The organism is Cronobacter malonaticus LMG 23826, from assembly GCF_001277215.2.
Lineage (GTDB): Bacteria > Pseudomonadota > Gammaproteobacteria > Enterobacterales > Enterobacteriaceae > Cronobacter > Cronobacter malonaticus.
The window spans coordinates 341,119-398,465 of record NZ_CP013940.1; the positions used below are offsets into that span (position 1 = coordinate 341,119).

Sequence of the window (57,347 nt, forward strand, 5' to 3'; positions counted from 1 at the left end):
CTCTGACTTGAGCTTCATCGGGCCGAAGCCGTCGATTTTGCAGTCAATGTTGTGATCGCCTTCCACCAGACGGATGTTTTTCACTTTGGTGCCAATTTTCAGCATCGATGAGCTGCCTTTGACCTTGAGATCCTTAGCAATTGTGACGCTGTCGCCATCGGCAAGCAGGTTGCCGTTGGCGTCTTTCACAACCAATGCATCGCTCCCGGCATCGGTTTCGCCTTTGTGCCATTCGTGGGCGCACTCCGGGCAGACGTAAAGATTATTATCCAGATAGGTATACTCAGAGCCGCATTGAGGGCAGGCTGGCAGGGACATGATTTCTCCTTAAATTGAATCAACGGGGCAGCCAAAGAGGGCTGCGAAAGAAGCGGCCACTTACGCGGCGCGCGTGAAAGGCGGGATTATACCCTAAACCCTTACATTTTACGGGCTTGTCTGCGGCCTAAACGCGCAGGCTCCCGAAGCCGATAAACTTTTTTACTGGCCGGGATAAAACATATATCGTGATTTATTGCCAGGCGGTGTTATTCTGGAGCGGATAACGTTGATCTGAATTATTAAAACCATCCCCTGAAGTCGGAACATTTTTGTCAAATGACCGATGTGAGGATATATTCTTTCGCTCTGAAAAATCGATCGGCCCACTGGTCTTACAGAGTGATTATTTGGTTTTTGACGAAGATGAAGGTTTGAAACGTTTCTCGTCGTCTCATACATATTTTACCACAACGATGGTATGGCATTTTTACGCCACTTTTCGTCATGTAGCCTCGTGACGCGCAGGATATTTTCCACACGTAATTATAAAAGCCGCATTGAGCTAATAAAAAGATAAGGCAAAAGGTCATTTAATTTGTGTTAAGGAAAGATTTTTCATGCACACACAGACTGTATTTGAAATGAATCAGGAAGCGGAACGGCTACTGCAACTGGCGCTTTATAATCTCAGCGCCCTGAAACAAATGCCGCTGGCGGTGCAGGATGAATGCGGGAACGTTACCAGCCGACACACCGCCGCCGTACATCCGCTTCATTTTTCCTTACGCGGCCTTGAGGCGCAGCAGGAGACGCTGCAGGCCGAGTTGCGAAAAACCACTCAGCAGGAGATGGTGCTGGCGATTGTCGGCACGATGAAAGCGGGCAAATCTACCACCATCAACGCTATCGTCGGCAAGGAGGTGTTGCCGAACCGCAACCGCCCGATGACGGCACTGCCGACGCTGATCCGCCACACGCCAGGCCAGAAAGAGCCGGTACTGCATTTCTCCCACGCCGGGCCGATAGAGACGCTAATGCAGGCGCTGCGTGCGCGATTAGAGAACGCCTCGCGTGAAAGCCTGGCGCTGCACCTCGAATTCGACCGTGATATGGACCTCCTGCTGGCGCGCATTCTTAACGGCACCTCGTTTGAAAAACATTATCTCGGCGCGCAGCCTATTTTTCATTGCCTGAAAAGCTTAAACGATCTGGTAAGGCTGTCGGCCGTACTTGATGTGCAGTTCCCGTTTCGCGCTTATGCCGCCATTGAACATATTCCGGTGATAGAGGTGGAGTTTACCCACCTTGCGGGTATGGAACGGGGGCTGGGCCAGCTCACGCTGCTGGACACGCCAGGCCCGAACGAAGCCGGACAGCCACACCTGCAAAAGATGCTTCAGGAGCAGATCGCCCGCGCGTCCGCCGTACTGGCGGTGATGGACTACACCCAACTGAAATCGATCTCGGATGAAGAGGTGCGCCTGGCGCTCGCGGCGGTGGGCGAATCGGTACCGCTCTACGCACTGGTGAATAAATTCGATCAACTGGATCGCAACAGCGACGATGAAGATCAGGTGCGCGCGCTGATTGCCGGCACGCTGATGAAAGGCGCTATCGATCCGGCACATATTTTCCCGGTTTCTTCCATGTGGGGCTACCTGGCCAATCGCGCGCGGCAGGAGCTGGCCGAACACGGCGCGCTGCCGCCTTATGAGGAGCAGCGCTGGGTACAGGATTTCGCCGAAGCGGCGCTGGGGCGGCGCTGGCGAAACGCTGATTTCACCGACGCCACGCACCTGCGCCACGCCGCCGATCTGCTGTGGGAGGATTCCCTTTTCGAAGCGCCTGTCCGGGCGATTCTGCATACCGCGCACGCTCACGCTTCGCTCTACGCGCTGCGCTCGGCCTGCGCAAAATTAATTCACTCTGCGCAATGCACCCGGGACTACCTGGACTTCCGCTGTCAGGGGCTGGATATCGCAAATGACCAACTGGTGGAGAGTATCTCTCAAATGAATAATGACATCGCACAGCTAAAACGTTGCCAGGCAGACGCCAGCAAAGCCATTCAGGAACAGGTTGTTCAGGCGCTGGGGCGCGCGTCGGAGACTATTGCGGGTCATGAACAGAAAGTGCTGGCGGATATCGCCAGCTATTTTGAAACCGGCAAAGTGCCGCCGCTGTCGCTCAGCAGTCCGGTGCGCCGCGCCGTGACCTGGGGAAGCGATTTTGACGCGGGCAGCGAACAGCTCATTCTGGATCAGGAGAGCGACGCGCGGATGCTGCTGCATAAAATTCGCGCCTCCTGCGAGTTAATCCTGCTGTCGGTACAGGAAAATCTGACCCGCGATCTGGCGGCCCATTTCAGCGAGCTGGAAACCGCGCTGGGAGATATCCTGCGCGCGGCGCTGGCACCGCTGGAACAGCGCGTCACGGACGGGCTGCGCCGCACCGGTTTTCGCGCGCACATTACGCTGCCGGTATTTCAGCGCAGCCAGCTTAATTTCAACGCGCATCAGCTGTTTAACGACATCATTGAAGAAGAGAGCGTGCCGGTCGCAAGCGCCCCGCGCAACGACGGCGTGCGCGGCACCGTGGCCCGCTGGCTTAACAGTAAAGATCTGGGCTGGGATGACTATACGGCGATACGCTCCCGCTATGTCATCAATCTGCCGCAGCTTAAGCAGACGCTAAGCCGTTACGTCAGCCGCTTCTGCGCCCAGATCCGCCAGGCGATGAATGCCCAGGTCGATATCTCCGTGACGGCGGGTATGGCGACGTTTTTCGCGGAATTTCAGATGGCGATGGCGGCGATTGAAGCAAACCTTAAGCAGAGCCTCGCGGCGCGCCAGCAAAGCGAGACATCGCGCAACGCGCTGCGTGAGAAGCTGCAACAGTGCGCCCGCACCGCGCGCGATATTAACGAAGACGCCCGCGCGCTGCGTGATGATATCCAGACGCTGTTTTCCGTGGAGCACTGAACGCCATGAACGGGTCACTGGTTGAAGGGCCGGGCCGACATTTACGCGCGCTGCGCGGGCGACTGATGGTCGAACTGGCGAAGGGCGAAGAAGAAGAGCGTTATGGTCGTTTACATCCACAGCATCAACAGGTGCGGGAGCGGCTGCAAAAATCACTGATCGCCACGCGTGCGGAATCTGTCGGCGCCACGCCGGAGATGGCGGCGTTGCAGATGCTGGAGTCGCTCTCCCGGCAGAGTCCGCCCGGGCACCTGGCGTTAAGCCTGACCGCGCAGGCGCTGGCGCGTCGCAGCCAGCGTCTTGTTGAGAGAGGCGTTTGCGCGCCTTTCGCACAGGCGCTTGAAGTGACGGCGGGACACTATCAGCACAACGCTGCGCGGCTTGAGACGCAGTTGCGCCAGAGCGATTTACTGGCCGCGGCGCAGCGCCACGTCAGCGAAGTTATGGCGCGCTGGAAAAACGGCGAGTTTAACGGCTGGTCGCCCGCCGGGCGCTGCTACGTGGTGCTGGAGGAGTTGCGCTGGGGCGCATTCGGCGACGCTTTGCGTTTAGGCGAACCGCAGGAAAAAAACGCCCTGTTGCAGCCGGTGTATAACGAGACCGTCAGCCGACTGGCGCAGAGCGTTAACGCGTCGCCCGACACGCGGCATTTCTACCAGCAATGGCTGCATACGCCGCCGCAGCCGGGCCTGCTTGAGCATAAAGATATGCTCTGCTGGCTGGGTGCGGTGTATGACAGCGAGCGCCAGCCGGTCAGCTGGTCGGTGACCCAAACCTGGCAGAGCGTCTCGCTCGGGATGCCGCGCCTCTGTTCGGCAAGGCGGCTGGTGAACGCGCTGGTGGAAGAGATTTTTCTGCTCTGAACCGCAAAAAAATACCCCGCTGGCGCGGGGTGTTTTTCTTCTCAATACGGACTTTACCGGTGCAGCGTGCTCGTAGTGACGCTTTCAGCGCCCTGCGTTACAGGCGGCTGTTTCGCCACATGCCGGGCATACAGCGCGGTGATGATGGGCACCAGAATCGCCGTCACGATAACGCTCGCGGCCACCAGCGCCGTGGCTGAGGCTGCGACCGGTTCAAACGCCGGGTTAATTTGCGCGATGATAACCGGGTTCGCGACCGCTGCACCCGCTGCGGAAGAGGCAGCCACGCCTGCCGTACCGTTGCCGCCGCCCAGAAACTTATCCGCCATAATCAACGGAATGCCGGTAATAATGATCACGGCGACACCCAGCACAATCCCCAGCAGGCCCGTTTCCATAATCACGCGCAGATTAATGGTATTGCCGAGCGCGAAACCAAAGAACGGGATCAGCACCGGCGTGGCTTTGCTGAAGAACGCGCGCAGATCGTGGTCAAGGTTGCCGAGCGCAAAGCCAATCAGAAACGGCAGCACCGCGCCGATAAAGTGATGCGGCTCGAAAGAGGCGAGACCGGCAGATCCCAGAATCACCATCGTCATCAGCGGGCCGGATTCCAGCGACATCAGCACAAACGCGCCGGACTCTTCCTTCGTGCCGTACTGATTCATCAGGCTGGCGTAAAGCCCGCCGTTGGTCATGTCCATCGCGGAAACGATAGCCAGTACCGACAGCCCGGCGAAAAAGCCGGTCTGAATGCCGGTGTCGGGAATAAACGAGGCCGCGATCATCGCGACAAGCCAGGCGACGGCGATTTTGGTGAGTACCAGCGTGCCGGATTTACGCAGTACCGTACCGGTCGCGCGTAAATCAATAGACGCGCCAATACAGAAAAACCAGACGGCGAGAATAGGTACCGTTCCGCTAATCATGCCTTTGGTAAACGAGCCGAAATAATTCCCGGTCTCTGGGGCCAGCGTATTTAAAATTGCGCCAAGTAATAGCGGGACAAGCATCATCCCTCCGGGGATGCGTTCCATCGTAGCTTTAATCTTCATCATAAACCTCAGCGGTTTTATTCAGCCCAGGCTGAATTAAGGCCATAAGTGTCCCTCGATAAAAATCATTAATTTTCATCGATTTAGTTTGGGGGTTTTTACGCAGGGCAGCCGTGGCGAGGCAGCAGCGGCTGGCGAATCGTTATAAGAATTGAGACTGGTCTGTGTGCGACTCATCCCATGCCTGAATGACTGGTGCTACTATCTCTCTTGTGGAATAATGATTCAACTGAAATGAAACGATGTTTTAGTTACCCCGATCACATTATTGATTCACGCGTTTGATAGCATCAAACACAGCGAAAATTTATGTAAATCCACTGTTATTTAATTGGGTTTTTTACGCTTACCTGATAACGGGGATACGGTTCCCCGCAACGTCACGAGGAGTCAGAATGGACGTTCGTCAAAGCATTCATAGCGATCACGCCAAAACCCTGGATACCGCCGGGCTTCGCAGGGAGTTTTTAATCGAGAAGATTTTTGTGGCTGACGAGTACACCATGACGTACAGCCATATCGATCGCATCATTGTGGGCGGCGTCATGCCGGTACACCGTACGGTGAGCGTGGGCGGCGAAGTGGGCAAACAGCTGGGCGTGAGCTATTTTCTGGAGCGCCGCGAGCTGGGGGTGATTAATATCGGCGGGCCGGGGCTTATCACGGTGGACGGCATCCGCTATGAAATGAACAGTCGCGACGGGCTGTATGTCGGCAAGGGCGCGAAAGAGGTGGTGTTTGAAAGCGCGGACGCGGCGAATCCTGCACGTTTTTACTATAACTGCGCGCCGGCCCACACGACATTTCCAACCAAACGCGTGACGCCCGCGGATGTCTCGCCGGTGCATCTCGGCGAGGATGTGACCAGCAACCGTCGCACCATCAATAAATATTTTATTCCTGACGTGCTGGAAACCTGCCAGCTCAGCATGGGCCTGACGGAACTGGCGCCGGGTAACCTGTGGAATACGATGCCGTGCCACACGCACGAACGGCGCATGGAGGTGTACTTCTATTTTGGGCTGGAAGAGAACAGCTGCGTCTTTCACATGATGGGCCAGCCGCAGGAGACGCGGCACATTGTGGTGCAAAACGAGCAGGCGGTCATTTCGCCAAGCTGGTCGATTCACGCAGGCGTGGGGACGCGCGCGTATACGTTTATCTGGGGAATGGTAGGCGAAAACCAGGTCTTCGACGATATGGATCACGTCGCGGTGAAGAATTTGCGCTAACCGCACGCGCATAAAAAAAGCCTCGTCAGTGACGAGGCTTTTTTGTGGCTTACGCGCCGCGTTTGTCTTCGGTATTACGCTCGAAATCGGAGGCGTCGTGACGTTCGTGAAGCTGTTCGTTGAGCGGCCCCCAGGTGCGGTTAACGATGCGCCCGCGCTGCACTGCCGGACGTTGTGCGACCTCTTCGGCCCAGCGCTTCACGTTTTTATATTCCTCAACCTGCAGGAATTTACTCGCCTCATACAGCCCGCCGATAATCAGGTTGCCGTACCACGGCCAGATGGCGATATCGGCAATCGAATAGGCGTCGCCCGCGATAAAACGGTGCTGCGCAAGCTGTCTGTCCAGCACATCGAGCTGGCGTTTGGCTTCCATCGTGAAGCGGTTGAACGCCCACTGTAAAAACGCGCCCCAGTGGCTATAGAAGAAAAACGCTACGCCCAGCGCAAAGAGCGTTAACAGCAGCGCGCCAGGGCGTTGCCAGCGGCGGTTCAGGATGACAGTCGACATGCAGTTAACCCGTGAATGAGTATTGAGCAAGTATAACGATGAAAGTGGTTGAGGGCAGCGGGAAAGGGAAGGGGAGCGTTCAGGCAGAGCCGCCTGCGACGAGTGAATCGAACGCAGTTCGATGGAGAGTCCGCTTCTCCAAAAGCAAAAACCCGCCTTGTGGGCGGGTTCTCTGAATAAGTGGTGCCCGGACCGGACAAAAACGCCGGGAGCGTTTTTGCACAGCGCACCGCGCTGCCCGCAGGGCGAGTCGCAGGGATGCGACGAGTGAATCGAACGCAGTTCGATGGAGAGTCCGCTTCTCCAAAAGCAAAAACCCGCCTTGTGGGCGGGTTCTCTGAATAAGTGGTGCCCGGACTCGGAATCGAACCAAGGACACGGGGATTTTCAATCCCCTGCTCTACCGACTGAGCTATCCGGGCAACGGGGCGCATTAAACCGTAAAGGCCCGAAGGCGTCAACGGCTTTGTCATAAAAAATCCGTCAATCTGTGCTGACTGGCTGATTTTCAGACAAAAAGGCACCCGTTAATGGGTTATCAGGTCAGCGCGCCGCCCTGACGACACTGGGCGAATCGCAGGATATCTTCGGCGAGACGGCGCGCGGTATCCACGTCCGCCTGGCTGCGTTTGACCAGCAGGCGGCTCAGACAGCCTTCCAGCACCAGTTCCATCTGCTCGGCGACCATCGCCGGATCGTCCACTTCAAGCTGGCTTAACAGCTCATGCGTGTAATGATACGCCGCGCGTTTTTGCTGATCCGCCAGTTGATGGATCGGGTGTGACGCCTCGGGGTAAAACGTACAGGCGGCGATAAACAGACAGCCTGGGTAGCGATCCTGGCTGACGCAATCCGTCAACGCCTGATAGCGCGCCATCAGTTTTTGCTCGGCGCTCAGCTCTTCGTTGTAGATCAGCTGGCGGCGCCAGGCGTCCACACGCTGGCTTAAATAGCGCAATGCGTCATACAGCAGTGCCTCGCGATCCGGCCAGTAGCGCTGGATCTCTTCCGTCGGACGCTGTACCGCGGCGGCGACCATTTCCGGTGTAGTATTCGCAATCCCTTCCCGTTCAAGGACATGCAGGGCTTGCTCCAGAACTTCTTCACGTTGCACGGTCTACTCCTCTCCGTTTAGCCCAACGGTTTCTCCCACCCAAGTGTTGTTTACCGCAGGCGATTGTGCAAATGCGTTGCGAATGCGGGCGCGTCCATAAAGCCGGTAACGCGCGCCTGCGGGATCTCATTGCCCTGCGCATCGAAGAAAATAATCGTGGGCAGCCCGAGCACATTAAGGCGCTTCAGCAATGCCACATCGGCGGCGCTGTTGGCGGTGACGTCAGCCTGCAACAGCACAGCGTTATTCAGCGCGCGCTGCACCTCTGGCGCGCTGAAGGTGTATTTCTCAAACTCTTTACAGGCGACGCACCAGTCGGCGTAGAGATCGAGCATCACCGGCTTGCCTTTAGCCTGCGCCAGCGCGCGGTCGAGATCGTCCACCGTGGCGATGCGGGTGAAGGCCAGATGCGCCTGGGATTCCGCGACAGGCGCGCCGAAAACCCAGTCCTGCAACGGACGGGCGCAAATCATTGCCGCACCCAGCAGGACGATTTGCACCGCGCGCATCCAGGATCGGGTGGCGTTCAGGCTCGTCACAAACGCCCAGCCGAAGAACGCGACGCCAAGCGCGCTCCAGAGACGCAATCCCCACGGCTCGCCCAGTACGCGCTCCAGCAGAAATACCGGCAGCGCCAGGATAACAAAGCCGAACGCGGTTTTGACCTGCTCCATCCACGGGCCGCTTTTCGGCAGCAGCCGGTTGCCGAAAACGGTAACCAGAATCAACGGCAGGCCCATGCCGAGCGCGTAGAGGTACAACGTGCCGCCGCCGAGCCACAGATCCCCGCTCTGGGCGATATAAAGCAGAATGGCGCTGAGCGGTGCGGTGGTGCAGGGCGAGCAGATAAGCCCGGCAATCGCGCCCATCGCAAACACGCCGCCCGGCGAGCCGCCGCGCTGGCGGTTGCTCATCAGCGTCAGGCGCGTTTGCAGCGACGCGGGCAGTTGCAGCGTAAATAGCCCGAACATTGAGAGCGCCAGCAGAACAAACACCGCAGAGAGCGTCACCAGCACCCACGGGCTTTGCAGCGCCGCCTGGAATTGCAGACCCGCCGCGGCGACCACCAGCCCGAGCGCGGTGTATGTGAGCGCCATCCCCTGTACGTAGATAAACGCCAGCAGCAACGCGCGGCGGGTGGAAAGGCGTTTTTCGCCGCCCAGCACGATGCCGGAGATAAGCGGGTACATCGGCAGCACGCAGGGTGTAAAAGCGACGCCGATGCCGATGAGCAAGGCCCAGAGCGCGGAGAACGGCAGCGTGGCGGAAGGGGCGTTATCGCTGATGCTGCTCTGCTCGCTGGTCACTGCCGAAGGCACGGCGGCTTTGGCTTTCGCGCTGTCTGTCGGTTCGACGACGCCCAGCGGCACCGTGCGGGTTTCCGGCGGATAACAAAAACCGGCGGCGGCGCAGCCCTGATACGTCACGCTCAGCGTCGCGCCAGGCGACGCCTGCTTCAGTGTGACCGGCACGCTGAGCGCGTCACGGTAGATTTCGCTTTTGCCGAAGAACTCATCTTCATGCGGCTCGCCAGTGGGCAGTGCGAGCGGTGCCACGCTGGCACTGGCGGGCGTTACGCGAATTTGCTGGCGATAGAGATAGTAGCCGGGCTTAATCTGCCAGTTCAGCGTTAACGTGTTCTTCTGCTGCTGAAAATCAAAGGCAAAAGCCTGGTCTGCCGGCACAAACTGCGAGGCGTTTTGCTGGCCGAAGAGTGAGGCCGAAGCATGAGCGCTGCAAAACAGCAGGATCAGCGTAAGGATGCGGTGAGCCATGAGAGGTAATCGTTGTCTCCATGAATGACGGGGATCACAAGCAGTTCGGGTGTTTGGTACGGATGATGGCTTTTAAGACACGTCAGCAGCGCCTGCTGGCGCGCGGTATCGCTTTTTAACACCATTTGCACCTCGTACTCTTGCTCCAGTTTGCCTTCCCAGTAGTAGAGCGACGTGGCGCCTGGCAGCAGCGTCACGCAGGCGGCGAGATTTTCCGCCAGCGCTTTGGCCGCCAGATCCTGCGCGGTGGCTTCGTCCGGCGCGGTGCAGAGCACAACGACGGCGTCCGGCGCGGCGTGAGTAACGGTATTTTCATCCAGCATAAAGCCCTCCTGCCTGAAAAGTGTGAACGGCTACTATACAACGGCAGAAGAGGGCGTGTTAGCGGTTGAGCGCAGGTGTGAGGCGTTGCGACGTAAAAAGGGGCGCCGCAGCGCCCCGGAAGATCACAGCATGACGCTGCCCAGCAGGAAGCCAAAGCAGACGGAGAGCACAACGCCGAGCGTGCCCGGAATAAAGAACGGATGGTTAAAGACGAAGCGGCCAATACGCGTGGTACCGGTATCGTCCATCTGTACGGCGGCGACCAGCGTCGGGTAAGTCGGCAGAATAAACAGACCGGAAACGGCGGCAAAAGAGGCGACGGCCGTCAGCGGGGAGACGTTCAGCGCCAGCGCCATCGGCATCAGCGCTTTGGCGGTCGCCGCCTGGGAGTAAAGCAGCGCAGAGGCGATAAAGAAAATCAGCGCCAGCAGCCACGGATGGCCCTGAATCACGCTGCCCGCCGTTGCTTTGATCCAGTCGATATTGGCGGAAACAAAAGTGTCGCCAAGCCATGCCACGCCGAGGATACAGATACAGGCGCTCATCCCGGCTTTAAAGGTGCTGGAGTTCAGGATGGTGTCAGTTTCCACGCGGCAGAGAAGCGTAATCAGCGTCGCGACGCTCAGCATAATGATAAGAATCGCGCTGGTGGTGTTCATCAGCGGTTTCGCGACCAGACCGAGGCTCGGGCTGTTGATAATGGCGTATGCGACGACGCAAACCACGCCCAGCAGGAACAGCCATACGGACATTTTCGCGCGCGGTTTGATGTCGATTTGTTTGTCGCCGCGCAGCTCGATTAACCCTTCTTCAAGACGTTTGAGGTAAACCGGATCGTCGGAAAGTTTTGAGTTAAACAGCACAGAGACGAGAAATGACATGACCAGTACGGCCGCGAGCGTGGACGGCATCACCACCATCAGCAGATGAATGTAGCTGACGCCGTGACCTTCCATCACGGAGGACATATACACCACGGCGGCGGAAATCGGCGACGCGGTGATAGCTATCTGCGCGGCGACCACGGCAGTGGAGAGCGGACGGCAGGGCTTCACGCCCTGTTCTTTGGCCACTTCGGCGATAACCGGCAGCGTGGCGAGCGAGATATTCCCGGTACCGGCGAAAATCGTCAGAAAGTAAGTGACGATGGGAGCCAGTATCGTGATGTATTTCGGGTTTTTGCGCAGCAGCTTTTCCGTCTGATTGACCAGGAAATCGAGCCCGCCCGCGACCTGCATGGCGGAGATGGCGGCGATCACCGCCATAATGATTGAGATAACGTCAAAAGGGATATTGCCGGGTTTCACCCCGATGGCAGCGAGGACCAGCACCCCCAGCCCGCCTGCGTACCCAATGCCGATTCCCCCAAGCCTGGCGCCAAGAAAAATGGCCAGTAAAACGATGATAAGTTCGACGACTATCATGATGGCTTCCTTGATGGTTAATTGTTGGATAATTAAAAGTTATAATTTGGTATCCATTAAACGAAAAAGGCACGTCCGAAGACGTGCCTTTTTAGTGTACCGCGAAAGGGGATTACTGTTCGCTTTCATCGGTATAGCGTTTTGCTTTATAAGCCGGATGCATCAGGTTCTGGACGGAGAAGATGTCGTCCAGCTCCGCTTCTGTCAGCAGACCGCGCTCCAGTACGACTTCACGCACGCTCTTACCGGTTTCAGCGCAAATCTTCCCGACGATATCGCCATTGTGGTGGCCGATGAACGGGTTGAGATAGGTGACGATACCGATAGAGTTGTAGACGTAGCCTTCGCACACTTCTTTATTGGCGGTAATGCCGTTGACGCATTTTTCCAGCAGGTTGTAGCAGGCGTTGGTCAGGATATGAATCGACTCAAACATCGCCTGGCCGATAACCGGCTCCATCACGTTCAGCTGCAGCTGGCCGGCTTCAGATGCCATGGTCACGGTGGTGTCGTTGCCAATCACTTTAAAGCAGACCTGGTTTACCACTTCCGGCACAACCGGGTTCACTTTGGCTGGCATGATGGACGAACCCGCCTGCAGCTCCGGCAGGTTGATTTCGTTTAAGCCCGCACGCGGACCGGAAGAGAGCAGACGCAGGTCGTTACAGATTTTGGAGAGTTTGACCGCCAGACGCTTGAGCGAGCTGTGCACCATAACGTAAGCGCCGCAGTCGGAGGTCGCTTCAATCAGGTCTTCCGCCGGAACGACCGGCAGGTTGCTCACTTCCGCGAGTTTTTGCACCGCCAGTTGCTGATAACCATCCGGAGTGTTCAGACGCGTGCCGATAGCGGTCGCGCCGAGGTTTACCTCAAGCAGCAGTTCCGCCGTACGCAGCAGGTTTTTGGTCTCTTCGTTCAGCAATACGTTGAACGCGTGGAACTCCTGGCCGAGGGTCATCGGTACGGCGTCCTGAAGCTGGGTGCGGCCCATTTTCAGAATGTTTTCAAATTCCACGGCCTTGCGCTGGAAGCCTTCGCCCAGCTCTTTAATCGCGTCGACCAGTTTCACGATAGACGCGTAAACCGCGATGCGGAAGCCGGTCGGGTAGGCGTCGTTCGTGGACTGGCATTTGTTCACATGATCGTTAGGGTTGAGGAACTGGTATTCCCCTTTCTGATGCCCCATCAGCTCAAGACCGATGTTTGCCAGCACTTCGTTGGTGTTCATGTTAACGGAAGTGCCCGCGCCGCCCTGGTAAACATCCACCGGGAACTGATCCATGCATTTTCCGTTATTCAGCACTTCATCGCAGGCGGCGATAATCGTGTCGGCAATTTTGCGCGGGATGGTCTGCAACTCTTTGTTGGCCAGCGCCGCCGCCTTTTTCACCATCACCATGCCGCGAACAAATTCAGGGATATCGCTGATTTTGCTGTTGCTGATGTAAAAGTTTTCAATCGCTCGCAGAGTGTGAACACCATAGTAGGCATCCGCTGGAACTTCCCTGGTACCCAACAAATCTTCTTCGATACGAATGTTGTTTAACATGTGAACCTTCTTACTTAAGCTGACTAAGAATGCACCAAACTCACAGGATATATGTGGTTATGGAGGTAAAATGACCGACATTTATGTCCTTAATCGGTCTGGTGCCCACGATCATATGCTGATGATAGCGAAAAGCAGTAACCTGGATCACTTATTCCCGGCCGCGTCTGATGACAATTATTAAACTGTGAAATGGGTCACCGCTTAAAAATTTCCAGAAAAAATGTCCGTGCAAAGTGATTGAACTTTGACTAAGGCGCCTCCATCTCAGTGTATATGCGTTTGCACATCTATTTCTAAGGCGCCAGAAGGCGCCTGCTTTTTACAGGAGAACCCGGTGCGCTGGATACCCTTTATCGCCTTCTTTCTTTACATCTACATTGAAATTTCCATCTTTATTCAGGTGGCGCATGTGTTCGGCATTTTTCTGACCTTAGTACTGGTGATTTTCACCTCGGTCATCGGGATGTCGCTGGTGCGTAACCAGGGCTTTAAAAACCTGATGCTGATGCAGCAGAAAATGGAAGCGGGCGAAAGCCCGGCGGCGGAAATGCTAAAAAGCGTGTCGCTGATTATCGCAGGCCTGCTGCTGCTGTTGCCTGGCTTCTTTACCGATTTCCTCGGCCTGCTGCTGTTGCTGCCGCCAGTGCAAAAACTCATCACGCTGCGTCTGATGCCGCATTTGCGCTTTGGCCGTATGCCGGGCGGCGGTTTTGGTGCGTCATCGCAGGGCGGCAACACCTTCGACGGCGAGTACCAGCGTAAAGACGACGGCCCCAAACGCCTTGAAGACCACGATCGCGACTCGCGATAAAAAATCCAAAAATTTTTTTCTTTTCCCCCTTGAAGGGGGAAAACCCCAACCCCATCTCTCTGGGCACCAGCCGGAAACCTTTACGGGCCGGCTCAATCCCTAACTGATACGGACTTTCTCAAAGGAGAGCTATCAATGAATATTCGTCCATTGCATGATCGCGTGATCGTCAAGCGTAAAGAAATTGAATCTAAATCTGCTGGCGGCATCGTTCTGACCGGCTCCGCTGCGGGTAAATCCACGCGTGGCGAAGTGCTGGCTGTTGGCAATGGCCGCATCCTTGAAAATGGCGAAGTGAAGCCGCTGGATGTGAAAGTGGGCGACATCGTAATTTTCAACGATGGCTATGGTGTAAAAACCGAGAAGCTGGACGATCAGGAAGTGCTGATCATGTCTGAAAGCGACATTCTGGCAATTGTTGAAGCGTAATCTCACGCGCGAACAAAACTGAACGTACGAATTTAAGGGAAATAACGATATGGCAGCTAAAGACGTAAAATTCGGTAACGACGCTCGTGTGAAAATGCTCCGCGGCGTAAACGTACTGGCAGACGCAGTGAAAGTCACCCTGGGCCCGAAAGGCCGCAACGTGGTACTGGATAAATCTTTCGGTGCGCCGACCATCACCAAAGACGGCGTGTCCGTAGCACGTGAAATCGAACTGGAAGACAAGTTCGAAAACATGGGCGCGCAGATGGTGAAAGAAGTGGCCTCCAAAGCGAACGACGCGGCAGGCGACGGCACCACCACTGCAACCGTACTGGCGCAGGCTATCATCACCGAAGGCCTGAAAGCTGTTGCGGCAGGTATGAACCCGATGGACCTGAAACGCGGTATCGATAAAGCGGTTGTTGCCGCTGTTGAAGAGCTGAAAGCGCTCTCCGTACCGTGCTCTGACTCTAAAGCTATCGCTCAGGTCGGCACCATCTCCGCTAACTCCGACGAAACCGTAGGTAAACTGATTGCCGAAGCGATGGAGAAAGTGGGTAAAGAAGGCGTTATCACTGTTGAAGAAGGCACCGGTCTGCAGGACGAGCTGGATGTGGTTGAAGGTATGCAGTTCGACCGCGGCTACCTGTCTCCGTATTTCATCAACAAGCCGGAAACTGGCGCTGTTGAGCTGGAAAGCCCGTTCATCCTGCTGGCTGACAAAAAAATCTCCAACATCCGCGAAATGCTGCCGGTTCTCGAAGCCGTTGCTAAAGCAGGCAAACCGCTGCTGATCATCGCTGAAGATGTGGAAGGCGAAGCGCTGGCGACCTTGGTGGTGAACACCATGCGCGGCATCGTGAAAGTGGCTGCGGTGAAAGCACCGGGCTTCGGCGACCGTCGTAAAGCTATGCTGCAGGATATCGCTATCCTGACTGGCGGTACCGTTATCTCTGAAGAGATCGGTATGGAGCTGGAAAAAGCAACCCTGGAAGATCTGGGTCAGGCAAAACGCGTTGTTATCAACAAAGACACCACCACTATCATTGATGGCGTGGGCGACGAATCCGCAATCCAGGGCCGTGTTGGTCAGATCCGTCAGCAGATCGAAGAAGCGACCTCTGACTACGACCGTGAAAAACTGCAGGAGCGCGTAGCTAAACTGGCTGGCGGCGTTGCAGTTATCAAGGTTGGCGCTGCGACCGAAGTGGAAATGAAAGAGAAGAAAGCCCGCGTTGAAGACGCCCTGCACGCAACCCGTGCTGCGGTGGAAGAAGGCGTGGTTGCTGGTGGCGGTGTAGCGCTGGTGCGTGTTGCTGCGAAACTGACCGAACTGACTGGCCAGAACGAAGACCAGAACGTGGGTATCAAAGTTGCGCTGCGCGCAATGGAAGCGCCGCTGCGTCAGATCGTGTCCAACGCCGGTGAAGAGCCGTCTGTTGTCGCGAACAACGTGAAAGCTGGCGACGGTAACTACGGTTACAACGCGGCGACCGAAGAATACGGCAACATGATCGACATGGGTATCCTGGATCCGACTAAAGTGACCCGTTCTGCGCTGCAGTACGCGTCCTCTGTGGCTGGCCTGATGATCACCACCGAGTGCATGGTTACCGATCTGCCGAAAGAAGATAAAGCCGACTTAGGCGCTGCAGGTATGGGCGGCATGGGCGGCATGGGCGGTATGATGTAATTTAATCTTCATACTTCAGGCCCAGGGCGTAGGCTGCATTCATTCACCCCCGTCACTTACTGAGGTAAGCGCCTGGGATTCATGAACTTGCCGCCTTCCTGAAACCTGAATTATTCGATTAAACACAGAAAACCCCGGTCAGAAATGGCCGGGGTTTTTCTTTTGGTCATCTTTTTAGTATAAGGTCTTACCGGGCTTACGCAGCCCAGGCTATCACCAGTTATTCATAATGGGGAACAACATGCGCTTGAAAGTCACTACAGGAATGGTTGTCGCAGCGCTGCTGCTGGCGGGATGCAGCAACGGTAACTCACTCTCGACCGCAGGTCAGAGCGTGCGTTTTGTTGAAGAGCAGCCTGGTAAAGAGTGCCGCTTACTGGGCACTGCGACCGGCGAGCAGAGTAACTGGCTTTCTGGTCAGCACGGCGAAGAGGGTGGCTCCATGCGCGGCGCGGCAAACGACCTGCGTAATCAGGCCGCAGCGATGGGCGGCAACGTGCTTTATGGCGTAAGCAGCCCGACTCAGAACCTGCTTTCAAGCTTTGTTCCGACATCCAGCAAAATGGTCGGCCAGGTGTATAAGTGCCCGAACTGAAAGTGATATCGACGCGCTAATCGTTTTCAAAGATAAAAAAGGCGGGTGCGCTTCGCTTACCCGCCCTACGGATTTTATTGCTGCGTTGGTTTTGATTACGGCGGGTGCGCTTCGCTTACCCGCCCTACGGATTTTATTGCTGCGTTGGCTTTAATTACGGCGGGTGCGCTTCGCTTGCCCACCCTACAGATTTTAACGCTACGTTAGGTTGTACTGTGACTAGTGCGTTTCGGTTACCTTGCCTGGAAATTTTATCGCTGGCATTTACTGCGTAGGGCGGGTAAGCGAAGCGCACCCGCCGCCTCGTCATTCCCGATAAATCACTTCTGCCGCAACTGCAAATCCAGCGGCGTTTTGCTCGGCTCGCCGCCAATTTCACGCGCCAGCTTTGGCACCAGATAACCGGAAACCTGCGACAGCAGCTCACGCATAATCGCCCGCGCCTCGTCGTCGCTCACCATAAAATGTGCCGCACCCTGCACTTTATCCAGCACGTGCAGGTAATACGGCATCACGCCTGCATCAAACAGCGCATTGCTGAGCGCCGCCAGCGTCGCGGCGTTATCGTTCACGCCTTTCAGCAGCACACTCTGGTTCAGCAGCGTAACGCCTGCCGCGCGCAGTTTCGCCATTCCCGCGCGAAACGCGTCGTCAATTTCCTGTGCATGGTTAATGTGATTCACGAGGAGCACCTGCAAACGCGTCTCGCCGAGCAGCCGGACCAGCGCATCGGTAATACGCGCCGGGATAACAATTGGCAGACGGCTGTGGATGCGCAGGCGCTTGATATGTGGGATCGCCTCAAGATGCGCGACCAGCCATTCCAGCTCGTGGTCTTTCGCCATCAGAGGATCACCGCCGGAGAAAATAATTTCATCCAGCTCCGGGTGCGCGGCGATGTAATCCAGCGCGGCCTGCCAGTTGCGCTTATTGCCCTGGTTATCCGCATACGGGAAATGACGGCGGAAGCAGTAGCGGCAATTCACCGCACAGCCGCCTTTCACCAGCAGTAGCGCGCGATTGTGGTACTTATGAAGGAGGCCTGGCACCACGCTATTTTGCTCTTCCAGCGGATCGGTGGTAAAACCGGGTGCCGCGACAAACTCCTCACGCGCGGTTAATACCTGGCGCAACAGCGGATCCTGCGGGTTGCCTTTCTCCATCCGCGCGGCGAACGCCCGCGGTACGCGCAGCGCAAATAACCGGCGCGCGTCGCGACCAGCCAGCAATTCTTCACTGGCGTCTATATTGAGAAGGTGCAGTAGCTCATCGGGATCGGTGATAACATCGGCAAGTTGCGATAACCAATCTTCTCGGGATGGGGTATTTAGGGTTACAATATGCGCCATTTTGTGGCTTAGCTACCAGTTAACAATTTTCAGAGGGCCTTATGGCGACTTATTCTAGCAACGATTTTCGTGCCGGTCTTAAAATCATGATGGACGGCGAACCGTACGCCGTTGAATCCAGCGAATTCGTTAAACCGGGTAAAGGTCAGGCGTTCGCGCGCGTTAAGCTGCGCCGTCTGCTGACCGGTTCTCGCGTTGAGAAAACCTTTAAATCCACCGACTCCGCCGAAGGCGCTGACGTTGTGGATATGAACCTGACTTACCTCTACAACGACGGTGAGTTCTGGCACTTCATGAACAACGAAACCTTCGAACAGCTGGCTGCGGATGCCAAAGCCGTTGGCGACAACGCGAAATGGCTGCTGGACCAGGCTGAGTGCATCGTGACCCTGTGGAACGGCCAGCCGATCTCCGTTACTCCGCCGAACTTCGTTGAGCTGGAAATCGTGGATACCGATCCGGGCCTGAAAGGCGATACCGCTGGCACCGGCGGCAAGCCGGCGACCCTGTCTACCGGCGCTGTGGTAAAAGTACCGCTGTTCGTACAGATCGGCGAAGTCATCAAAGTGGATACCCGCTCTGGTGAATACGTTTCCCGCGTAAAATAATCTCGACTGTTATCTGCGGCGTGGTGTCGCCACGCCGCATATTTGCAGAGACCGCTCCATGAAAACCCCGCTGTTACGTCCCCTTTTAATACTGCTGCTCTGCTCGCTTGTCAGCGCCTGTAATACGGCTCGTGGCTTTGGCCAGGATATTCAGCATCTCGGCCGCGCGATTGAGCGCGCGGTACAATAGTTCTTCTGTTCCTAAAAATCGTTTCTTTCCGGCAGCTTGTCAGTTTTTGTCTATGCTTAAAAAGCTATACACAAATAACTTAGGCTATAAAAGGAAGAGATTATGGTTAAGAAAACAATTGCGGCGCTCTTTTCAGCACTGGTCCTTTCTTCACTGTTGACGGCCTGTAACACCACGCGTGGCGTAGGCGAAGACATTCAGGACGGCGGCAGCGCGATTTCTGGCGCAGCGACTCGCGCATCGCAGTAATCTTTGTGACGACGGTACGGCTCCTCCCGGTGTCGTACCGTTATCTCACACACATCTCCGGCAGCGGCACGAACAGCGAAAAGCGGTTATCGGCGCCAAGCTTCATGCGAATATTGCGTTTATAGGTGTAAACCGTTTTAACGGCGATACCCATTTTGCGCGCAATTTCTTCATTGCTCATTCCCACACTCCACCATTCCAGAATGCGCTCTTCGCGCAGCGTCAGTAACGGTGTCACCGTTTTCGGCTCGCCGAACGGCGGACGAGACATCAGCGCTTTGCCAATTATCTGGCTTAACTCGCGTAGCGGAATACTTTTATCCACGATGCGCCACGTAATTTGCTGCGAGCAATAGTCATCCAGCACCTCTGAGCTACCGCCTTGCAGCAATATAAGCCGCGTAGTGTTGCCGCAGGCGGCAAAAATCGACGAGAACTGATTTACGTGGTGGATATCTCCCATAAATCCGTGAAGATCGGCAATCACCATATTAGGTTGCCATTGAATAAGAAGCTCGCGCGCGCGCAGCAAGTGATCGGTTGCCATCACGTGGAACGGTGCCGCGAAATCTTCAGCGTGGTTAAGCCAGCTTTCGAGCCCGGTACGGCTGAAATGACAGCGGTCAACCAGTAAAATTTTATACATGCTCGGATTCATTATGGAGAGAAAGACGCACCTGCTGATGCCAGCAGGAAAGTGTTTCATCATAGGAAGATTTATCGCTAACTGAACCCGTGATGTACGCGCACAATCGCGGCTATTTCCTGGCTTAACTCACGAGAATCCGTTGGTTTAGGAAAAACCTGGTTGCAAAACGCACACTAAGAAGGGATGATCGCGTTGTTTATCACCTGGCCTTGCGGGACGACCTGCAAGCGCGTCATGTTGAACGGGGACGGCCCCAAATAACCTGGAGCTGAATATGTCCTGGTTCATTCTGTTTATCGCTGGTCTTCTGGAAGTGGTCTGGGCCGTCGGCCTGAAATATACCCACGGTTTTACGCGTGTTGTGCCAAGCTTTATCACCGTTTCGGCGATGATTGTCAGCATTGTGCTGCTTTCATGGGCGATGAAAAGCCTGCCAACCGGCACGGCTTATGCCGTCTGGACGGGGATCGGCGCGGTAGGCGCGGCCATTACCGGCATTCTGCTATTAGGTGAGTCGGCAAGCCCCGCGAGGCTGATAAGCCTGGGGCTTATCGTCGCGGGGATAATCGGCCTGAAACTCAGTACCCATTAACGGGCGCGCTGGTTTACCCAAATCAGTTTTTCCACCGCAAAGCCCTGACGGGTCGCGGAATCCAGCAGATCCTCTTTCACTTGCTTACTGATGGTTGGCGTGCGGGAGAGGATCCACAGATAGCTGCGATCCGGCCCGCAGATCAGCGCGTGCTGGTAATCTTTATCCAGCGCGATAATGTTATACCCGCCGTAGAACGGGCCGAAGAAAGAGACCTTCAGTGCGGCGCGGCGGGTATTGCCGGTGAAGTACGCTTTACCTTCGCTCTGCTGCCATTTGTTGCGATCCGGGTTAAAGCCGCGGTTGATAACGTTCAGGCCGCCATCCCCACGCAGGCTATAGGTCGCGGTGACCTGCTCAAGACCGCGCTCAAAGCGGTGATCGAAACGCGCGATTTCATACCATGTGCCGAGATAGCGGTTAACGTTAAAATCCTCCACCACTCTGACACCGCTCGGTGGCGTCGGAGTGCTGCAGGCGACCAGCAGTGCCGCGGTCGCGACGGTAGCTACAACAGGGAGTAGTCGAATACGCATGGCGAGATCCTTTTGTTTTTACTGCTAAGTGTAGATGCCCGCAGCGGTTTTGTAATATCAGAGAAGGGAAATAGTCAGGAAGAAAAACGCCGCTTCGTGAGAAGCGGCGACAGGGTTCAGATTGTGGCTACGCCAATCAGCGTCACGACCGTCAGAATGGCGGCCAGACCATAGAAAACCCATTTCCCGGCAGGAACGTGGATTTTCAGGTCGTGCATACCGTGATGAATGCGGTGCAGGCCGCACCACAGCGGCAGTACAATCATCAGGAACAGGAACAGACGGCCCACCCAGCTCTGGGCGAACGCCAGCACGCGCTCGTAGCTGAATGCACCTTCCGGTGCCATGCCGAGCGGCAGCAGAATGCCCACCAGCAGAATGATGACCGGCGCGATAATGGCGCACCACATGCCGCCTGCGCCAAACAGCCCCCAGAATACCGGCTCGTCGGAGCGTTTCGGGTGTTGATTAATCACGATATCCTCCTTACCAGAACAGGGCGACAAACAGCACGATAATGGTGACAAGTACCGTCACGCCCCACAGCCCGCGGATCATCGGCTCCGGCCCGATTTTTTCGTCTTTAACTACCACGATGGCGGCTTTCGGTGCGAGCTCAAACCAGGTTTTGGTGTGCAGCAGCGCCGCCAGCAGTGTGATGATGTTCAGTAACACGACGACAGGGTTTTGCAAAAAACCGACAAAACCGGCCCAGCTCTCCGGGCCATGCTTAAGCGCGAAAAGACCATAAATCAGTACGATGCTGAACCAAACGGCAGGCACCGAGGTGCCTTCGCGCAGCATGTAAAAGCGGTAGAAGGGCAGTTGTTTCCACCAGCCTGTTTCCATCGTCCGTACATAAGGCTTACGTTTCGAGGTCATCATTCACTCCTTGCGCCGGGTTTGAGCATGGCGATTAAGAAATCCTTCGAGCTCTCTACTTTGCTCTGCTGGATAGCCGCGGCCGGATCGACATGTTTCGGGCAGACTTCCGAGCAGAAGCCGACAAACGTACAGGTCCATACACCGTTCTGGCTGTTCAGTTGCGGCATGCGCGCCTTCTGACCTTTATCGCGGCTGTCGAGGTTATAGCGGTGCGCGAGCGTAATCGCTGCCGGGCCGATGAACTCCGGGTTCAGGCCAAACTGCGGGCATGCGGCGTAGCACAGGCCACAGTTGATGCAGCCGGAGAACTGATGGTATTTGGCCATCTGTGCCGGTGTCTGGGTGTTTGGCCCTTGTTCCGGCTTACGCGGGTTGCCGATAATGTACGGCTTAATGGCTTCGAGGCTCTCGATAAAGTGGGTCATATCGACAACCAAATCGCGCTCGATCGGGAAATTCGCCAGCGCCTCAACTTTCATCCCGGATGTGTAATCGCGCAGGAACGTTTTACAGGCGAGTTTCGGCATGCGGTTGACCATCATCCCGCAGGAGCCGCAGATGGCCATGCGGCACGACCAGCGATAGCTTAAATCCGGCGCCAGGTTGTCTTTGATATAGCCGAGCGCATCCAGCAGCGAGGTTTGCTCATCCCAGGGCACGTCGTAAAACGCGCTGTGCGGCGCGTTATCGGTTTCCGGGTTATAACGCACGACTTCAATGCGCAGCGTTTTCATCTCAGCCATTCGCCGTCTCCTTTTTCTCGGCCGCTTCCGATTCCGCGCCATACACGCGTTTCGCCGGAGGCAGAGTGGTAATCTTCACGTCGCTGTAATCGAGGCGGGTGGTGCCGTCGGCGTCGCGGAAGGCGAGAGTGTGACGCAGGAAATTCACGTCATCGCGCTCGGTGCAGCCTTCGTCAAGACGCTGATGCGCGCCGCGCGACTCTTTACGCGCCATCGCGGAGTGCGCCATACATTCAGCGACGTTCAGCCCGTGGCCAAGCTCAATGGTGTAGAGCAAATCCGTGTTGAAGACGCTGGAAGTGTCGCTGATGCGCACGCGCTTAAAGCGCTCCTGCAATTCAGCAAGTTTGTCGATGGTTTTCTGCATCAGCTCCGGCGTGCGGTAAATGCCGCAGCCTTCTTCCATCGAGAGACCCATTTCATCGCGAATTTTCGCCCAGCTTTCGTTGCCGTCCTGGTGCACCAGCGCGTGCAGACGCGCTTCGACATCCGCCGCCTGCGCGTTCAGCGCGTCGTCGCGGGCAGACGTCGCTTCCATTGCGCGATCCATCGCCTGCGTGCCTGCCAGCTGGCCGAATACGACCAGTTCCGCCAGCGAGTTTGAACCAAGGCGGTTCGCGCCATGCAGCCCCACTGACGAGCATTCGCCCACGGCAAACAGCCCTTTAATACGGGTTTCGCACTGCTGGTTGGTTTCGATGCCGCCCATGGTGTAATGCGCCGTCGGGCGTACGGGAATCGGCTCTTTGACCGGATCGACGCCCACGTAGGCTTTCGCCAGTTCGCAAATGAACGGCAGCCGCTCCAGCAGTTTTTTCTCCCCGAGGTGGCGCAGGTCGAGATAGACCACATCGCCGCGCGGTGTGGAGATGGTGTTGCCTTTGCGCCACTCGTGCCAGAAGGCTTGTGACACTTTGTCGCGCGGTCCCAGCTCCATATATTTGTTCCTCGGCTCGCCGAGCGGCGTTTCCGGCCCCATGCCGTAATCCTGTAGATAGCGATAGCCGTTTTTGTTGACCAGAATGCCGCCTTCGCCGCGGCAGCCTTCCGTCATCAGAATGCCGGAGCCGGGCAGGCCGGTCGGGTGATACTGCACGAACTCCATATCGCGCAGCGGAACGCCGTGTGAGAGCGCCATGCCCATGCCGTCGCCGGTGACGATGCCGCCGTTGGTGTTATAGCGATAGACGCGCCCCGCGCCGCCGGTCGCCATTACCACCGCGTTCGCCCGGATCTGCACGAGCGTGCCTTCCATCATGTTCATCGCCACCAGGCCGCGGGCCTGGCCGTCGTCCACCAGAATATCGAGGACGAAATGCTCATCGAAGCGCTGGATTTGTGGAAATTGCAGAGAGGTCTGGAACAGGGTGTGGAGCATATGAAAGCCGGTTTTGTCGGCGGCAAACCAGGTCCGCTCGATTTTCATGCCGCCAAAGCGTCTGACGTTGACCGAGCCGTCCGGTCGGCGGCTCCACGGGCAACCCCACTGCTCAAGCTGAGTCATTTCGCGCGGGCAGTGTTTAACGAAATAGTCCACCACGTCCTGCTCGCACAGCCAGTCGCCACCTGCGACCGTGTCGTGGAAATGATACTCAAAACTGTCATGATCCTGGGCGACAGCCGCCGAACCGCCTTCGGCGGCGACAGTATGGCTACGCATCGGATAGACTTTTGAAATCAGTGCGATTTTAGCGTTGGGATTACGCTCGGCCGCCGCAATGGCTGCCCGCAGTCCCGCGCCGCCGGCACCGATAATGGCGAGATCGGCTTGAAAAGTATGCACGACATTCCTCCGGGTTTTAGTTATTCCCACCGCGCGGTAACAAAGGCGAAAACTCGGGGCTGCGCGGGGGTAAAGCGTTCCCCTGCTCCTTTTTGGGTAGGTGAGTATAACCTTAGCCCTTAAGGGGAAATTTGATGTGTTCGATTTTTTGGGGCGGTGCGGCGCGTTTTACACGCTGGGTTAATTGAAGTGGCTCACAAAACGCAAATCTGGCGTTAATAAGAGAAAAAGTGCGCAAAATTTGTCTGGCGAACGGGATACGAGTAGACTTCGTGCCCTTGTTTGACGACGGAGAAAGTATCATGAGCGAGACGGCCACCTGGCAGCCGAGCGCATCCATCCCCAACCTGTTAAAACGCGCCGCCATCATGGCGGAGATCCGCCGTTTTTTTGCGGACCGCGGCGTACTGGAGGTGGAAACCCCCTGCATGAGCCAGGCGACGGTAACCGATATCCACCTGTTCCCGTTTGAAACGCGTTTCGTCGGCCCCGGCCATTCCCAGGGGATCAATCTCTATCTGATGACCAGCCCGGAATATCATATGAAACGCCTGCTGGCGGCGGGCTGTGGGCCGGTGTATCAGCTGTGCCGAAGCTTTCGTAATGAAGAGATGGGGCGTCATCACAACCCAGAATTCACGATGCTGGAGTGGTATCGCCCGCATTACGATATGTACCGCCTGATGAACGAGGTGGACGATCTTCTGCAGCAGGTGCTGGAGTGCCAGCCCGCCGAGACCATTTCTTATCAGCAGGCGTTCCAGCGCCATCTGGAGATAGATCCGCTGTCAGCCGATAAAGCGCAGTTGCGTGAGGTGGCGGCGAAGCTGGATCTGAGCAATATCGCGGATACCGAAGAAGATCGCGATACGCTGCTGCAGCTATTGTTCTCTATGGGCGTTGAGCCGCATATCGGTAAGGATCGCCCGGTGTTTGTGTATCACTTCCCGGCAAGCCAGGCGGCGCTCGCGCAAATCAGCACCGAAGATCACCGCGTGGCGGAACGCTTCGAGGTCTATTACAAAGGCATTGAGCTGGCGAATGGTTTCCATGAACTGACCGACGCGCGCGAACAGCAGCAGCGTTTCGAGCAGGATAACCGCAAGCGTCTTCAGCGCGGTCTGCCGCAGCAGCCGGTGGATTACAACCTGCTGGAAGCGCTGAAAGTGGGCCTGCCGGATTGTTCCGGCGTGGCGCTGGGCGTGGACCGCCTGATTATGCTGGCGCTGGGCGCAGAGAGCCTCGCTGAAGTCATCGCTTTTACGGTCGACCGGGCGTAACGGCTGAATACTTACCTGTGGTGGGTGCGCTTCGCTTACCCGCCCTACGGTGTTAGACAAGGCTTAATTCCCTTTGTAGGGTGGGTAAGCGCAGCGCACCCACCTTTACGCCACGATTAACCGCCATAAAAAAGGAGCCTTGCGGCTCCTTTTTCGTTACATACTGCCCGGCGCGCGGCTGGTGCGCCCGGCTGAACTTAACGTTCGCGCCATTCGCTTGCCGTCGAGGCTCTCCAGGCGCATCTGGAACGGCGGGAAAGGCATCTCGATGCCATGCTCGCGGAAGCCCTGCAAAATCAGCTGATGGATTTCGTGACGTAGCGGCATGCGGTGTCCCATCTCGGCGGCGTGAATACGCAGCTCAAAGAGCTGAATACCCTGCTGCAAATCCACCAGGAACACTTCCGGCGGCGGGTTATCAATCACATACGAACACTTCTCGGCGGCGCGATAGAGGATCTGCGTTACCTCTTCACTGTTAGCATCCGCCGGGGCCGGCACCGTCAGCACCACGCGCGTGACCGAATCCGAGAGCGACCAGTTAATAAACTGCTCGGTAATGAACGCCTTATTCGGCACGATAATCTCTTTACGGTCCCAGTCGCTGATGGTGGTGGCGCGGGTATTAATGCGCGTCACGCTGCCGGTTAAATCGCGAATGGTCACGGTATCGCCGATACGAATCGGCTTTTCAAAGAGAATAATCAGGCCCGAAATAAAGTTGGCGAAAATCTCCTGCAAGCCAAAACCGAGCCCGACACCGAGCGCCGCCACCAGCCATTGCAGCTTCGACCACTCGATACCAATCATGGAGAAGCCCACCAGCCCGCCTATCAGCATCAGCAGATATTTGGTGATGGTGGTAATGGCGTAACCGGTGCCAGGCGTCAGCTCCAGGTGTTGTAGGACAACCAGTTCCAGCAGCGCGGGCAGGTTACGCACCAGCTGCGTGGTGACGATAAAGACCAGAACGGCGATCAGCACCGCGCCAAGCGTAATGGGCTCAATGCTCTCCACGCCCTGCACGGTTGAGGTGACATCCCACAGCGAAATATTCTCAAGGAATCCGAAAGCCGAGTGGATTTCCGACCACAGCACGATGACCGAAAGCAGCGCGATAAGCGTCAGGATCGAGCGCACCAGGCGCAGCGACTGGGCGCTTATCGCGTCCAGATCAAGCTCCGCAACTTCCACTTCCACGCTGCCTTCGGTGCTGTGCCCGTGGTGCGGTTCTTCTTCGCCGCGGGCGCGCTGGGCCAGGATTTCCGCGCGACGCGAGCGGGCGCGATCAAAGGCCAGGCGACGGCGCTGAATGAGCATCCAGCGACGAATGATATGGTAAATCACCAGCAGCAGAAACCAGATGGCGACAGACGTTTCCAGACGCGCCAGCAACGCCTGCGCGGTGGCGAGATAACCGACGGCCGCAGCGAGGATCGCCGTTAACGGCGCACACAGCAGCAGGTTCCACAGCAGCCGGTTGACCCAGTTATCGCCGTTGCCTTCTTTATCAAGAAAGAGCGGGAGACCCGCACGCTTGAGGCTGAGCGTGACGATCGCCAGCGCGCCGCAGATAAGCACAAAGCAGAGCCGCCCCAGCGAGCCGGAGAATTCGCGGTCGTTGAGATTATCGAAGGTAATCAGCGCCATGATGAGCGGCACGATAAAGCCGATGCTCATCAGGTAGTAGCGCATCGCGCGGGCGACGCGGTTGCGCGGCCAGCCGAAATGCGTGATAAACAGGCCGTTCGGGCGTGCGAAGGTCGCAGAAATCATCACGACCCACAGCAGCGGCACCGTGGCGGTGACGCCATCGCCGACCGCCACCGCGATAGGGTAGGGCCAGGCTTCGCGAAGGCCAAAGCCGAGCGTCGCCCAGAGCACCGGCAGCGGCGAGGCCACCAGAATCGACCAAAAGACCGTACGCAGCGTGAGCGAGAAGTGGTCCTGCGTTACCTTTCCGACGCGCGCGCTGGAGCGCTCCAGGAACGCTGTAAAGTGACGCCGCGAACTGATGCTAAAGCCGACCAGCAGCAGCGCGCCGAAGAGCGGCAACAGCGTCTCTTTGCTGGTCACCATCATTATGGCGGCTTTGCCGAGCTGGCCGAAAAAGTCGAGCGAGATAAGACGGCGCAAATCCTGAACGATATCCACTGGCCAACTGATGGTGAGCGGGCTGACGTCTGAAGTCCAGAACAGGTAGCGGTGCGTCGCCTCGTTCACTTCTTTCAGTGCGTCTTCAAGCTGGCTGTTCGCCACTTTCAGCTTGGTAAGCTCAAGGATTAACGTATCGCCGCCCTGTAGCAGGGAGCCGAGCAGTTCACGCTGGGTACGCAACTGGGCGTCGAGAATGCGGCTCTGCTCTGCCGTCAGCGGCTTGCCGTCCGCCTGCCGCAGCTGGCGCAGTTGCGGCTGCTTGTTGAGCTGATCTTCATAGCGCAGCCGATGAACGCGCAGCTGCGCCATCTCAGTATCGAGCTGCTGAAGCTTTGGCATCTCCGGCAGGCGCGACACTTGGGCACGCAGCGCCTCGCCAAGCACGTTCGACACACCAAGCCACTGTGACTGTTCACGCAGCGTGGTTAACGCCTGACGCACCTGCATGGTCTGGCTGGTGGCCTGACGCTGCTGGGATGCTACCAGATCCATACGCTGCGCCTGTTGGTTCAGCGCGCGCGACAGCTCGCGGTTAACGTTGAACTGCTCGACAATTGCCGGCGGCAGGTTGGTGCTGTTCTCGGCAAGCAGTTCGGTGCTTTCCAGCGCGCGCTCGGCTTCCTGCTGACGCTGGCTGTTAAGCTGATTGCGCAGCGCCTGAAGGTAAGTATCAAGCTGCTCACTCTGCTTTTGCGCCAGTTCCGCGCGCAGGCGCGCCAGCTCCTGGCGGTTGCTGGCGGAGAGCTGGGCAAGTTCGAGTTCGTCAACGCGGGCTTTTAGCTGGGCCGATTCCGCCTGCTGGCTGAGAAGCTGCGCCGCGCCAAGGGCATTAGAGCCGGTCGGCGCGCCTGCGCGGCGTTCCATCTCGTTAAGCTGGCGGCGCGCATCGGTTTGCTGCTGAGGAAGCTGGCTTAAGGAGTCGGCGATTTCACGCGCGCGATCCTGCTCTTGCTGCGCCTCGCGGCTCTTCTCCAGCAACTGGCTGCTGACCTGGAGGATCTCCTGGTTGAGCGCGTCGGTGGTAAGGCCGGTCGGCACCCGGCGCGGCTCATCGCGCAGATTGTTGAGTTGCTGGCGCAGCGACTGCGAAAGCTTAGGGAAGTTATCGATAACCTGCTGATATTGCTTCGCGCGCTCAAGGGAGGCTTTTCGCTCCTCAAGCGCGTTTTGCGCAGATTGTAAGGCTTCAACCACCTGCGCCTGATCGGGCTGGTTTTTGGCCGCTTTGGCCTGCTCCAGCTCCTGCGCTATCTGTTTTTCATCAGGCGCGGTTGCGGCGTTCGCCCAGAAGCTCAGGCTCCACGCCAGCAGCACGTAAAGGATCAGGCGCACGTCATTTACCTTTGAATTATCGGTCCTGGTCGTTATCTACCAGCGGGTTGGCTTCACGCTCGGCTTCGGCTTCTTCGGCTGAAATCACCGCAGGGGCGATGTCGGCTGCGACCGCCTCAACAGAAACCGCCAGCGGCTCGCCGAGACGCGTGACGGAGAGGCTTTGCAGATGCTCGACCAGTTCCACTTTGCCCGGCGCGAACAGATTGATAACCGTTGAGCCGAGCTTGAAGCGGCCCATCTCCTGGCCTTTCAGCAGCGCCACGGCGCCGTCGCTTTCGCCTGCCGGGTACGTCCAGCGCTTGATGATGCCTTCGCGCGGCGGGGTGATGGTGCCAGCCCAGACGGTTTCAATGCTCCCCACGATGGTCGCGCCCACCAGAATTTGCGCCATTGGTCCGAATTCCGTGTCGAACAGACAGATGACACGCTCGTTACGGGCGAACAGGTTCGGCACGTTCTGCGCGGTCAGGTGGTTTACCGAGAAGAGATCGCCCGGCACATAGATCATTTCACGCAGAATGCCGTTACAAGGCATATGGACGCGGTGATAGTCGCGCGGCGAGAGATAGGTGGTCGCGAAGGTACCGTTACGGAACAGATCGGCCATCAGATAGTTGCCGGCCAGTAGCGCTTCCAGCGAATAGTTGTGGCCTTTGGCCTGCAGGAGCTTATCGCCTTCGATGCGTCCGAGCTGGCTGATTACGCCGTCCGCCGGCATCACCAGCACATTCGGATCGGTATTCAGCGGGCGAACTTCATCACGCAGCGGACGCACGAAAAATTCGTTAAAGGTGCGGTAGCTGGCGGTATCGGGCTTCTGCGCCTCGCTCATGTTGACCTTGTAGTACTTCACAAACAGATCGATGACCAGTTTGGTCAGCCAGCCTGCGCGTTTGCTCGCGCCCCAGCCCGCCAGACGGGTGAGCCACTGTTTGGGCAGAATGTATTGCAGCGAAAGTTTGATTTCGTTTAACAAGGTAGCCTCCAGGCCAGTGTTTCGTCATTCCTGGCCCGGTTACATGCCGGGCCTGTCAGAAAAAGGGGCTGATTCTAACGACGCCAAGCGTAATTGTCAGTCGTCGCTTTCGGAAAAGTTTTTACGCGTTTTTACCTGCGCCATGCTTTCCAGAATCCGGTGATAGTTGTCGAAACGGGTTTCGGCTATCTCGCCGCGCTCGACGGCCTCGCGGATGGCGCAACCCGGATCGTTGCCATGCTTGCAGTCGCGGAATTTGCACAGGCCGAGATAGTCGTGGAATTCGATAAAGCCGCGGGTAATCTGCTCAGGCTCCAGATGCCACAGGCCGAACTCACGCACGCCGGGGGAATCGATGACTTCGCCGCCGCCGGGGAAGTGATAGAGGCGCGAGGCGGTCGTGGTGTGCTGGCCAAGCCCGGAGTTATCGGACACGTCGTTAACGAGAATCTGATTATCCTTGAGGCCCAGCAGATTGTTCAGCAGGCTCGATTTCCCGACGCCAGACTGCCCGGCGAAGATGCTGGTGCGGCCAATCAGCGCTTCTTCCAGTTCTTTCAGCCCTTCGTCTTTGTAGCTGGAAACCAGCAGGACGCGATAGCCGATATGACGATAGATATCCATCTGCTCGTTGACGAAAGCCAGGTCTCTTTCATCAAGCAGGTCAATCTTGTTGAGCACCAGCAAAGGCTCAATATCCAGCGTTTCACAGGCCACCAGATAGCGGTCGATAATATTCAGCGACAGCTCAGGCAGAATGGCCGAGACGATAATAATCTGGTCGATATTCGCGGCGATAGGCTTTACGCCGTCGTAAAAATCCGGGCGCGTCAGGACAGACGTGCGCTCGTGCACCGCATCGACGATGCCTTTGCCCTGCACGTTTTCTTTCGCCGGGCGCCAGACGACGCGATCGCCGGTCACCAGCGAGCGGATAGTGCGGCGGATGTTGCAGCGGTGCACACCGCCGTCAGACGCTTCGACGTCGGCATGCTGACCAAAACGACTGATAACGCGGCCGTCGCGCGGCTCACCAAATTGCGAGTCGTCGGGATCGGCTTTCTCCGGAGTCTGTTTGAGCCGGCGCTGATGGTTCGCTGACACGCGGCGTTGCTGACCTTTGGAGAGTTTATTTTTGCTCAATCTTAATGGCTCCTGGTCGCCCCTGGTGGGCAAAACCTCTATGATACCAGCTATTGTAAATGAATTAACTGCCTGTCACCCCAGCGTGACGCGATACGGATGGAAAATAGCATGAGTGCCAATGAAAACAACCTCATTTGGATCGATCTGGAAATGACCGGGCTCGACCCGCGACAGGATCGCATCATCGAGATCGCCACCCTGGTGACCGACGCCAACCTCAACATTCTGGCGGAAGGGCCGGTTATCGCCGTGCATCAGTCTGACGAGCAACTGGCGCTGATGGATGACTGGAACGTGCGCACCCATACCGCCAGCGGGCTGGTGGATCGCGTGAAGGCGAGCACAATGGGCGATCGCGAAGCGGAACTGGCGACCATCGAATTTCTCAAACAGTGGGTGCCCGCCGGGAAATCGCCCATTTGCGGCAACAGCATCGGCCAGGATCGCCGCTTCCTGTTTAAATACATGCCGGAGCTGGAGGCGTATTTCCACTATCGCTATCTGGATGTCAGCACCCTGAAAGAGCTGGCGCGCCGCTGGAAGCCGGAAGTGCTCGACGGCCTTAAGAAACAGAACACGCATCAGGCGCTGGACGACATCCGCGAATCGGTAGCGGAACTCGCCTATTACCGCGAACATTTTATAAAATTGTGACGCAAGCGAGGGGCTAAGCCCCTCTTTTGTTGATAAAGTGATCGCTTTGGCGAATAAAAAAGCAGTCAGACAAAAATCACGAAAAAAAGCGTTTAAGGGGTTGCGGTAGAAATCATTTCTCGTATAATGCGCCTCCCGTAACGACACAGAAATGTGAATTACGCAGAGCGGGAATAGCTCAGTTGGTAGAGCACGACCTTGCCAAGGTCGGGGTCGCGAGTTCGAGTCTCGTTTCCCGCTCCAAAATTTGAAATCGCCGAAAGGCAGCACTACCCAATCAACGTATTTCGGGTTGCGACAGTAGCAGCCAGAAAGACAAAGATTAAGCGGGAATAGCTCAGTTGGTAGAGCACGACCTTGCCAAGGTCGGGGTCGCGAGTTCGAGTCTCGTTTCCCGCTCCAAAATTTGAAATGCCGAAAGGCAACACCACCCAAGCGGGAATAGCTCAGTTGGTAGAGCACGACCTTGCCAAGGTCGGGGTCGCGAGTTCGAGTCTCGTTTCCCGCTCCAAATCTCCTCGATTGTACAAATTATCCACAGCGATAACGCGCGCCACGGCGGGTTTTTGACGTTTTCCTCAAACAGTTCTGAACAGACTTATCCACAGTTTGCATAAAGTTATCCTGTGAGCAGAAATGATAACTTTGTTCACATCTTTTCTTTATCTTATTGATATTGAAGGCTTATAATTTATTACCAAATGTTAATTTTGAGGCTTTTTGATAATCAGGGCCTTTGAATGACAAGACTTTTTTAATTTTATTCACAGCGAAACGCGTCTATGCGTCGCGCGGTAAGCCTTTCTCAATCACCCTGACCAGCCGCTGTTTCTGCGGAAGCTGCACTTCCACCACGCAGGCATTACGTTTGTCTGTTTGTTGCGCAATCGCCCAGTCAATATGCTCATCAAGAAGTGGGTGCTCACCTTTGCGCTGCCGCAGCGCCGTAATATTCGCTTCGTCCCAGGGCGCGTTGCCGAGCGCGACCGCGATATTACGCAGCCAGCGTAAGTGGCCAATGCGGCGAATCGCCGATCCTTCCGTGACTTTCAGAAAGTGCGCTTCGCTCCAGCTAAACAGTTCAATCAGCTTCGGCGCGTGCAGCGACTTGCGTGGGCTGAAATCTGCTTCATCGGTGAGCTGTGAAAAACGGTTCCACGGGCAAATCAACTGGCAGTCGTCGCAGCCATAAATGCGGTTGCCCATCAGCGGGCGAAACTCTTCAGGGATCGCGCCTTCAAGCTCAATGGTCAGATAGGAGATGCAGCGGCGCGCATCGACCGTGTACGGCTCGACAATTGCGCCGGTAGGGCAGATGGTCATGCAGGCCACGCAGCGCCCGCAGCCTTCTTCTACAGGCTTATCCACCGGTAACGGCAAATCCACCAGCAGTTCGCCAAGAAAGAAAAACGACCCGGCGTCGCGGCTTAAGATCAGCGAATGTTTGCCGGTCCAGCCGAGGCCCGCTTTTTCGGCGAGCGGGCGCTCAAGGATGGGCGCGGAGTCGACAAAAGGTCTAAAATTCAGCGACGCGCAATGCTGTTGCAGCGTTTCGCCGAGTTTTTTCAGCCGGTTTCTCAAAAGCTTATGGTAATCGCGCCCCAGGGCGTAACGGCTTACGTAGCCGAGCGAGGGATCTTTCAGCGTGCTGGCAAACGCTGCATTGGCAGGCAGATAGTTCATGCGCACGCTGATAACGCGCAGCGTGCCGGGCAGAAGTTCGTGCGGGCGCGCGCGCAACATACCGTGACGCGCCATCCACTCCATCTCGCCGTGATACTGTTTATCCAGCCACGCCTGTAATGCGCCTTCGCTGGCGCTGAGATCGGTATCGGTAATACCGACCTGCTGGAAACCAAGCTCGGCACCCCATTGTTTAATTTTTTGCGCTAACTGATTGAGATCGAGGGGTTCAGACATGACGGACCACGGGATGAACAAAAACGACGCCAGTATACCACACTCCGTCTGGCCCGCAGACTGGCTGCGTACGGCGGAGCGCGAGGCGGCGGACAGCCTCGGGCTGACGCTCTATGAACTGATGCAACGCGCGGGCGATGCGGCGTTTCAGGTGGCGCGCGCGGCGTATCCGCACAGCCAGCGCTGGCTGGTGCTATGCGGCCACGGCAATAACGGTGGCGATGGTTATGTGGTAGCGCGTCTGGCGCAGGCGGCGGGCATTGAGGTGACGCTGCTGGCGCTGGAGAGCGACAAACCGTTACCGGAAGAGGCGCAGGCCGCGCGCGAGGCGTGGCTTAACGCAGGCGGTGAAATCCATGCGCCGCACACGCCGCTGTCGGAGACGTGCGATCTGATTATCGACGCGCTACTCGGCACCGGGCTTTCTCAGGCTCCACGCGAGAACGTCGCCACGCTGATTGAACAGGCGAATAAACATCCTGCGCCCGTGGTGGCGCTCGATATTCCATCCGGCCTGCTGGCGCAAACCGGCGCTGCGCCGGGCGCGGTCATTCATGCCGCGCACACCGTGACGTTTATTGCGCTGAAACCGGGCTTGCTTACCGGCCGCGCCCGTGACGTCGTCGGGCAGCTGCATTATCACGCGCTGGGGCTTGAGGCGTGGCTTGCCGGACAACAGGCACCGTATGCGCGCTTTGACGAAACGCAGCTCTCCCGCTGGCTCCGGCCGCGCCGTCCTGGTTCGCATAAAGGCGATAACGGCAAGCTGGTGATTATCGGCGGCGATCATGGCACTGCTGGCGCTATCCGGATGACCGGCGAGGCGGCGTTGCGTGCGGGCGCAGGCCTGGTGCGAGTACTTACTCGCGCGGAAAACATCGCGCCGCTGGTGACTGCACGTCCGGAACTGATGGTGCATGAGTTGACCCTCGACGCGCTCGACGCCAGTCTGGAGTGGGCCGATGTGGTGGTTATCGGGCCGGGGCTTGGGCAGCAGGAGTGGGGAAAATCGGCACTGGCGAAAGTGCGCCAGTGCGACAAACCGATGTTGTGGGATGCGGACGCGCTGAACCTTCTGGCAATCGCTCCCGATACCAGTCACAATCGCATTCTTACGCCGCACCCCGGCGAGGCCGCGCGGCTGCTTAACCGTAGCGTGGCAGAAATTGAGAGTGACCGCTTACTTAGCGCCAGAGAGCTGGCGCAGCGCTACGGGGGTTGCGTGGTGCTGAAAGGCGCGGGAACGGTGGTAACAGGGCCGCAGGACGAATGCGGCATTATCGATGTCGGTAATCCTGGCATGGGTACGGGCGGCATGGGCGACGTGCTTTCCGGTATTATCGGCGCGTTGCTGGCGCAGGGGCTTAGCCTTTTTGATGCCGCCTGCGCGGGCAGCGTGGCGCACGGCGCGGCGGCCGATGCGCTCGCGCAGCGCTTTGGCACGCGCGGCATGCTGGCGACCGATCTGTTTTCCACGCTCTATCGTTTTGTTAACCCGGATATAGACACAGACCAGAATCATGATTAATCGCGTAATACCTTTACCCGAAGAGCAGGCCACCCTCGATCTTGGCGCACGCGTGGCGCGTGCCTGTACCGGCGCAACCGTCATCCATCTGTATGGCGATTTGGGCGCAGGAAAAACCACATTCAGCCGTGGTTTCCTGCAGGCGTGTGGTCATCAGGGCAACGTGAAAAGCCCGACGTACACGCTGGTAGAGCCTTACACGCTGGAAAACAGAATGGTCTACCACTTCGATCTCTATCGTCTGGCCGATCCGGAAGAGCTGGAGTTTATGGGCATCCGCGATTACTTCACCGACGATGCCATTTGCCTTGTTGAGTGGCCACAGCAGGGCGCGGGCGTGTTGCCGCCGCCCGATATTGAAATCCACTTGTCATGGCAGGATCAGGGGCGTGAAGCGCGGGTAAAAGCGGTCTCCGCCGCCGGCGAAGCGCTGCTGGCCCGCCTCGCCTGAACGCAAGGACGACAGGATGATCACACGCATGAAAAACTGGGTAGTGGCGCTTCTGCTGGCGGTATGCGCGCCCGCGTTCGGAGCGACACTGTCCGACATTCAGGTGTCTAACGGCGACGGCCAGGCGCGGATCACCTTAAGTTTCATGGGCGATCCTGAATACGCTTACTCGCAGCAGGGTAAGCGCAGCGTCGCCCTTGATATTAAACAAACCGGCGTAATTCAGGGGCTGCCGCTGATCTTTAGCGGTGAAAACCTGGTTAAAAGCATCCGTGCCGGGCAGCCGAAAGATAATCAGTCGCTGCGTCTGGTGGTTGATTTAACCAAAGATGGCAAAGCGCGCGCGGTAAAACAGCAAAAGGGCGCAGGCTATAACGTCGTCTTTACGATCGACGCCGACGCGCCGCCGCCTCCACCGCCGCCACCTGTTGTGGCGCAGCGCGAGCCCGTCGCCGCTCCCGTTCGCTCGTCCGAGCCTGCGCGTAACCCGTTCCGTACGGATAATGACCGTATCACCAGCGTCGTCGGCAGCAATACCGTGACGCGGCCGGGGCGCAGCGTCAGCCGGGCAGCGACATCCGATCGCGTGGTGGTGGCTATCGACGCCGGGCATGGCGGCCAGGACCCCGGCGCTATCGGCCCCGGCGGCGTGCGTGAGAAAAACGTCACCATCGCTATCGCCCGTAAGCTGCGGACGCTGCTCAATGACGACCCGATGTTTAAAGGCGTGTTGACCCGCGACGGCGACTATTTTATCTCCGTCATGGGCCGCTCCGATGTGGCGCGCCAGCAAAACGCGAACCTGTTAGTGTCGATTCACGCCGACGCCGCGCCTAACCGCGACGCCACCGGCGCGTCTGTCTGGGTGCTCTCGAATCGTCGCGCCAACAGCGAAATGGCGAGTTGGCTTGAGCAGCATGAGAAACAGTCGGAACTGCTGGGCGGCGCGGGCGACGTGCTCGCTAACAGCCAGGCGGATCCGTACCTGAGCCAGGCGGTGCTGGATTTGCAGTTCGGCCATTCACAACGCGTCGGGTATGATGTCGCCACCAGCGTGCTCGGGCAGCTTCAGCGGGTGGGCGCGCTGCATAAGCGGCGGCCGGAACACGCAAGCCTCGGCGTGCTGCGCTCGCCGGATATCCCGTCGCTTTTAGTGGAAACCGGTTTTATCAGTAACACCGGCGAAGAGCGATTGCTGGCAAGTGATGACTATCAACAGCAAATTGCCGAAGCGATTTATCAGGGGCTGCGCAACTACTTTATTGCGCATCCGCTCCAGGCCGCGCCAAAGGGTGACGGCGGAACGGGGCAGACCGCCCGCTCCGCTGACAACGCCACAAGTCAGGTCACCGTGATTCAGTAAGGAGAGTTCATGCCGATTCAGGTTCTGCCGCCGCAGCTTGCGAACCAGATCGCCGCGGGCGAGGTGGTGGAGCGCCCTGCGTCGGTCGTGAAAGAGCTGGTGGAAAACAGCCTCGACGCGGGCGCCACGCGCATTGATATTGATATCGAGCGTGGCGGCGCGAAGCTTATCCGCATTCGCGATAACGGCGCTGGCATTAAAAAAGATGAGCTGGCGCTGGCGCTGGCGCGTCACGCCACCAGTAAAATCGCCTCGCTGGACGATCTCGAAGCCATCATCAGCCTCGGCTTTCGCGGCGAAGCGCTGGCCAGTATCAGTTCGGTATCGCGTCTCACGCTCACTTCGCGCACCGCCGACCAGCAGGAAGCCTGGCAGGCGTACGCCGAAGGCCGCGATATGGAGGTGACCATCAAACCGGCGGCGCACCCGGTCGGCACCACGCTGGAAGTGCTGGATCTGTTCTACAACACCCCCGCGCGGCGCAAATTTATGCGCACCGAGAAAACCGAATTCACGCACATTGACGAAGTGGTGCGGCGTATCGCGCTGGCGCGCTTTGATGTGACAATCAACCTCAGCCATAACGGCAAAATGATGCGCCAGTACCGGGCCGTGCAGGGCAACGCGCCGCGCGAACGCCGTCTTGGCAGCATTTGCGGCCCGGCGTTTCTTGAGCAGGCGCTCGCTATCGAGTGGCAGCACGGCGATCTGGCGCTGCGCGGCTGGGTGGCGGAACCGAAAGGCACCACGGCGGCGCTGGCAGAAATCCAGTACTGCTATGTGAATGGCCGTATGATGCGCGACCGGTTGATTAACCATGCGATTCGCCAGGCCTGCGAAGATAAGCTCGGCATCGATCAGCAGCCTGCCTATGTGCTGTATCTGGAAATCGATCCGCATCAGGTGGATGTGAACGTACACCCGGCCAAGCATGAGGTGCGTTTTCACCAGTCGCGGCTGGTGCACGATTTTATCTATCAGGGCGTGGTAAGCGTGCTGAATCAGCAGGCGGCAAATCCGCTGTCGCTTGATGAACCGGCCGAGGACGCGCCACGCTTTCAGCCGGAAAACCGCGTCGCGGCGGGGAAAAATCAGTTTGCCGACCCGGCACCGCGCGAACGTGTGAGCGCACGCGAGAGCGACGCGCCGCGCTATTCATCCGGCGGGGCGTCAGCAGGCAGTAGCGTTGGGCGCAGCGGTGCCAGCAACGGCGGCTGGCCGAATGCGACGCCGGGCTATCAAAAACAGCAGGGCGCGCTGTACAAGCAACTGCTGGAGACGCCCGCGGTGACGCCGCCGCCTGCCGCGCCTGCGGTGGCAAGCGTGCGTGAAGTTATGCCGCCCGCGCCTGCGCTGGACGGGCATTCGCACAGTTTTGGGCGCGTACTGACGCTGGTGTCCGAAAACATAGCGCTGCTGGAGCGCGACGGTAAGCTAATGCTGCTGGCGTTAAGCGTAGCGGAGCGTTATCTCAAACAGGCGCAACTGTCTCCGCGCGATGAAGCGCCCTGCGCGCAGCCGCTACTGATTCCGGTTCGTCTGAAAATTTCCGGCGACGAGCGCGATATTATGACCCGCGCGCAGCCGCAACTGGCGCGTCTGGGTATCGAAATCGTCCTTGGCGGGCATCACGTGACAATTCGTGCAGTGCCTTTACCCTTACGCCAACAAAATTTACAAATCTTGATTCCCGAACTGATAGGCTACCTGGCGCAGCAACCAAACGCTGACGACGCCGCTATTGCCGGATGGCTTGCCCGCCATCTGGTCATCGCGCAACCGTGGAGTGTCGCGCAAGCCATCGCGACGCTGGCGGAGCTCGAAAGGCTGTGTCCGCAGATGGTGAAAACGCCGCCGGATGGTTTATTGCAACTTATTGATTTACAACCGGCGATGAATGCCCTGACACATGAATGATGTAAGTAAAACAGGCCTTCCGAAGGCGATTTTTCTGATGGGGCCGACGGCATCCGGCAAAACGGCGTTAGCCATTCGCCTGCGCCAGACGCTGCCGGTGGAGTTGATTAGCGTGGATTCCGCGCTGGTCTATAAGGGCATGGATATCGGCACTGCCAAGCCTGATGCGCACGAATTGTCGCAGGCACCGCACCGCTTGCTGGATATTATCGATCCTGCGCAGGCGTACTCCGCGGCCGATTTCCGCCGCGATGCGCTAAAAGCGATGGCGGAGATTGTCGCCGCCGGGCGCATACCGCTGCTGGTGGGTGGGACCATGCTTTACTTTAAGGCGCTGCTGGAAGGGCTTTCGCCGCTTCCGTCAGCGGATCAGGCCATCAGAGCGGAGATCGAACGGCAGGCAGCAGAGCAGGGATGGGACGCATTACACCGCAAGCTTCAGGATATCGACCCTGTCGCGGCGCAGCGAATCCATCCCAACGATCCGCAAAGGCTTTCCCGGGCACTGGAAGTTTTTTTCATTTCGGGTAAAACTTTAACGGAACTGACGCAGACGTCAGGAGAAGCTCTGCCCTATCAGGTGCATCAGTTCGCCATCGCCCCGGCGAGCCGTGAACTGCTCCATCAGCGCATTGAGCAGCGTTTTCACCAGATGTTGGCTTCAGGTTTTGAGGCAGAAGTCCGGGCGTTATTTGCCCGTGGAGATTTGCATACGGACATGCCTTCCGTTCGTTGCGTGGGATACCGGCAGATGTGGTCTTATCTGGCGGGTGAAATCTCATACGACGAAATGGTTTATCGAGGTATTTGCGCCACGAGACAGTTAGCGAAGCGGCAAATGACCTGGCTGCGCGGTTGGGAAGGCGTACACTGGCTCGACAGTGAGAAGCCTGAACAGGCGTACAGCGATGTGTTACAGGTTATTGGTGCGAAGCAACAATGAATGTGTACAATTGAACCGTATCGTGCGCGGATTTTTACGCAGTTTTTCAGAGCCCAAGGGTTCAAGAGTATAAACAACAAGCATATAAGGAAAAGATAGAATGGCTAAGGGGCAATCTTTGCAAGATCCGTTCCTCAACGCTCTGCGTCGGGAACGTGTTCCGGTTTCTATTTATTTGGTGAATGGTATTAAGCTGCAAGGTCAGATTGAATCTTTCGATCAGTTCGTGATCCTGTTGAAAAACACGGTCAGCCAGATGGTTTATAAGCACGCGATTTCGACCGTGGTGCCGTCTCGTCCGGTTTCTCACCATAGCAACAATGCGGGTGGTGGTTCGAACAATTACCATCACAGCAACAACGCACAGCCATCTTCCGCTGCCTCTCAGGATAGCGAAGACGCCGAGTAAGGCCTGGCTGTTGCTCCATGTCGGGGGACCAGTTCGTCTGTGTTCCCCGCTGGTATTTTAAGAGGGTTTACGCTTGTTTGACCGTTATGATGCCGGTGAGCAGGCGGTGCTGGTACACATCTATTTTACGCAAGACAAAGATATGGAAGACCTCCAGGAGTTCGAATCCCTGGTCTCTTCCGCCGGTGTCGAAGCATTACAGGTGATTACCGGTAGCCGTAAAGCGCCGCACCCAAAGTATTTTGTTGGTGAAGGTAAAGCCGTTGAGATTGCCGATGCAGTCAAAGCCACTGGGGCGTCTGTTGTCCTTTTTGATCATGCGTTGACCCCGGCTCAGGAACGTAATCTTGAGCGCCTGTGCGAGTGTCGCGTTATCGACCGCACCGGCCTGATTCTTGATATTTTCGCCCAGCGTGCACGCACCCATGAAGGGAAGCTGCAGGTTGAGCTGGCGCAGCTGCGTCATTTAGCCACGCGACTGGTGCGCGGCTGGACCCACCTTGAACGCCAGAAAGGCGGTATCGGCCTGCGCGGCCCGGGTGAAACCCAGCTGGAAACCGACCGTCGCTTACTGCGTAACCGTATTACTCAGATCCTCTCGCGCCTGGAGCGCGTCGAGAAGCAGCGAGAGCAAGGGCGTCGGTCGCGCACCAAAGCCGATATTCCCACCGTCTCTCTGGTGGGCTACACCAACGCCGGCAAATCCACCCTGTTTAACCAAATCACCACGGCTGAGGTGTATGCAGCGGATCAGCTGTTCGCGACACTCGACCCGACGCTGCGCCGCATTGACGTCGCGGATGTCGGCGAAACGGTGCTGGCGGATACGGTAGGGTTTATCCGTCATCTGCCGCACGATCTGGTCGCGGCGTTTAAAGCCACGCTGCAGGAGACGCGTCAGGCGACGCTGCTGCTGCATGTGATCGACGCGGCGGATGTCCGCATGGCGGAGAACATCGAGGCGGTTAATACCGTGCTTGAAGAAATCGACGCCCACGAGATCCCGACGCTGCTGGTGATGAATAAAGTCGACATGCTGGAGGATTTCGAGCCGCGTATCGACAGGAACGACGAGAATGTGCCCATCCGCGTGTGGCTTTCCGCGCAGACGGGGGCGGGCGTGCCACTGCTTTTCCAGGCCCTGACGGAACGTCTCTCCGGCGAAATAGTCCAGCGTGCGCTGCGTCTTCCGCCGGAAGCGGGGCGTCTGCGGAGCCGGTTTTACCAGCTTCAGGCGATCGAAAAAGAGTGGATGGAGGAGGACGGTTGCGTCGGACTGCAAGTTCGCATGCCGGTTGTTGACTGGCGTCGCCTCTGTAAACAGGAACCGGCATTGGTTGACTACGTGGTCTAACCGGCTGGCCGAAGCCTGAAAATATTCCCCTTTGGGGGGTACCCGGATGAACTCAGGCGGCGTGATGACGCCCGCGCTTTTTCGCATTAACACAATGATGAAAGCGCACGACATCACGCCATCTGAAGGACGAAAGGTATATCACCGCATAACAAATATGGAGCATAAACATGGCGTGGAATCAGCCCGGTAATAACGGACAGGACCGCGACCCGTGGGGAAGCAGCAAGCCTGGCGGCAACTCTGGGGGAAATAAAGGCGGTCGCGAGCAGGGGCCGCCGGATCTGGATGATATCTTCCGTAAACTCAGCAAAAAACTGGGCGGCATTGGCGGTGGTAAAGGCGGCGGAGCTTCGCAGGAGCCGCGCAGCCCGGTCGGCGGTCGCATTGTCGGTATCGTCGCGGTCGCTGCGGTTGTCTTATGGGCCGTCACCGGGTTCTATACCATCAAAGAAGCCGAGCGCGGCGTTGTGACGCGCTTTGGCAAATTCAGCCATCTGGTAGAGCCGGGTCTTAACTGGAAGCCGACCTTTATCGATGAAGTGGTGCCGGTCAACGTGGAAGCCGTGCGCGAGCTGGCCGCCTCCGGCATCATGCTGACGTCTGACGAAAACGTGGTGCGCGTTGAGATGAACGTCCAGTACCGCGTGACCGATCCGCAGCGCTACCTGTTTAGCGTCGCCAACGCGGACGACAGCCTGCGTCAGGCTACCGACAGCGCCCTGCGCGGCGTTATCGGCAAATACACCATGGACCGTATTCTGACGGAAGGCCGTACCGTTATCCGTAGCGATACCCAGCGCGAGCTGGAAGAAACCATTCGTCCGTACAACATGGGCATCACGCTGCTCGACGTTAACTTCCAGGCCGCCCGTCCGCCGGAAGAGGTGAAAGCCGCGTTTGACGACGCGATTGCCGCCCGTGAAAACGAACAGCAGTACATCCGTGAAGCGGAAGCGTACACCAACGAAGTGCAGCCACGTGCGAACGGTCAGGCGCAGCGTATTCTGGAAGAGGCCCGCGCGTATAAAACGCAGACTGTCCTGGAAGCCCAGGGTGAAGTGGCGCGCTTTGCGAAGATCCTGCCGGAATATAAAGCCGCGCCGGAAATTACCCGCGAGCGTCTGTATATCGAAACCATGGAAAAAGTGCTTAGCCACACCCGCAAAGTGCTGGTCAATGATAAAGGCGGAAACCTGATGGTACTGCCGCTGGATCAGATGCTGAAAGGCGGCTCCGCGCCTGCCGCGAGCGACGACAATAACAGCGGCAACCCGCTGCTGCGTCTGCCGCCGGCCTCCGGCAGCGGCAACAGCGGCGCGAGCAACAGCGCGTCCTCTGGCCGTGGCGATATTATGGATCAACGCCGTGCCAACGCGCAGCGTAACGATTACCAGCGCGAAGGGAGTGAATAACAATGCGTAAGTCAGTCATTGCGGTAATCATCATCGCGTTGGTGGTGCTTTACACCTCGATTTTTGTGGTGAAAGAGGGTGAGCGCGGCATCATCCTGCAATTCAGTAAAGTGGTACGTGATAACGATAACAAGCCGAAAGTGTATGAACCTGGCCTGCACTTTAAGCTGCCGTTTATCGAGTCGGTGAAGACGCTGGACGCGCGTATCCAGACCATGGATAACCAGGCGGATCGTTTCGTTACCAAAGAGAAGAAAGACCTGATCGTCGATTCTTACATCAAATGGCGCATCAGCGATTTCAGCCGTTACTACCTGGCGACAGGCGGCGGCGATCTCTCTCAGGCGGAAGTGTTGCTGAAGCGTAAGTTCTCGGACCGTCTGCGTTCTGAAATCGGCCGTCTCGACGTGAAGGACATCGTCACCGACTCCCGCGGTCGCCTGACCTCTGAAGTGCGCGAAGCGCTGAACTCCGGTTCTGCGGGCACCGAAGATGAAGTCGAAACCCCGGCGGCGGATGACGCTATCGCTTCTGCGGCGAAACGTGTGACCGAAGAGACCAACGGCAAAGTACCGGTGATCAACCCGAACAGCATGGCCGCGCTCGGTATTGAAGTGGTTGACGTGCGTATTAAGCAGATCAACCTGCCGGCGGAGGTCTCGGAAGCTATCTTCAACCGTATGCGCGCCGAGCGTGAAGCGGTCGCCCGACGTCACCGTTCGCAGGGCCAGGAAGAGGCCGAGAAACTGCGTGCGGCGGCGGATTACGAAGTGACCCGTACGCTTGCGGAAGCGGAGCGTCAGGCGCGTATCCTGCGTGGTGAAGGCGATGCCGAAGCCGCGAAACTGTTCGCCGACGCGTTCAGCCAGGATCCGGATTTCTACGCCTTTATCCGCAGCCTGCGTGCCTACGAGAGCAGCTTTAACTCCAATCAGGACGTGATGGTGTTAAGCCCGGACAGCGATTTCTTCCGCTATATGAAAACGCCGGCCAATAGCGCACGCTAAGCCCTTACTCTAAACAAGAGCCGGTCATTACCGGCTCTTTTTTTATGCAGGTTTTACGCACAATGAATACAACGGTTTTGCTGGCGCTGGGTCTGGTACTGGTCGTCGAAGGGCTCGGCCCGCTGCTTTTTCCACGTCTGTGGCGGCGGATGATCCTCTCTGTGGCGCAAATGCCGGACACTTTATTGCGCCGTTTTGGCGGTGGTCTTGTGGTTGCCGGGATTGTGATCTACTACATGTTGAGGAAAACGATTAACTGAATAAAAATCGGGCAAAATCGACGAAATTTGTATACAAAAAGGGCTGAACATCAGCAAAGCTGGTGTTAGAATCCTTTTTTAAGCAAACGGTGATTTTGAAAAATGGGTAACAACGTCGTCGTACTGGGCACCCAATGGGGTGACGAAGGTAAAGGGAAGATCGTCGATCTTCTGACTGAACGGGCTAAATATGTTGTACGCTACCAGGGCGGTCACAACGCAGGCCATACTCTCGTAATCAACGGTGAAAAAACCGTCCTCCATCTTATTCCATCAGGCATTCTTCGCGATAACGTCACCAGCATCATTGGTAACGGCGTTGTGCTGTCGCCTGCCGCGCTGATGAAAGAGATGAAGGAGCTGGAAGACCGTGGTATCCCGGTTCGCGAACGTCTGCTGTTATCCGAAGCCTGCCCGCTGATCCTCGACTACCACGTTGCGCTCGACGTCGCACGTGAGAAAGCGCGCGGTGCCAAAGCCATCGGCACCACCGGTCGCGGCATCGGCCCGGCCTATGAAGACAAAGTCGCACGTCGCGGCCTGCGCGTGGGCGATCTCTTCGATAAAGCCACTTTCGCTGAAAAACTGAAAGAAGTGCTGGAATACCACAACTTCCAGCTGGTGAACTTCTATAAAGTCGAAGCGGTTGACTACCAGAAAGTGCTGGACGACGTGATGGCGATTGCCGACGTGCTGACCAGCATGGTGGTGGACGTTTCCGATCTGCTGGATCAGGCGCGTAAGCGTGGCGACTTCATCATGTTTGAAGGCGCGCAGGGTACGCTGCTGGATATCGATCACGGTACCTATCCGTACGTCACCTCCTCCAACACCACCGCGGGCGGCGTAGCAACCGGCTCCGGCATTGGCCCGCGTTATGTGGACTATGTGCTTGGCATCATCAAAGCCTACTCCACCCGCGTTGGCGCAGGCCCGTTCCCGACCGAACTGTTCGACGACATCGGCGAGTTCCTGTGCAAAAAAGGCAATGAATTCGGTGCCACCACTGGTCGTCGCCGTCGTACCGGCTGGCTGGATGCAGTCGCGGTACGCCGCGCCGTGCAGATCAACTCCCTGTCCGGCTTCTGCCTGACCAAACTGGACGTCCTTGACGGTCTGGAAGAGGTGAAAATCTGCGTCGCTTACCGTATGCCAGATGGCCGTGAAGTCACCACCACCCCGATGGCGGCGGATGACTGGGAAGGTATCGAGCCGATTTACGAAACCATGCCGGGCTGGTCTGAATCCACCTTTGGCGTGAAAGAGCGTGACGGCCTGCCGCAGGCGGCGCTGAACTACATCAAACGTATTGAAGAAGTCACCGGCGTGCCGATTGATATCATCTCTACCGGTCCGGATCGTACCGAAACCATGATCCTGCGCGATCCGTTCGACGCATAATATGACCAGGGGCGCGGCAAACGCGCCCTTTGTTTTCCCGGTTTTTACCCGCCTTTTTCAAATAAATTAGCCGCCTGACATGTGGCTGGTTTATCATCAATATATCGCCCTTTGGGCGAACCGCGTTTTTCCCCTCCCATATTCTGAGGTTGATGTGCAGTTAACGAGTTTTACCGATTTCGGGCTACGGGCTTTGATCTATATGGCGTCCCTGCCGGAAGGCCGCATGACCAGCATTTCTGAAGTCACCGAGGTTTACGGCGTCTCCCGCAATCATATGGTCAAAATAATCAACCAGCTTAGTCGTGCGGGTTATGTGACCGCCGTGAGGGGTAAAAACGGCGGGATCCGCCTTGGCAAACCAGCCGCAACCATCCGTATTGGTGATGTCGTGCGTGAGCTGGAGCCGCTGTCTATAGTGAACTGCAGTAGCGCGTTCTGTCACATCACCCCCGCGTGTCGCCTGAAACAGGTGCTGGGCGACGCGGTGGCGCGCTTTCTTCAGGAACTGGATAACTACACGCTGGCCGATTTAGTGCAGGAAAACCAGCCGCTCTACAAATTATTGCTGGTGGAATGACGCATTCGCGCCACTGATGACAACGGAGGAACCGCTATGTCACACGATCCTTTTCAGGAACGAGAAGCTGAGAAGTACGCTAACCCTATCCCGAGCCGGGAATTCATCCTTGAGCATTTAACCAAACGCGAAAAACCGGCTAACCGCGATGAACTGGCGTCCGAACTCGGCATTGAAGGCGAGGAGCAGCTGGAAGCGCTGCGTCGCCGCCTGCGCGCCATGGAGCGCGACGGCCAGTTAGTCTTTACCCGCCGCCAGTGCTATGCGCTGCCGGAACGTCTTGATCTGCAAAAAGGCACCGTCATCGGCCATCGTGACGGTTACGGGTTTTTACGCGTCGAAGGACGCAAAGACGATCTCTATCTCTCGTCTGAGCAGATGAAAACCTGCATTCACGGCGATATCGTCCTGGCGCAGCCGCTCGGTTCAGACCGCAAAGGCCGCCGCGAAGCGCGCATTGTGCGCGTGCTGGTGCCGAAGCAGAGCAATATCGTCGGGCGCTATTTCACCGACGCGGGCGTCGGCTTCGTGGTGCCGGACGACAGCCGTCTGAGCTTTGATATCCTCATTCCGCCGGAAGAGGTGATGGGCGCGCGCATGGGCTATGTCGTGGTCGTCGAGCTGACACAGCGTCCGACGCGCCGCACCAAAGCTATCGGTAAAATTGTTGAAGTGCTCGGCGACAACATGGGCACCGGCATGGCCGTGGATATGGCGCTGCGCACTCATGAAATCCCTTACGTCTGGCCGAAAGCCGTCGAAGAACAGATTGCGCACCTGAAAGAAGAAGTGCCGGAAGAGGCCAAAGTGGGGCGCGTCGATTTGCGCAACCTGCCGCTTGTCACCATTGACGGCGAAGATGCCCGCGACTTTGACGACGCCGTATTCTGTGAGAAAAAACGCGGCGGCGGCTGGCGCCTGTGGGTGGCTATCGCTGACGTCAGCTACTATGTGCGTCCGCCAACGCCGCTTGATAACGAAGCGCGCAACCGCGGCACGTCGGTTTACTTCCCGTCGCAGGTCGTCCCAATGCTGCCGGAAGTGCTCTCCAACGGCCTGTGCTCGCTGAATCCGCAGGTAGATCGCCTCTGTATGGTCTGTGAGATGACCATCTCCGCCAAAGGCCGTCTCACTGGCTATAAGTTCTATGAAGCGGTGATGAGCTCGCACGCCCGTCTGACCTACACCAAGGTGTGGCATATTCTCCAGGGCGATGAAGATCTGCGCAGCCAGTATCAGCCGCTGGTGAAGCATCTCGAAGAGCTGCACACGCTGTATAAAGCGCTGGAAGAGGCGCGCACCGAGCGCGGCGGCATCTCGTTTGAAAGCGAAGAAGCGAAGTTTATCTTCAACGCCGAGCGCCGTATCGATCGCATCGAGCAGACCCAGCGTAACGACGCGCACAAGCTTATCGAAGAGTGCATGATCCTCGCCAATATCTCAGCGGCGCGCTTTGTCGAGAAGCACAAAGAGCCGGCGTTGTTCCGTATTCACGATCGTCCTACGAATGAAGCGATCACCTCGTTCCGCTCTGTGCTGGCGGAGCTGGGGCTGGAGCTGCCGGGCGGCAACAAGCCGGAACCGCGCGATTACGCCGAGCTGCTCGATTCCATCGCCGATCGTCCCGATCACGAGATGCTGCAAACCATGCTGCTGCGCTCGATGAAACAGGCGATTTACGATCCGGAAAACCGCGGCCACTTTGGCCTGGCGCTGCAATCTTACGCGCACTTTACCTCGCCGATTCGCCGCTACCCTGATCTCACGTTGCACCGCGCGATTAAATACCTGATCGCCAAAGAGCAGGGCCACGAAGGCAACACCACCGAAAGCGGTGGCTGGCACTACACCATGGAAGAGATGCTGCAACTGGGCCAGCACTGCTCCATGACCGAACGCCGCGCCGATGAAGCTACCCGCGAAGTGGCGGACTGGCTGAAGTGCGACTTCATGCAGGATCAGGTTGGCCAGACTTTCTCCGGCGTGATTTCAAGCGTCACCGGCTTTGGTTTCTTTGTGCGCCTGACCGATCTCTTTATCGACGGCCTGGTGCATGTCTCGTCGCTGGATAACGACTACTACCGCTTTGATCAGGTCGGCCAGCGTCTGATTGGCGAATCCGGCGGCCAGACGTACCGTCTGGGCGATCGCGTCGAAGTCAAAGTCGAAGCGGTTAACATGGACGAGCGCAAAATCGATTTCTCGCTCATCTCCAGCGAACGCGGGCCGCGTAACGTGGGCAAAACTGCGCGCGAGCGCGAGAAGCGAGGCGGCGGTGGTGGTAAAAACCGCAGCCGTCGTCAGGTCGGCAAGCGCCAGAATTTCGAACCCAACGAGGCGTTTCGCAGCGAAAAAGGCCGTGGAAAGGTGAAGAAAGACGGCGCGGCGCGCGCTGAGAAGAGCGACAAGCCGGCGAAAAGCAGTAAAAAACCGTCGGCCAAAACGCAGAAAATCGCGGCCGCCACCAAAGCGAAGCGCGCGGCGAAGAAAAAGCGCGACAACTAATCGCGGGGCCTGCGAGCCAGGCCCGATTTATTACGTATTGCCTAACACCGGGCGGCTTGCCGCCCATAACGAGTACCATTCATGAGTGAAATGATTTACGGCATCCACGCGGTGCAGGCCCTGCTGGAGCGCGCTCCCGAGCGCTTTCAGGAAGTGTTTATTCTGAAAGGGCGTGAAGATAAACGTCTGCTGCCGCTGATCCACGCGCTGGAAGCGCAGGGCGTGCCGGTGCAGGTGGCAAACCGCCAGTGGCTGGATGAAAAAGCGGATGGCGCGGTGCATCAGGGTATCGTCGCACGCGTTAAGCCGGGGCGTCAGTATGGCGAAAACGATCTGCCGGATCTGCTGGCGGCGCACGCGCAGCCGTTCCTGCTGATCCTGGACGGCGTGACCGATCCGCATAACCTCGGCGCCTGCCTGCGCAGCGCTGACGCTGCGGGCGTGCATGCGGTGATCGTGCCGAAAGATCGCTCCGCGCAGCTTAACGCGACCGCAAAAAAAGTCGCCTGCGGCGCGGCGGAAAGCGTGCCGCTGATCCGCGTGACCAACCTTGCGCGCACCATGCGTCTGTTGCAGGAAGAGAATGTCTGGATCGTCGGCACGGCAGGCGAGGCAGATCACACCCTCTTCCAGAGCAAAATGACCGGCCCGCTGGCGCTGGTGATGGGCGCGGAAGGAGAAGGGATGCGTCGTCTCACGCGCGAGCATTGCGATGAGCTTATCAGCATCCCGATGGCGGGCAGCGTCTCCTCGCTAAACGTCTCGGTGGCGACCGGTATCTGCCTTTTCGAAGCCGTGCGTCAGCGCAGCTAATCGTAAAACCCTCTGCGGAGGGTTTTTTATTGCCTGACGTTTGCTGCCTCTACGTGTGTAAAGTTTTATTAAAGCGCCAGTCACGTTAACCGGCGCTGCTACTATAAGCGCCACAGGCTATTTGCCTGTTTAATCAATACCTCTAACTGGATTCAGGAGATACCACCGTGCAGACATTCCACGGACTGATGGCGTTTTGCGCTTACTTTTTTATCGGGCTGGCGATGATTAACTGTTTCATGTTCATCTACACCCGCATTACCGCTCATGACGAGTGGAAACTAATCAAAGAAAATAACAGCGCGGCGGCGATTACCTTCGGCGGCGCGATTTTAGGCTACGTGGTGCCGCTCGCCAGTGCGGCGATCAACTCCGTCAGCATTACGGACTATCTGATTTGGGGGGCGATCGCGCTCGTCGTCCAGCTTATAATCTACGGCGGCGTGCGTTTATATATGCCGAAACTGAGCGAGAAGATTATTGACCGCAACGTCGCGGCCGCTATTTTCATGGGCGTGGCGTCGCTGGCGGGCGGTATTCTGAATGCAGCCTGTATGACTTGGTAAAACGAAATAACAAGGAAGGCTATGTCGGCAGCAAGGAAAAGACGTGGAAAGAAAAATGGCGGTCATCCGGTCGCCAATACGTCGGATCTGAAATTTCTTCCACGCCCGGAGCCGGAACGAAAAGGGCCGAAAATACTCACCCTCGCCATCATGGGCGGCGCGGCGTTTTTCGGCCTCAAAGCCTGTCAGGATCCCGGCGATAACGACAATGACGGCGATGGCGTCTATTACTCGACGCCCGACGAGTGCCGTGAGGACGGGAACCCGGCAGATCTCTGCACCAACGCCTGGAATACCGCCAAAGCCGAGTTTGAAAAAGATATCCCGCCGAAACTGACCTGGGACGCCTGTAGCACCGCGTATGGCAATAACTGTTATTACGACGGCGTGACGAAAACCTGGGTGCCGATGATGGCGGGCTTCCTGCTGGCGAGCAACAGAGACAAAAAGCGCGAGCAGGAGGAGTCCTCCTCGTCATCGTATTACACGTCCAGCTCCGGCTATCACTACTACTACACGCGCCCTGTCTGGCAAAACGCGTCCGGTGATTATGTCTGGCGCGGCGGCAATCGCTCCGGTGCCAGCGCCAGCAGCCGCAGCCTCGTCACCCGCAGCGCCACGACGATTTCCCGCGGCGGCTTTGGCCGTTCATCCAGCTCCCGCAGTAGCTGGGGAGGCTAAATGCTGCGCCATCAGACGCCGGTGCGCCCGGATCTCGCGCGTATCGCCCACGAGCACGGCTTTCACTTTCATATCATCGACGATGAAATCTACTGGGATGAAAGCCGCGCCTACCGCTTTACGCTGCGCCAGATTGAAGAACAGATAGAATCGCCCACTGCGGAGCTGCACGAAATGTGCTTGGACGTGGTGGATCGCGCTGTGCGCGATGCGCGCCTGCTTGAGCGGCTCGCCATTCCTGAGCTTTACTGGGATGCCATCGCCCAAAGCTGGAAAGACCAGGATCCGTCGCTCTACGGGCGTATGGATTTTGTCTGGACCGGGCAGGGGCCGGTTAAGCTGCTGGAGTACAACGCCGATACGCCCACCTCGCTGTACGAATCCGCGTATTTCCAGTGGCAGTGGCTGGAGGATGCGCGCCGCCAGGGCGTTATCCCGCGTGATGCCGATCAGTTCAATAGCCTTCAGGAGAAGCTCATCGCGCGTCTGGCGGAGATAGCGACGCCTGAACCGCTCTATTTCAGCTGCTGCCAGGAGTCCGAAGAGGATCGCGGCACGGTGCTGTACCTGGAAGACTGCGCGCGGCAGGCGGGCCTTGAGACGCGTTTTATCTATATCGAAGAGATTGGCCTGGGCCTTGGCGGCGTGCTGACGGATTTGGACGATAACGTCATCCGGCAGGCGTTTAAGCTCTATCCGCTGGAGTGGATGATGCGAGACGACAACGGCCCGCTGCTCTGTAAGCGCGCCGAGCGCTGGTATGAGCCGCTGTGGAAAAGCATTCTCAGCAATAAAGGGCTGCTGCCGCTGCTCTGGGCGCAGTTTCCGGGCCATCCGAATCTGTTACCGGCGTGGTTTAATGACGATTTCGCGCGCGAGCGGCATGATGTCGCGCAGGCGCTTGCGGGCTACGCAGGATACGTTCGCAAACCGCTGTTCTCACGCGAAGGCGGCAACGTGACGCTGTTTGATAAAGAGGCGCAAGTGCTGGCCCACGAAGAGGGCGATTATGGCAACGAGCCCGTTATCTGGCAGGCGTTTCAGGCGCTGCCGCGCTTTGGCGACAGCTATACGCTGCTCGGCAGCTGGATTGTCGGCGATGAGCCCGCGGGTATTGGCATTCGCGAAGATGGCTCGCTTATTACCAAAGACACCTCTCGTTTCATTCCTCACTATATCGCCGGCTGACGGGTTTTCACTTTTGTGAAGCACGCAGGCGGTTTCTTTTCCCTCTCCTTCCATACTTAACGCTGTTGTCACAGGTAAGGAGAGGGATGTATGCACTGGCAAACCCATACGGTGTTTAACCAGCCCGTCGCACTCAATAACAGCAATCTGTTTCTTTCCGATACCGCGCTGCGCGAGGCGGTGCTGCGTGAAGGCGCAGGCTGGGACGCTGAACTGCTCGCAAGCATCGGCCAGCAGCTTGGCACGGCGGAATCACTGGAGTTAGGGCGACTGGCGAACGCCAATCCGCCAGAGCTGTTGCGCTATGACGCGCGCGGCGAGCGTCTTGACGATGTGCGCTTTCATCCGGCGTGGCACTTGCTGATGCAGGGGCTGTTCGCTAACCGGGTTCATAATCTGCCGTGGCTTGAGACGGCGCGCGAAGGCGCGCTGGTCGCCCGTGCGGCGCGGTTCATTCTGCATGCTCAGGTGGAAGCGGGCACGCTGTGTCCGATTACCATGACGTTCGCCGCGACACCGCTGTTACAGACCCACCTGCCGCCGCTGTTCGCCGACTGGCAGACTCCGCTGGCAAGCGATCGCTACGATTCCCACCTGCTGCCCGGCGCGCAAAAACGCGGGCTGCTCATCGGCATGGGCATGACGGAAAAACAGGGCGGATCTGATGTGCTCAGTAACACCACCCGCGCGGAACCCGTAGCAGGGCGCGGCCCCGGCGAGGCGTACCGGCTGGTGGGCCATAAATGGTTTTTCTCGGTGCCACAAAGCGACGCGCATCTGGTACTCGCACAGACAAAAGGCGGTCTTTCGTGTTTCTTCGTGCCGCGCTTTCTGCCGGACGGCCAGCGCAACGCGGTGCGCCTTGAGCGTCTGAAAGATAAACTCGGCAACCGCTCCAACGCCAGCAGCGAGGCGGAGTTTCTTGACGCGCTCGGCTGGCTGCTGGGTGAAGAGGGCGAAGGCGTGCGCCAGATCCTCCGTATGGGCGGCATGACGCGTTTTGACTGCGCGCTCGGCAGCCACGGGCTGATGCGCCGCGCGCTGGCAGTAGCGCTCTATCACACGCATCAGCGTCAGGCGTTCGGCAAGAATCTTATCGATCAGCCGCTGATGCGTCAGGTGCTCGGGCGTATGGCGCTGGAGCTGGAAGGGCAGACCGCGCTGCTGTTTCGTCTGGCGCGCGCCTGGGAGCAGCGCGAATCGCCGCATGAAGTGGCGTTTGCCCGCCTCTTTACGCCTGCTGCGAAATATGGCGTCTGCAAGCGCGGCATTCCGTTTGTGGCGGAGGCGATGGAAGCGCTCGGCGGCATCGGGTATTGCGAAGAGAGCGAGCTGCCCCGGCTTTATCGTGAAATGCCGGTCAACAGTATCTGGGAAGGCTCTGGCAACATTATGTGCCTCGACGTATTGCGCGTGCTGACGCGCCAGCCGGGCGTGCTGGAGATGTTAAGCGATGAGTTTGACGCGGTAAAAGGGCAGGACAGGCATTTCGATCGCGCCTGGCGACAGCTCGCCGGGCAGTTGCACAGGCCCGCTGAAGCGGCCGGACGCGCCATTACCACCCAGCTCTTTTTACTGGCGAGTGGCGCTCAGGTGTTGCGCTCGCTGACGCCGCCGCTGGCGCAGGCCTGGTGTCGGATGATGCTGGATACCCGTGGCGACAGCCCGCTACCGGAGCCGGTGCTGGCGCAGGCGCTACTGCGCGCCACGGGTGGGGCGGGCTGATTACGCCTTCAGGCGGAACAGGCTTACCAGTTCGTTCAGGTGGTTGCCTTTCTCGCGCAGTACCTGCGCGGTCTGCTCGCTGCGCGTCACGCGCTCAGCGTTGATGTGGGTGGCTTCGCCAATCTGGTGCATGGCGATATTCACCTGGCCAATACCGGCAGACTGCTCGTGCGAGGCGTGGTTAATTTCCGTCACCAGTTGGTTGATCTGACCGATACGGCTGATGATCGCTTCCATCGCGTTGCGCGTCTGTTCGGAGAGCGCGTGGCCCTCGCTGACTTTCGCCAGCGTGTCGCTGATAAGCTGTTCTATCTCTTTCACCGCGTTGGCGCTGCGCGCCGCCAGTGCGCGAACTTCCTGCGCCACGACCGCGAAACCTTTGCCATGCTCGCCCGCGCGCGCCGCTTCCACGGCGGCGTTCAGCGCCAGGATGTTGGTCTGGAAGGCGATAGACTCGATCACATGCGTGATATCCGCGATGCGCTGCGAAGCGCTGCGAATATCGTTCATGGTGGTCACTGCGTTGCTGACCGTTTCGCCGCCGTGCTGAACGGCGTCGGACGCCTCTTTCACCAGGCTCTGGGTCTGCTCCATATTCGCGGCGTTTTGCGACACGGTGGCCGCCAGCTGTTCCATGCTCGCGGAGGTTTCCTCCACGCTGCTCGCCTGTTTGTTGATCTGCTCGCTGATCTCGCCGCTGTCGGACGCCAGCGCGCGGGTGCCGTGGCTGATATCGCCTGCGGCGTCGCGCACCTGGGTCACTATCTGCTGCAGGCCGTTGCCGATGCCATTGATGGCGTCGATAAGCTGGCCGACCTCATCCTGGCGGCGTGTGTCGATGGTTTCGCGCAGATCGCCTGCGGCGTACTGGCGTGCAAGCGTGATGACGTTACGCAGCGGCGCGGTAAGCCAGCGGCGAACGGTCCAGACAAACGCGGCGGCAAACAGCAGCGAGGCGATAATGCCTGCGGCAAGGAACTGATTGCGCATGCTCGTTACGCCGCTCAGCAGCGTCGCTTTATCCACTTCGCCGACAATCGCCCAGTTCCAGCCCGGCAGTTGTGTGAAGCTCAGCAGGGCAGTGCGACCATCTTCTTTTTCCATCTCCAGCGTGCCCTGTGGCTCGCTCAGCACCGGTTTTAAGACAGCGTCCGGCCATGACGGGCGTTTGCCTTCATCGCTCGAATGGAAAAGGAACTGGCCGTAGGTTTTGCCCGGCGCGCGGTTAATGACATAAAAATGTCCGCTTTCGCCCAGACGGCGATTAAGGATTTTATTGCGCATCACCTGCCAGGAGTTGGTGATATCCACCCCGACAAACAGAATCGCGATCACCTTGCCGCTGGCGTCTTTCACCGGTTCGTACTGGGTGATGTAGCGTTTGCCGAACAGCAGCGCCAGGCCGCGGTAAGTTTCGCCTTTCATGACCGGCGCGAACGCCGGACTTGCGGTATCGAGCTGAGTGCCGATAGCGCGGCTGCCATCTTCTTTACGCAGCGAGGTCGCCACGCGCACGAAGTTATCGCCGCTTCGGACAAACAGCGTGGCGATAGCGCCGGTGCGCGTCAGGAAATCATCGGGCAATGCGTTATTTTCATGCAGGGACGTTTCGCCACCCTTGAGCATCGGCACGCTGATGCCGTTGATGCTTTGCATCTGGCTTTCGTCACGGCTGATGGGTTGCGGAATAAAGCTGTTGAAGAGTTTGGTAAAGCTTGCCACCTCTTCATTAAGGCTGCTGTCGAACATCTGAGCCATATCCACCACGCTTGTGGTCTGGTTATGCAGATCTTCAAGCGCCAGCGCTTCCAGCTGTTCGCTGGCTTTGTGACTTAATGCAAACGTGAACAGTAAAAAAAGGGCCGCGACCGCGACGCCTGTGAGGAAAGAGAGCTTTGCGCCCAGTCCCCAGCGTTGAAATGAGAGTGTCATAAAAGAGCCCAAAAGTGCCAATATTTGGCACCTTCAACGGCAGTTGAGCCCTAATATTTAGTGGGTAAATGTAACTATTTGTTTCAATCTATTTTGATTTGGATCATGGCAAGGCTAAATAAAAGCCAGAATTTAGCTAAAGAACGTTCAACTATAGATAATTGCCTGTACGTGCCAGTTATCAGGCCGCTGATTTTCATGCATCTGAATAATTCGATAATACGCCGCGCCCTGTTCGTCCGCTTTATAGGCGATGACTTTTTCAATCTCCTGCGGCGTGCCGGAAATATCGTTTACCGAAATGACGCCAATTTCATTTAAGCCCGTCACTCTGTCAGCATTCACTTCTTCGGCAGACTGCGCAGAAGTGGAAATCAGACCCGCCGATAACAACAGCGACGTTAAAGCCAGCGATCGTTTCATTGTCAGCTCCCTTACACCTTTTCGATAGATGCAGCGCGCCGGTTCCGGGCGCAGTCCGAAAGTTATTGTGCAGCAGGTACGATCAATGCACGCAAAGGCAGTGTAAATTTCGCTAAATAAAACGACGGCTTACGCTTACTTTCGGTACAGAATCGCCCGGGCGTGCCAGCGGCCAGGCAGCAGAGAGTCATCATTGGAGATGACCTGATAGTAATCTGCGCCTGCGGCGCCTGCCTGTGCGGCGATATCGCGCAGCGCGTCATCCGGTGACCCATACTGTAGCGTCGTGACGGTGCCCATTTTGACCAGACCCTGCGTCTGATAGCGCTGGATCTCCTGCGGATGATCCGCCACCGGCGGCGCAGGCTGCGGCGTGCCTTCAAGGGCGCTACAGGCGGTCAGTGTCGCCACCATCAATAAAGGGATGAGCCGTCGCATATGCATTCTCGTTACCTCAGGGATTAATTGTAGTAAGTGTAAGGGAATAGGCGCTCGCTATATCCCGGTTCTGCCGACGAAGACGCGCTTTTGGCCCTGAAAAATCGTAAAAGCGTAATCTGGCTCGCAACACGATAAAAATCCATGCGTTGCGCGGGTTTTTGGCATCATGCCGTTTGTGCCTAAAGACGTTTTGCAGGAGATAAGTATGATCGAAATTTCGACCCGGCGTTTTGCAGGGATTGAGGCGCTGCACGCGGTGCCTGCGGGAAGCTGCGATAACGCACTGCCAACGGTGCTGTTTTATCACGGCTTTACCTCATCAAAAACGGTCTACAGCTATTTCGCCGTCGCGCTGGCGCAGGCCGGGTTTCGCGTGATCATGCCGGATGCGCCTGACCATGGCGCGCGTTTTAGCGGCGATGCGCAACGGCGGATGACGCAGTTCTGGCAAATTCTTCACGAGACGCTGACGGAATACCCGGCGCTGCGCGAGGCGATTCTCAGCGAAGGGCTGGTGGCAGACGGCAGGCTCGCCGTGGGCGGCGCGTCGATGGGCGGCATGACCGCACTTGGCATAATGGCACAGCATCCGGAAGTAAAATGCGTCGCGAGCCTGATGGGCTCCGGCTGGTTTAGCTCGCTCTCACAGACGCTTTTTCCGCCGCAGGCCGCCGAGGCTGACGCGGTGAGAGCCGCGCTGGCACCCTGGGACGCAAGCGTGCGCCTGTCATTTCTTTCGGATCGCCCGCTGTTTTTATGGCATGGCGAAGAGG

The 57,347-nt window shown here is 57.6% G+C and carries 53 protein-coding genes, 4 tRNA genes and 1 pseudogene (2 of these 58 only partly in view); 35 read left to right on the top strand and 23 right to left on the bottom strand.

The window, feature by feature from the left end:
- Window positions 1-318, bottom strand: the 5' portion of a protein-coding gene (locus AFK66_RS01580; protein ID WP_007778449.1) for a zinc ribbon domain-containing protein YjdM. 18 nt of this gene lie to the left of the window's left edge; 318 of the gene's 336 nt are visible here — the first part of the coding sequence; its start codon is at window positions 316-318; the stop codon falls past the left edge of the window.
- Window positions 319-878: 560 nt separating this feature from the next.
- On the opposite strand from AFK66_RS01580, the gene crfC reads away from it, so the two are divergent.
- Both crfC and AFK66_RS01590 read left to right on the top strand, forming a co-directional pair.
- Window positions 879-3,242 (top strand): clamp-binding protein CrfC, encoded by a 2,364-nt coding sequence (gene crfC / locus AFK66_RS01585; RefSeq protein ID WP_032983357.1) that lies wholly within the window; start codon window positions 879-881, stop codon window positions 3,240-3,242.
- Between the two features lie 5 nt (window positions 3,243-3,247).
- The gene (locus AFK66_RS01590) at window positions 3,248-4,105 is read left to right on the top strand and encodes a diguanylate cyclase regulator RdcB family protein (protein ID WP_007778445.1); all 858 of its coding nucleotides are present in this window, start codon (window positions 3,248-3,250) and stop codon (window positions 4,103-4,105) included.
- Between the two features lie 53 nt (window positions 4,106-4,158).
- Here the strand turns inward: AFK66_RS01590 and kdgT are convergent, their stop codons facing one another.
- Window positions 4,159-5,160 carry a 2-keto-3-deoxygluconate transporter gene (kdgT, locus tag AFK66_RS01595; RefSeq protein ID WP_032968433.1) on the bottom strand — a complete coding sequence of 334 codons (1,002 nt, stop codon included), beginning with the start codon at window positions 5,158-5,160 and terminating at the stop codon, window positions 4,159-4,161.
- Between the two features lie 395 nt (window positions 5,161-5,555).
- Here kdgT and kduI point away from each other — a divergent pair, with 395 nt between their 5' ends.
- On the top strand, window positions 5,556-6,392 hold the full coding sequence (gene kduI, locus AFK66_RS01600; protein WP_007775391.1) for a 5-dehydro-4-deoxy-D-glucuronate isomerase: 837 nt from the start codon (window positions 5,556-5,558) through the stop codon (window positions 6,390-6,392).
- Between the two features lie 49 nt (window positions 6,393-6,441).
- Here kduI and AFK66_RS01605 read toward each other — a convergent pair.
- The 7 genes and pseudogenes from AFK66_RS01605 to aspA all read right to left on the bottom strand — a co-directional run.
- Window positions 6,442-6,786, bottom strand: a pseudogene (locus tag AFK66_RS01605) (glutathione S-transferase C-terminal domain-containing protein); the annotation flags it as partial.
- 463 nt (window positions 6,787-7,249) lie between these two features.
- A tRNA-Phe gene (locus AFK66_RS01610) sits at window positions 7,250-7,325 on the bottom strand.
- Between the two features lie 116 nt (window positions 7,326-7,441).
- Window positions 7,442-8,017, bottom strand: a complete 576-nt coding sequence (locus AFK66_RS01615) for a transcriptional regulator (RefSeq protein WP_007775368.1) — start codon at window positions 8,015-8,017, stop codon at window positions 7,442-7,444.
- A 50-nt stretch (window positions 8,018-8,067) separates the two neighbouring features.
- Window positions 8,068-9,792, bottom strand: a complete 1,725-nt coding sequence (locus tag AFK66_RS01620; protein ID WP_032983510.1) for a protein-disulfide reductase DsbD — start codon at window positions 9,790-9,792, stop codon at window positions 8,068-8,070.
- Window positions 9,768-10,115, bottom strand: coding sequence for a divalent cation tolerance protein CutA (gene cutA / locus AFK66_RS01625; protein WP_004387013.1), 348 nt, complete (start codon window positions 10,113-10,115; stop codon window positions 9,768-9,770). Before cutA ends, AFK66_RS01620 begins: the two co-directional genes overlap by 25 nt.
- Window positions 10,116-10,238: 123 nt before the next feature.
- The gene (locus AFK66_RS01630; protein WP_023897928.1) at window positions 10,239-11,540 is read right to left on the bottom strand and encodes an anaerobic C4-dicarboxylate transporter; all 1,302 of its coding nucleotides are present in this window, start codon (window positions 11,538-11,540) and stop codon (window positions 10,239-10,241) included.
- 112 nt (window positions 11,541-11,652) lie between these two features.
- The gene (aspA, locus tag AFK66_RS01635; protein ID WP_004387015.1) at window positions 11,653-13,089 is read right to left on the bottom strand and encodes an aspartate ammonia-lyase; all 1,437 of its coding nucleotides are present in this window, start codon (window positions 13,087-13,089) and stop codon (window positions 11,653-11,655) included.
- Between the two features lie 337 nt (window positions 13,090-13,426).
- On the opposite strand from aspA, the gene AFK66_RS01640 reads away from it, so the two are divergent.
- From AFK66_RS01640 to AFK66_RS01655, 4 genes are all read left to right on the top strand, one after another.
- A complete protein-coding gene (locus AFK66_RS01640) occupies window positions 13,427-13,903 on the top strand; it encodes an FxsA family protein (protein ID WP_023897929.1) in 477 nt (158 codons plus the stop codon).
- Between the two features lie 135 nt (window positions 13,904-14,038).
- Window positions 14,039-14,332 carry a co-chaperone GroES gene (locus AFK66_RS01645; protein WP_004387018.1) on the top strand — a complete coding sequence of 98 codons (294 nt, stop codon included), beginning with the start codon at window positions 14,039-14,041 and terminating at the stop codon, window positions 14,330-14,332.
- Window positions 14,333-14,381: 49 nt separating this feature from the next.
- Window positions 14,382-16,025 (top strand): chaperonin GroEL, encoded by a 1,644-nt coding sequence (gene groL / locus AFK66_RS01650; protein ID WP_004387019.1) that lies wholly within the window; start codon window positions 14,382-14,384, stop codon window positions 16,023-16,025.
- A 241-nt stretch (window positions 16,026-16,266) separates the two neighbouring features.
- A complete protein-coding gene (locus AFK66_RS01655) occupies window positions 16,267-16,620 on the top strand; it encodes a DUF4156 domain-containing protein (RefSeq protein ID WP_007702174.1) in 354 nt (117 codons plus the stop codon).
- 320 nt (window positions 16,621-16,940) lie between these two features.
- Here the strand turns inward: AFK66_RS01655 and epmB are convergent, their stop codons facing one another.
- Window positions 16,941-17,969 (bottom strand): EF-P beta-lysylation protein EpmB, encoded by a 1,029-nt coding sequence (epmB, locus tag AFK66_RS01660; RefSeq protein ID WP_007778435.1) that lies wholly within the window; start codon window positions 17,967-17,969, stop codon window positions 16,941-16,943.
- A 41-nt stretch (window positions 17,970-18,010) separates the two neighbouring features.
- Here epmB and efp point away from each other — a divergent pair, with 41 nt between their 5' ends.
- From efp to ecnB, 3 genes are all read left to right on the top strand, one after another.
- The gene (gene efp / locus AFK66_RS01665; protein ID WP_004386068.1) at window positions 18,011-18,577 is read left to right on the top strand and encodes an elongation factor P; all 567 of its coding nucleotides are present in this window, start codon (window positions 18,011-18,013) and stop codon (window positions 18,575-18,577) included.
- Between the two features lie 58 nt (window positions 18,578-18,635).
- Window positions 18,636-18,767 carry an entericidin A/B family lipoprotein gene (locus AFK66_RS20945; RefSeq protein ID WP_007778434.1) on the top strand — a complete coding sequence of 44 codons (132 nt, stop codon included), beginning with the start codon at window positions 18,636-18,638 and terminating at the stop codon, window positions 18,765-18,767.
- A 102-nt stretch (window positions 18,768-18,869) separates the two neighbouring features.
- Window positions 18,870-19,016, top strand: coding sequence for a lipoprotein toxin entericidin B (gene ecnB, locus AFK66_RS01670; RefSeq protein ID WP_004386070.1), 147 nt, complete (start codon window positions 18,870-18,872; stop codon window positions 19,014-19,016).
- Window positions 19,017-19,056: 40 nt separating this feature from the next.
- Here ecnB and AFK66_RS01675 read toward each other — a convergent pair whose 3' ends face one another.
- Window positions 19,057-19,662, bottom strand: a complete 606-nt coding sequence (locus AFK66_RS01675; RefSeq protein ID WP_032983509.1) for a response regulator transcription factor — start codon at window positions 19,660-19,662, stop codon at window positions 19,057-19,059.
- Window positions 19,663-19,939: 277 nt separating this feature from the next.
- Here AFK66_RS01675 and sugE point away from each other — a divergent pair, with 277 nt between their 5' ends.
- Entirely contained in the window at window positions 19,940-20,257 is a 318-nt protein-coding gene (gene sugE / locus AFK66_RS01680; protein WP_007778429.1) for a quaternary ammonium compound efflux SMR transporter SugE, read from the top strand.
- On the opposite strand, the gene AFK66_RS01685 is transcribed toward sugE, so the two are convergent.
- The 5 genes from AFK66_RS01685 to frdA form a co-directional block, all read right to left on the bottom strand.
- Entirely contained in the window at window positions 20,254-20,787 is a 534-nt protein-coding gene (locus AFK66_RS01685) for a lipocalin family protein (RefSeq protein WP_032969035.1), read from the bottom strand. The two genes, sugE and AFK66_RS01685, sit on opposite strands and share 4 nt — an antisense overlap.
- A 122-nt stretch (window positions 20,788-20,909) precedes the next feature.
- Entirely contained in the window at window positions 20,910-21,269 is a 360-nt protein-coding gene (frdD, locus tag AFK66_RS01690; RefSeq protein WP_007778425.1) for a fumarate reductase subunit FrdD, read from the bottom strand.
- A 10-nt stretch (window positions 21,270-21,279) separates the two neighbouring features.
- On the bottom strand, window positions 21,280-21,675 hold the full coding sequence (gene frdC, locus AFK66_RS01695) for a fumarate reductase subunit FrdC (RefSeq protein ID WP_007778423.1): 396 nt from the start codon (window positions 21,673-21,675) through the stop codon (window positions 21,280-21,282).
- Window positions 21,675-22,421: a succinate dehydrogenase/fumarate reductase iron-sulfur subunit gene (locus AFK66_RS01700; RefSeq protein ID WP_007778421.1), complete on the bottom strand. Its 747-nt coding sequence runs from the start codon at window positions 22,419-22,421 to the stop codon at window positions 21,675-21,677. The genes frdC and AFK66_RS01700 overlap by 1 nt, the downstream gene beginning before the upstream one ends.
- Window positions 22,414-24,204: a fumarate reductase (quinol) flavoprotein subunit gene (frdA, locus tag AFK66_RS01705; protein WP_007778418.1), complete on the bottom strand. Its 1,791-nt coding sequence runs from the start codon at window positions 24,202-24,204 to the stop codon at window positions 22,414-22,416. Before frdA ends, AFK66_RS01700 begins: the two co-directional genes overlap by 8 nt.
- Window positions 24,205-24,506: 302 nt before the next feature.
- On the opposite strand from frdA, the gene epmA reads away from it, so the two are divergent.
- Entirely contained in the window at window positions 24,507-25,484 is a 978-nt protein-coding gene (gene epmA / locus AFK66_RS01710) for an elongation factor P--(R)-beta-lysine ligase (protein WP_007778415.1), read from the top strand.
- 156 nt (window positions 25,485-25,640) lie between these two features.
- On the opposite strand, the gene mscM is transcribed toward epmA, so the two are convergent.
- From mscM to rsgA, 3 genes are all read right to left on the bottom strand, one after another.
- Entirely contained in the window at window positions 25,641-28,973 is a 3,333-nt protein-coding gene (gene mscM / locus AFK66_RS01715) for a miniconductance mechanosensitive channel MscM (RefSeq protein ID WP_023897934.1), read from the bottom strand.
- 16 nt (window positions 28,974-28,989) lie between these two features.
- Entirely contained in the window at window positions 28,990-29,952 is a 963-nt protein-coding gene (gene asd / locus AFK66_RS01720; RefSeq protein ID WP_007778413.1) for an archaetidylserine decarboxylase, read from the bottom strand.
- A gap of 96 nt (window positions 29,953-30,048) precedes the next feature.
- On the bottom strand, window positions 30,049-31,095 hold the full coding sequence (rsgA, locus tag AFK66_RS01725) for a small ribosomal subunit biogenesis GTPase RsgA (protein ID WP_007778411.1): 1,047 nt from the start codon (window positions 31,093-31,095) through the stop codon (window positions 30,049-30,051).
- 111 nt (window positions 31,096-31,206) lie between these two features.
- Here rsgA and orn point away from each other — a divergent pair, with 111 nt between their 5' ends.
- The 4 genes from orn to AFK66_RS01745 all read left to right on the top strand — a co-directional run bounded on the left by orn (window position 31,207) and on the right by AFK66_RS01745 (window position 32,263).
- Window positions 31,207-31,752, top strand: a complete 546-nt coding sequence (gene orn / locus AFK66_RS01730) for an oligoribonuclease (protein WP_004385284.1) — start codon at window positions 31,207-31,209, stop codon at window positions 31,750-31,752.
- A 167-nt stretch (window positions 31,753-31,919) separates the two neighbouring features.
- Window positions 31,920-31,995: transfer RNA gene (locus AFK66_RS01735), tRNA-Gly, on the top strand.
- A gap of 83 nt (window positions 31,996-32,078) precedes the next feature.
- Window positions 32,079-32,154: transfer RNA gene (locus AFK66_RS01740), tRNA-Gly, on the top strand.
- Window positions 32,155-32,187: 33 nt separating this feature from the next.
- Window positions 32,188-32,263: transfer RNA gene (locus AFK66_RS01745), tRNA-Gly, on the top strand.
- A 269-nt stretch (window positions 32,264-32,532) separates the two neighbouring features.
- Here the strand turns inward: AFK66_RS01745 and queG are convergent.
- On the bottom strand, window positions 32,533-33,672 hold the full coding sequence (gene queG / locus AFK66_RS01750) for a tRNA epoxyqueuosine(34) reductase QueG (RefSeq protein WP_007778410.1): 1,140 nt from the start codon (window positions 33,670-33,672) through the stop codon (window positions 32,533-32,535).
- Between queG and nnr the strand changes: the two genes are divergently transcribed.
- From nnr to AFK66_RS01840, 18 genes are all read left to right on the top strand, one after another.
- The gene (gene nnr / locus AFK66_RS01755) at window positions 33,671-35,200 is read left to right on the top strand and encodes a bifunctional ADP-dependent NAD(P)H-hydrate dehydratase/NAD(P)H-hydrate epimerase (RefSeq protein ID WP_032986239.1); all 1,530 of its coding nucleotides are present in this window, start codon (window positions 33,671-33,673) and stop codon (window positions 35,198-35,200) included. The two genes, queG and nnr, sit on opposite strands and share 2 nt — an antisense overlap.
- Window positions 35,193-35,651, top strand: coding sequence for a tRNA (adenosine(37)-N6)-threonylcarbamoyltransferase complex ATPase subunit type 1 TsaE (gene tsaE / locus AFK66_RS01760; protein ID WP_007778405.1), 459 nt, complete (start codon window positions 35,193-35,195; stop codon window positions 35,649-35,651). Before nnr ends, tsaE begins: the two co-directional genes overlap by 8 nt.
- Before the next feature lie 16 nt (window positions 35,652-35,667).
- The gene (gene amiB, locus AFK66_RS01765) at window positions 35,668-37,014 is read left to right on the top strand and encodes an N-acetylmuramoyl-L-alanine amidase AmiB (RefSeq protein WP_007778402.1); all 1,347 of its coding nucleotides are present in this window, start codon (window positions 35,668-35,670) and stop codon (window positions 37,012-37,014) included.
- Window positions 37,015-37,023: 9 nt separating this feature from the next.
- Window positions 37,024-38,931 carry a DNA mismatch repair endonuclease MutL gene (mutL, locus tag AFK66_RS01770; RefSeq protein WP_007778401.1) on the top strand — a complete coding sequence of 636 codons (1,908 nt, stop codon included), beginning with the start codon at window positions 37,024-37,026 and terminating at the stop codon, window positions 38,929-38,931.
- Window positions 38,924-39,874, top strand: coding sequence for a tRNA (adenosine(37)-N6)-dimethylallyltransferase MiaA (gene miaA, locus AFK66_RS01775; RefSeq protein WP_023897936.1), 951 nt, complete (start codon window positions 38,924-38,926; stop codon window positions 39,872-39,874). Before mutL ends, miaA begins: the two co-directional genes overlap by 8 nt.
- A gap of 100 nt (window positions 39,875-39,974) precedes the next feature.
- Complete coding sequence (hfq, locus tag AFK66_RS01780) at window positions 39,975-40,283, top strand: RNA chaperone Hfq (protein WP_004385293.1); 309 nt, start codon at window positions 39,975-39,977, stop codon at window positions 40,281-40,283.
- A 73-nt stretch (window positions 40,284-40,356) separates the two neighbouring features.
- On the top strand, window positions 40,357-41,637 hold the full coding sequence (gene hflX / locus AFK66_RS01785) for a ribosome rescue GTPase HflX (RefSeq protein ID WP_007778394.1): 1,281 nt from the start codon (window positions 40,357-40,359) through the stop codon (window positions 41,635-41,637).
- A gap of 170 nt (window positions 41,638-41,807) precedes the next feature.
- On the top strand, window positions 41,808-43,052 hold the full coding sequence (hflK, locus tag AFK66_RS01790) for an FtsH protease activity modulator HflK (protein ID WP_007778390.1): 1,245 nt from the start codon (window positions 41,808-41,810) through the stop codon (window positions 43,050-43,052).
- Between the two features lie 2 nt (window positions 43,053-43,054).
- A complete protein-coding gene (gene hflC, locus AFK66_RS01795; protein ID WP_007778385.1) occupies window positions 43,055-44,059 on the top strand; it encodes a protease modulator HflC in 1,005 nt (334 codons plus the stop codon).
- Between the two features lie 62 nt (window positions 44,060-44,121).
- Window positions 44,122-44,319, top strand: a complete 198-nt coding sequence (locus tag AFK66_RS01800; RefSeq protein ID WP_004385297.1) for a DUF2065 domain-containing protein — start codon at window positions 44,122-44,124, stop codon at window positions 44,317-44,319.
- Window positions 44,320-44,421: 102 nt separating this feature from the next.
- Window positions 44,422-45,720, top strand: coding sequence for an adenylosuccinate synthase (locus AFK66_RS01805; RefSeq protein ID WP_007778379.1), 1,299 nt, complete (start codon window positions 44,422-44,424; stop codon window positions 45,718-45,720).
- 154 nt (window positions 45,721-45,874) lie between these two features.
- On the top strand, window positions 45,875-46,300 hold the full coding sequence (gene nsrR / locus AFK66_RS01810) for a nitric oxide-sensing transcriptional repressor NsrR (RefSeq protein ID WP_004385299.1): 426 nt from the start codon (window positions 45,875-45,877) through the stop codon (window positions 46,298-46,300).
- A 36-nt stretch (window positions 46,301-46,336) separates the two neighbouring features.
- Entirely contained in the window at window positions 46,337-48,805 is a 2,469-nt protein-coding gene (gene rnr, locus AFK66_RS01815; protein ID WP_007778374.1) for a ribonuclease R, read from the top strand.
- Window positions 48,806-48,886: 81 nt separating this feature from the next.
- On the top strand, window positions 48,887-49,618 hold the full coding sequence (rlmB, locus tag AFK66_RS01820) for a 23S rRNA (guanosine(2251)-2'-O)-methyltransferase RlmB (RefSeq protein ID WP_007778372.1): 732 nt from the start codon (window positions 48,887-48,889) through the stop codon (window positions 49,616-49,618).
- A gap of 167 nt (window positions 49,619-49,785) precedes the next feature.
- Window positions 49,786-50,184 (top strand): DUF350 domain-containing protein, encoded by a 399-nt coding sequence (locus AFK66_RS01825; RefSeq protein ID WP_007778369.1) that lies wholly within the window; start codon window positions 49,786-49,788, stop codon window positions 50,182-50,184.
- 21 nt (window positions 50,185-50,205) lie between these two features.
- The gene (locus AFK66_RS01830; RefSeq protein WP_007778366.1) at window positions 50,206-50,865 is read left to right on the top strand and encodes a DUF1190 domain-containing protein; all 660 of its coding nucleotides are present in this window, start codon (window positions 50,206-50,208) and stop codon (window positions 50,863-50,865) included.
- On the top strand, window positions 50,866-52,053 hold the full coding sequence (locus AFK66_RS01835) for a glutathionylspermidine synthase family protein (RefSeq protein WP_007778363.1): 1,188 nt from the start codon (window positions 50,866-50,868) through the stop codon (window positions 52,051-52,053).
- A 90-nt stretch (window positions 52,054-52,143) separates the two neighbouring features.
- Complete coding sequence (locus AFK66_RS01840; protein WP_007778360.1) at window positions 52,144-53,778, top strand: isovaleryl-CoA dehydrogenase; 1,635 nt, start codon at window positions 52,144-52,146, stop codon at window positions 53,776-53,778.
- On the opposite strand, the gene AFK66_RS01845 is transcribed toward AFK66_RS01840, so the two are convergent.
- The 3 genes from AFK66_RS01845 to bsmA form a co-directional block, all read right to left on the bottom strand.
- Complete coding sequence (locus AFK66_RS01845; RefSeq protein ID WP_007778357.1) at window positions 53,779-55,710, bottom strand: methyl-accepting chemotaxis protein; 1,932 nt, start codon at window positions 55,708-55,710, stop codon at window positions 53,779-53,781.
- A 147-nt stretch (window positions 55,711-55,857) separates the two neighbouring features.
- Window positions 55,858-56,133, bottom strand: a complete 276-nt coding sequence (locus tag AFK66_RS01850; RefSeq protein ID WP_007778355.1) for a YdgH/BhsA/McbA family protein — start codon at window positions 56,131-56,133, stop codon at window positions 55,858-55,860.
- A gap of 135 nt (window positions 56,134-56,268) precedes the next feature.
- The gene (bsmA, locus tag AFK66_RS01855; protein WP_007852316.1) at window positions 56,269-56,577 is read right to left on the bottom strand and encodes a biofilm peroxide resistance protein BsmA; all 309 of its coding nucleotides are present in this window, start codon (window positions 56,575-56,577) and stop codon (window positions 56,269-56,271) included.
- 202 nt (window positions 56,578-56,779) lie between these two features.
- Here bsmA and yjfP point away from each other — a divergent pair, with 202 nt between their 5' ends.
- Window positions 56,780-57,347, top strand: partial view of an esterase gene (gene yjfP / locus AFK66_RS01860; protein WP_032968431.1) — the 5' portion only. The gene runs 161 nt beyond the window's last position; 568 of the gene's 729 nt are visible here — the first part of the coding sequence; it begins with the start codon at window positions 56,780-56,782; the stop codon falls past the right edge of the window.

Excerpts from the sequence above, each read along its gene's own strand:
- crfC (WP_032983357.1), top strand. The coding sequence starts at position 879 with ATGCACACACAGACTGTATTTGAAATGAATCAGGAAGCGGAACGGCTA.
- AFK66_RS01590 (WP_007778445.1), top strand. The coding sequence starts at position 3,248 with ATGAACGGGTCACTGGTTGAAGGGCCGGGCCGACATTTACGCGCGCTG.
- kdgT (WP_032968433.1), bottom strand. The coding sequence starts at position 5,160 with ATGAAGATTAAAGCTACGATGGAACGCATCCCCGGAGGGATGATGCTT.
- kduI (WP_007775391.1), top strand. The coding sequence starts at position 5,556 with ATGGACGTTCGTCAAAGCATTCATAGCGATCACGCCAAAACCCTGGAT.
- AFK66_RS01620 (WP_032983510.1), bottom strand. The coding sequence starts at position 9,792 with ATGGCTCACCGCATCCTTACGCTGATCCTGCTGTTTTGCAGCGCTCAT.
- cutA (WP_004387013.1), bottom strand. The coding sequence starts at position 10,115 with ATGCTGGATGAAAATACCGTTACTCACGCCGCGCCGGACGCCGTCGTT.
- AFK66_RS01630 (WP_023897928.1), bottom strand. The coding sequence starts at position 11,540 with ATGATAGTCGTCGAACTTATCATCGTTTTACTGGCCATTTTTCTTGGC.
- aspA (WP_004387015.1), bottom strand. The coding sequence starts at position 13,089 with ATGTTAAACAACATTCGTATCGAAGAAGATTTGTTGGGTACCAGGGAA.
- AFK66_RS01645 (WP_004387018.1), top strand. The coding sequence starts at position 14,039 with ATGAATATTCGTCCATTGCATGATCGCGTGATCGTCAAGCGTAAAGAA.
- groL (WP_004387019.1), top strand. The coding sequence starts at position 14,382 with ATGGCAGCTAAAGACGTAAAATTCGGTAACGACGCTCGTGTGAAAATG.
- AFK66_RS01655 (WP_007702174.1), top strand. The coding sequence starts at position 16,267 with ATGCGCTTGAAAGTCACTACAGGAATGGTTGTCGCAGCGCTGCTGCTG.
- epmB (WP_007778435.1), bottom strand. The coding sequence starts at position 17,969 with ATGGCGCATATTGTAACCCTAAATACCCCATCCCGAGAAGATTGGTTA.
- efp (WP_004386068.1), top strand. The coding sequence starts at position 18,011 with ATGGCGACTTATTCTAGCAACGATTTTCGTGCCGGTCTTAAAATCATG.
- AFK66_RS20945 (WP_007778434.1), top strand. The coding sequence starts at position 18,636 with ATGAAAACCCCGCTGTTACGTCCCCTTTTAATACTGCTGCTCTGCTCG.
- ecnB (WP_004386070.1), top strand. The coding sequence starts at position 18,870 with ATGGTTAAGAAAACAATTGCGGCGCTCTTTTCAGCACTGGTCCTTTCT.
- AFK66_RS01675 (WP_032983509.1), bottom strand. The coding sequence starts at position 19,662 with ATGTATAAAATTTTACTGGTTGACCGCTGTCATTTCAGCCGTACCGGG.
- sugE (WP_007778429.1), top strand. The coding sequence starts at position 19,940 with ATGTCCTGGTTCATTCTGTTTATCGCTGGTCTTCTGGAAGTGGTCTGG.
- frdC (WP_007778423.1), bottom strand. The coding sequence starts at position 21,675 with ATGACCTCGAAACGTAAGCCTTATGTACGGACGATGGAAACAGGCTGG.
- AFK66_RS01700 (WP_007778421.1), bottom strand. The coding sequence starts at position 22,421 with ATGGCTGAGATGAAAACGCTGCGCATTGAAGTCGTGCGTTATAACCCG.
- epmA (WP_007778415.1), top strand. The coding sequence starts at position 24,507 with ATGAGCGAGACGGCCACCTGGCAGCCGAGCGCATCCATCCCCAACCTG.
- orn (WP_004385284.1), top strand. The coding sequence starts at position 31,207 with ATGAGTGCCAATGAAAACAACCTCATTTGGATCGATCTGGAAATGACC.
- nnr (WP_032986239.1), top strand. The coding sequence starts at position 33,671 with ATGACGGACCACGGGATGAACAAAAACGACGCCAGTATACCACACTCC.
- queG (WP_007778410.1), bottom strand. The coding sequence starts at position 33,672 with ATGTCTGAACCCCTCGATCTCAATCAGTTAGCGCAAAAAATTAAACAA.
- tsaE (WP_007778405.1), top strand. The coding sequence starts at position 35,193 with ATGATTAATCGCGTAATACCTTTACCCGAAGAGCAGGCCACCCTCGAT.
- amiB (WP_007778402.1), top strand. The coding sequence starts at position 35,668 with ATGATCACACGCATGAAAAACTGGGTAGTGGCGCTTCTGCTGGCGGTA.
- mutL (WP_007778401.1), top strand. The coding sequence starts at position 37,024 with ATGCCGATTCAGGTTCTGCCGCCGCAGCTTGCGAACCAGATCGCCGCG.
- miaA (WP_023897936.1), top strand. The coding sequence starts at position 38,924 with ATGAATGATGTAAGTAAAACAGGCCTTCCGAAGGCGATTTTTCTGATG.
- hfq (WP_004385293.1), top strand. The coding sequence starts at position 39,975 with ATGGCTAAGGGGCAATCTTTGCAAGATCCGTTCCTCAACGCTCTGCGT.
- hflK (WP_007778390.1), top strand. The coding sequence starts at position 41,808 with ATGGCGTGGAATCAGCCCGGTAATAACGGACAGGACCGCGACCCGTGG.
- hflC (WP_007778385.1), top strand. The coding sequence starts at position 43,055 with ATGCGTAAGTCAGTCATTGCGGTAATCATCATCGCGTTGGTGGTGCTT.
- AFK66_RS01800 (WP_004385297.1), top strand. The coding sequence starts at position 44,122 with ATGAATACAACGGTTTTGCTGGCGCTGGGTCTGGTACTGGTCGTCGAA.
- AFK66_RS01805 (WP_007778379.1), top strand. The coding sequence starts at position 44,422 with ATGGGTAACAACGTCGTCGTACTGGGCACCCAATGGGGTGACGAAGGT.
- rnr (WP_007778374.1), top strand. The coding sequence starts at position 46,337 with ATGTCACACGATCCTTTTCAGGAACGAGAAGCTGAGAAGTACGCTAAC.
- rlmB (WP_007778372.1), top strand. The coding sequence starts at position 48,887 with ATGAGTGAAATGATTTACGGCATCCACGCGGTGCAGGCCCTGCTGGAG.
- AFK66_RS01830 (WP_007778366.1), top strand. The coding sequence starts at position 50,206 with ATGTCGGCAGCAAGGAAAAGACGTGGAAAGAAAAATGGCGGTCATCCG.
- AFK66_RS01835 (WP_007778363.1), top strand. The coding sequence starts at position 50,866 with ATGCTGCGCCATCAGACGCCGGTGCGCCCGGATCTCGCGCGTATCGCC.
- AFK66_RS01840 (WP_007778360.1), top strand. The coding sequence starts at position 52,144 with ATGCACTGGCAAACCCATACGGTGTTTAACCAGCCCGTCGCACTCAAT.
- AFK66_RS01845 (WP_007778357.1), bottom strand. The coding sequence starts at position 55,710 with ATGACACTCTCATTTCAACGCTGGGGACTGGGCGCAAAGCTCTCTTTC.
- AFK66_RS01850 (WP_007778355.1), bottom strand. The coding sequence starts at position 56,133 with ATGAAACGATCGCTGGCTTTAACGTCGCTGTTGTTATCGGCGGGTCTG.
- bsmA (WP_007852316.1), bottom strand. The coding sequence starts at position 56,577 with ATGCATATGCGACGGCTCATCCCTTTATTGATGGTGGCGACACTGACC.